The organism is Rhodococcus sp. F64268 (assembly GCF_023015605.1).
Lineage (GTDB): Bacteria > Actinomycetota > Actinomycetes > Mycobacteriales > Mycobacteriaceae > Rhodococcus.
Genome location: NZ_JALKAI010000001.1, coordinates 512342 through 570012 on the forward strand (window position 1 = coordinate 512342; position 57671 = coordinate 570012).

52 protein-coding genes and 1 tRNA gene (2 of these 53 running past the window's edge) are annotated in these 57671 nt (G+C 66.8%); 29 read left to right on the plus strand and 24 right to left on the minus strand.

Features of this window, described 5'->3' with window-relative positions:
- Positions 1-917 carry the 5' portion of a dolichyl-phosphate-mannose--protein mannosyltransferase gene (locus MWU77_RS02470; protein WP_247272854.1) on the minus strand. The gene continues 637 nt to the left of window position 1, outside the view, so only the first 917 of its 1554 coding nucleotides appear in the window; its start codon is at positions 915-917; its stop codon lies beyond the left edge, outside the window.
- A 23-nt stretch (positions 918-940) separates the two neighbouring features.
- Between MWU77_RS02470 and rsmI the strand changes: the two genes are divergently transcribed.
- The 3 genes from rsmI (at position 941) to MWU77_RS24905 (ending at position 7585) form a co-directional block, all read left to right on the plus strand.
- On the plus strand, positions 941-1825 hold the full coding sequence (gene rsmI, locus MWU77_RS02475; protein WP_169687809.1) for a 16S rRNA (cytidine(1402)-2'-O)-methyltransferase: 885 nt from the start codon (positions 941-943) through the stop codon (positions 1823-1825).
- Between the two features lie 76 nt (positions 1826-1901).
- Positions 1902-3299 carry a sodium:alanine symporter family protein gene (locus tag MWU77_RS02480; protein ID WP_169687808.1) on the plus strand — a complete coding sequence of 466 codons (1398 nt, stop codon included), beginning with the start codon at positions 1902-1904 and terminating at the stop codon, positions 3297-3299.
- Between the two features lie 311 nt (positions 3300-3610).
- Positions 3611-7585: a WD40 repeat domain-containing protein gene (locus MWU77_RS24905; RefSeq protein ID WP_247272855.1), complete on the plus strand. Its 3975-nt coding sequence runs from the start codon at positions 3611-3613 to the stop codon at positions 7583-7585.
- Here MWU77_RS24905 and MWU77_RS02490 read toward each other — a convergent pair.
- From MWU77_RS02490 to metG, 5 genes are all read right to left on the minus strand, one after another.
- Positions 7530-8834 (minus strand): aminodeoxychorismate synthase component I, encoded by a 1305-nt coding sequence (locus MWU77_RS02490; RefSeq protein WP_169687806.1) that lies wholly within the window; start codon positions 8832-8834, stop codon positions 7530-7532. The two genes, MWU77_RS24905 and MWU77_RS02490, sit on opposite strands and share 56 nt — an antisense overlap.
- 12 nt (positions 8835-8846) lie before the next feature.
- Positions 8847-9746: an RNA polymerase sigma-70 factor gene (locus tag MWU77_RS02495; protein WP_247272856.1), complete on the minus strand. Its 900-nt coding sequence runs from the start codon at positions 9744-9746 to the stop codon at positions 8847-8849.
- Positions 9743-10891, minus strand: coding sequence for an NAD(P)/FAD-dependent oxidoreductase (locus tag MWU77_RS02500; protein ID WP_247272857.1), 1149 nt, complete (start codon positions 10889-10891; stop codon positions 9743-9745). The genes MWU77_RS02495 and MWU77_RS02500 overlap by 4 nt, the downstream gene beginning before the upstream one ends.
- A gap of 86 nt (positions 10892-10977) precedes the next feature.
- Positions 10978-12123 (minus strand): DUF2786 domain-containing protein, encoded by a 1146-nt coding sequence (locus MWU77_RS02505; protein WP_247272858.1) that lies wholly within the window; start codon positions 12121-12123, stop codon positions 10978-10980.
- Positions 12124-12250: 127 nt separating this feature from the next.
- Positions 12251-13831: a methionine--tRNA ligase gene (gene metG, locus MWU77_RS02510; protein WP_169687803.1), complete on the minus strand. Its 1581-nt coding sequence runs from the start codon at positions 13829-13831 to the stop codon at positions 12251-12253.
- A gap of 22 nt (positions 13832-13853) precedes the next feature.
- On the opposite strand from metG, the gene MWU77_RS02515 reads away from it, so the two are divergent.
- The 6 genes from MWU77_RS02515 to MWU77_RS02540 all read left to right on the plus strand — a co-directional run bounded on the left by MWU77_RS02515 (position 13854) and on the right by MWU77_RS02540 (position 19227).
- Positions 13854-14684, plus strand: coding sequence for a TatD family hydrolase (locus tag MWU77_RS02515; RefSeq protein WP_169687802.1), 831 nt, complete (start codon positions 13854-13856; stop codon positions 14682-14684).
- A gap of 42 nt (positions 14685-14726) precedes the next feature.
- Positions 14727-15785, plus strand: a complete 1059-nt coding sequence (locus MWU77_RS02520; RefSeq protein ID WP_169687801.1) for a maleylacetate reductase — start codon at positions 14727-14729, stop codon at positions 15783-15785.
- A gap of 109 nt (positions 15786-15894) precedes the next feature.
- The gene (locus MWU77_RS02525; RefSeq protein ID WP_247272859.1) at positions 15895-16359 is read left to right on the plus strand and encodes a DoxX family protein; all 465 of its coding nucleotides are present in this window, start codon (positions 15895-15897) and stop codon (positions 16357-16359) included.
- Positions 16360-16727: 368 nt separating this feature from the next.
- Entirely contained in the window at positions 16728-17855 is a 1128-nt protein-coding gene (locus tag MWU77_RS02530) for a resuscitation-promoting factor (RefSeq protein ID WP_247272860.1), read from the plus strand.
- A gap of 39 nt (positions 17856-17894) precedes the next feature.
- Positions 17895-18800 (plus strand): 16S rRNA (adenine(1518)-N(6)/adenine(1519)-N(6))-dimethyltransferase RsmA, encoded by a 906-nt coding sequence (rsmA, locus tag MWU77_RS02535; RefSeq protein ID WP_169687798.1) that lies wholly within the window; start codon positions 17895-17897, stop codon positions 18798-18800.
- A gap of 220 nt (positions 18801-19020) precedes the next feature.
- The gene (locus tag MWU77_RS02540; RefSeq protein ID WP_026061436.1) at positions 19021-19227 is read left to right on the plus strand and encodes a cold-shock protein; all 207 of its coding nucleotides are present in this window, start codon (positions 19021-19023) and stop codon (positions 19225-19227) included.
- 79 nt (positions 19228-19306) lie between these two features.
- On the opposite strand, the gene MWU77_RS02545 is transcribed toward MWU77_RS02540, so the two are convergent.
- Positions 19307-19576, minus strand: a complete 270-nt coding sequence (locus MWU77_RS02545; protein WP_169687797.1) for a hypothetical protein — start codon at positions 19574-19576, stop codon at positions 19307-19309.
- Positions 19577-19644: 68 nt separating this feature from the next.
- On the minus strand, positions 19645-20613 hold the full coding sequence (locus MWU77_RS02550; protein WP_169687796.1) for a YafY family protein: 969 nt from the start codon (positions 20611-20613) through the stop codon (positions 19645-19647).
- An 86-nt stretch (positions 20614-20699) separates the two neighbouring features.
- Between MWU77_RS02550 and MWU77_RS02555 the strand changes: the two genes are divergently transcribed.
- The 5 genes from MWU77_RS02555 (at position 20700) to MWU77_RS02575 (ending at position 27609) form a co-directional block, all read left to right on the plus strand.
- The gene (locus MWU77_RS02555; RefSeq protein ID WP_169687795.1) at positions 20700-21626 is read left to right on the plus strand and encodes a 4-(cytidine 5'-diphospho)-2-C-methyl-D-erythritol kinase; all 927 of its coding nucleotides are present in this window, start codon (positions 20700-20702) and stop codon (positions 21624-21626) included.
- Between the two features lie 50 nt (positions 21627-21676).
- The gene (locus MWU77_RS02560) at positions 21677-23464 is read left to right on the plus strand and encodes an ABC-F family ATP-binding cassette domain-containing protein (protein ID WP_169687794.1); all 1788 of its coding nucleotides are present in this window, start codon (positions 21677-21679) and stop codon (positions 23462-23464) included.
- A gap of 129 nt (positions 23465-23593) precedes the next feature.
- The gene (locus MWU77_RS02565) at positions 23594-24028 is read left to right on the plus strand and encodes a DUF6069 family protein (protein ID WP_169687793.1); all 435 of its coding nucleotides are present in this window, start codon (positions 23594-23596) and stop codon (positions 24026-24028) included.
- Between the two features lie 300 nt (positions 24029-24328).
- The gene (ppsA, locus tag MWU77_RS02570; protein WP_169688004.1) at positions 24329-26614 is read left to right on the plus strand and encodes a phosphoenolpyruvate synthase; all 2286 of its coding nucleotides are present in this window, start codon (positions 24329-24331) and stop codon (positions 26612-26614) included.
- On the plus strand, positions 26611-27609 hold the full coding sequence (locus MWU77_RS02575; RefSeq protein ID WP_308198751.1) for a nitroreductase family protein: 999 nt from the start codon (positions 26611-26613) through the stop codon (positions 27607-27609). The genes ppsA and MWU77_RS02575 overlap by 4 nt, the downstream gene beginning before the upstream one ends.
- Positions 27610-27663: 54 nt before the next feature.
- Here MWU77_RS02575 and MWU77_RS02580 read toward each other — a convergent pair whose 3' ends face one another.
- The gene (locus MWU77_RS02580) at positions 27664-28575 is read right to left on the minus strand and encodes a universal stress protein (protein WP_169687792.1); all 912 of its coding nucleotides are present in this window, start codon (positions 28573-28575) and stop codon (positions 27664-27666) included.
- A 92-nt stretch (positions 28576-28667) separates the two neighbouring features.
- Complete coding sequence (locus MWU77_RS02585; RefSeq protein ID WP_169687791.1) at positions 28668-30203, minus strand: acetyl-CoA acetyltransferase; 1536 nt, start codon at positions 30201-30203, stop codon at positions 28668-28670.
- Between the two features lie 92 nt (positions 30204-30295).
- Here MWU77_RS02585 and MWU77_RS02590 point away from each other — a divergent pair, with 92 nt between their 5' ends.
- The 4 genes from MWU77_RS02590 to MWU77_RS02605 all read left to right on the plus strand — a co-directional run bounded on the left by MWU77_RS02590 (position 30296) and on the right by MWU77_RS02605 (position 33087).
- Positions 30296-30946, plus strand: a complete 651-nt coding sequence (locus tag MWU77_RS02590; protein WP_169687790.1) for a TetR/AcrR family transcriptional regulator — start codon at positions 30296-30298, stop codon at positions 30944-30946.
- Between the two features lie 91 nt (positions 30947-31037).
- Positions 31038-31523, plus strand: a complete 486-nt coding sequence (locus tag MWU77_RS02595) for a nuclear transport factor 2 family protein (protein WP_054715495.1) — start codon at positions 31038-31040, stop codon at positions 31521-31523.
- A gap of 40 nt (positions 31524-31563) precedes the next feature.
- A complete protein-coding gene (locus tag MWU77_RS02600; RefSeq protein ID WP_247272861.1) occupies positions 31564-31995 on the plus strand; it encodes a VOC family protein in 432 nt (143 codons plus the stop codon).
- A gap of 54 nt (positions 31996-32049) precedes the next feature.
- Positions 32050-33087 carry an enoyl-CoA hydratase/isomerase family protein gene (locus MWU77_RS02605; RefSeq protein WP_247272862.1) on the plus strand — a complete coding sequence of 346 codons (1038 nt, stop codon included), beginning with the start codon at positions 32050-32052 and terminating at the stop codon, positions 33085-33087.
- Between the two features lie 57 nt (positions 33088-33144).
- Here the strand turns inward: MWU77_RS02605 and MWU77_RS02610 are convergent, their stop codons facing one another.
- Together MWU77_RS02610 and MWU77_RS02615 are read right to left on the minus strand one after the other, a co-directional pair.
- On the minus strand, positions 33145-33756 hold the full coding sequence (locus MWU77_RS02610; protein ID WP_240959048.1) for a hypothetical protein: 612 nt from the start codon (positions 33754-33756) through the stop codon (positions 33145-33147).
- Between the two features lie 105 nt (positions 33757-33861).
- The gene (locus tag MWU77_RS02615; protein WP_169687786.1) at positions 33862-35556 is read right to left on the minus strand and encodes a peptide chain release factor 3; all 1695 of its coding nucleotides are present in this window, start codon (positions 35554-35556) and stop codon (positions 33862-33864) included.
- Between the two features lie 204 nt (positions 35557-35760).
- Here MWU77_RS02615 and MWU77_RS02620 point away from each other — a divergent pair, with 204 nt between their 5' ends.
- Positions 35761-37395 (plus strand): fatty acyl-AMP ligase, encoded by a 1635-nt coding sequence (locus MWU77_RS02620; RefSeq protein ID WP_247272863.1) that lies wholly within the window; start codon positions 35761-35763, stop codon positions 37393-37395.
- On the opposite strand, the gene MWU77_RS02625 is transcribed toward MWU77_RS02620, so the two are convergent.
- Positions 37378-38598, minus strand: a complete 1221-nt coding sequence (locus MWU77_RS02625) for an MFS transporter (protein ID WP_247272864.1) — start codon at positions 38596-38598, stop codon at positions 37378-37380. The two genes, MWU77_RS02620 and MWU77_RS02625, sit on opposite strands and share 18 nt — an antisense overlap.
- On the minus strand, positions 38595-39047 hold the full coding sequence (locus tag MWU77_RS02630) for a carboxymuconolactone decarboxylase family protein (protein ID WP_206039800.1): 453 nt from the start codon (positions 39045-39047) through the stop codon (positions 38595-38597). The genes MWU77_RS02625 and MWU77_RS02630 overlap by 4 nt, the downstream gene beginning before the upstream one ends.
- A 46-nt stretch (positions 39048-39093) precedes the next feature.
- Between MWU77_RS02630 and MWU77_RS02635 the strand changes: the two genes are divergently transcribed.
- A complete protein-coding gene (locus MWU77_RS02635) occupies positions 39094-40494 on the plus strand; it encodes a PLP-dependent aminotransferase family protein (protein ID WP_247272865.1) in 1401 nt (466 codons plus the stop codon).
- 3 nt (positions 40495-40497) lie between these two features.
- Here MWU77_RS02635 and pth read toward each other — a convergent pair whose 3' ends face one another.
- The 3 genes from pth to MWU77_RS02650 form a co-directional block, all read right to left on the minus strand.
- Positions 40498-41070, minus strand: a complete 573-nt coding sequence (pth, locus tag MWU77_RS02640) for an aminoacyl-tRNA hydrolase (protein ID WP_169687783.1) — start codon at positions 41068-41070, stop codon at positions 40498-40500.
- Positions 41071-41201: 131 nt separating this feature from the next.
- Positions 41202-41804 carry a 50S ribosomal protein L25/general stress protein Ctc gene (locus MWU77_RS02645; RefSeq protein ID WP_169687782.1) on the minus strand — a complete coding sequence of 201 codons (603 nt, stop codon included), beginning with the start codon at positions 41802-41804 and terminating at the stop codon, positions 41202-41204.
- A 212-nt stretch (positions 41805-42016) separates the two neighbouring features.
- A complete protein-coding gene (locus MWU77_RS02650; protein ID WP_169688000.1) occupies positions 42017-43189 on the minus strand; it encodes an aminotransferase class V-fold PLP-dependent enzyme in 1173 nt (390 codons plus the stop codon).
- Positions 43190-43343: 154 nt separating this feature from the next.
- On the opposite strand from MWU77_RS02650, the gene egtA reads away from it, so the two are divergent.
- From egtA to egtD, 4 genes are read left to right on the plus strand one after another with little or no spacing between them, the layout of a single operon-like run.
- Positions 43344-44570 (plus strand): ergothioneine biosynthesis glutamate--cysteine ligase EgtA, encoded by a 1227-nt coding sequence (egtA, locus tag MWU77_RS02655; protein WP_169687999.1) that lies wholly within the window; start codon positions 43344-43346, stop codon positions 44568-44570.
- Positions 44571-44572: 2 nt separating this feature from the next.
- Positions 44573-45871 carry an ergothioneine biosynthesis protein EgtB gene (egtB, locus tag MWU77_RS02660; protein WP_247273052.1) on the plus strand — a complete coding sequence of 433 codons (1299 nt, stop codon included), beginning with the start codon at positions 44573-44575 and terminating at the stop codon, positions 45869-45871.
- Positions 45864-46613 (plus strand): ergothioneine biosynthesis protein EgtC, encoded by a 750-nt coding sequence (egtC, locus tag MWU77_RS02665; protein ID WP_247272866.1) that lies wholly within the window; start codon positions 45864-45866, stop codon positions 46611-46613. Before egtB ends, egtC begins: the two co-directional genes overlap by 8 nt.
- Positions 46610-47566, plus strand: a complete 957-nt coding sequence (gene egtD, locus MWU77_RS02670; RefSeq protein ID WP_247272867.1) for an L-histidine N(alpha)-methyltransferase — start codon at positions 46610-46612, stop codon at positions 47564-47566. Before egtC ends, egtD begins: the two co-directional genes overlap by 4 nt.
- 100 nt (positions 47567-47666) lie before the next feature.
- Here the strand turns inward: egtD and MWU77_RS02675 are convergent, their stop codons facing one another.
- Entirely contained in the window at positions 47667-49439 is a 1773-nt protein-coding gene (locus MWU77_RS02675; protein WP_308198757.1) for a GMC family oxidoreductase N-terminal domain-containing protein, read from the minus strand.
- A 2-nt stretch (positions 49440-49441) separates the two neighbouring features.
- Positions 49442-50116 carry a hypothetical protein gene (locus tag MWU77_RS02680; RefSeq protein WP_247272869.1) on the minus strand — a complete coding sequence of 225 codons (675 nt, stop codon included), beginning with the start codon at positions 50114-50116 and terminating at the stop codon, positions 49442-49444.
- A 155-nt stretch (positions 50117-50271) separates the two neighbouring features.
- Between MWU77_RS02680 and MWU77_RS02685 the strand changes: the two genes are divergently transcribed.
- Entirely contained in the window at positions 50272-51366 is a 1095-nt protein-coding gene (locus MWU77_RS02685) for a hypothetical protein (protein WP_247272870.1), read from the plus strand.
- A gap of 116 nt (positions 51367-51482) precedes the next feature.
- Here the strand turns inward: MWU77_RS02685 and MWU77_RS02690 are convergent, their stop codons facing one another.
- The 5 genes from MWU77_RS02690 to MWU77_RS02710 all read right to left on the minus strand — a co-directional run bounded on the left by MWU77_RS02690 (position 51483) and on the right by MWU77_RS02710 (position 55598).
- Positions 51483-52148: a hypothetical protein gene (locus MWU77_RS02690; protein WP_169687778.1), complete on the minus strand. Its 666-nt coding sequence runs from the start codon at positions 52146-52148 to the stop codon at positions 51483-51485.
- A gap of 182 nt (positions 52149-52330) precedes the next feature.
- Positions 52331-52960 carry a DUF2461 domain-containing protein gene (locus MWU77_RS02695; RefSeq protein WP_169687777.1) on the minus strand — a complete coding sequence of 210 codons (630 nt, stop codon included), beginning with the start codon at positions 52958-52960 and terminating at the stop codon, positions 52331-52333.
- A gap of 33 nt (positions 52961-52993) precedes the next feature.
- On the minus strand, positions 52994-53971 hold the full coding sequence (locus MWU77_RS02700) for a ribose-phosphate diphosphokinase (RefSeq protein ID WP_169687776.1): 978 nt from the start codon (positions 53969-53971) through the stop codon (positions 52994-52996).
- Positions 53968-55446, minus strand: a complete 1479-nt coding sequence (glmU, locus tag MWU77_RS02705; protein WP_169687775.1) for a bifunctional UDP-N-acetylglucosamine diphosphorylase/glucosamine-1-phosphate N-acetyltransferase GlmU — start codon at positions 55444-55446, stop codon at positions 53968-53970. Before glmU ends, MWU77_RS02700 begins: the two co-directional genes overlap by 4 nt.
- 80 nt (positions 55447-55526) lie before the next feature.
- Positions 55527-55598, minus strand: a tRNA-Gln gene (locus MWU77_RS02710).
- Between the two features lie 209 nt (positions 55599-55807).
- Here MWU77_RS02710 and MWU77_RS02715 point away from each other — a divergent pair.
- From MWU77_RS02715 to MWU77_RS02730, 4 genes are all read left to right on the plus strand, one after another.
- Positions 55808-56401 carry a TetR/AcrR family transcriptional regulator gene (locus MWU77_RS02715; protein ID WP_054715858.1) on the plus strand — a complete coding sequence of 198 codons (594 nt, stop codon included), beginning with the start codon at positions 55808-55810 and terminating at the stop codon, positions 56399-56401.
- Between the two features lie 204 nt (positions 56402-56605).
- Positions 56606-57244 (plus strand): ScbR family autoregulator-binding transcription factor, encoded by a 639-nt coding sequence (locus tag MWU77_RS02720; RefSeq protein WP_247272871.1) that lies wholly within the window; start codon positions 56606-56608, stop codon positions 57242-57244.
- Between the two features lie 9 nt (positions 57245-57253).
- A complete protein-coding gene (locus MWU77_RS02725; RefSeq protein WP_169687772.1) occupies positions 57254-57583 on the plus strand; it encodes a helix-turn-helix domain-containing protein in 330 nt (109 codons plus the stop codon).
- An 18-nt stretch (positions 57584-57601) separates the two neighbouring features.
- Positions 57602-57671 carry the beginning of a PIN domain-containing protein gene (locus tag MWU77_RS02730; RefSeq protein ID WP_247272872.1) on the plus strand. It continues 557 nt past the right edge of the window, so the window shows 70 of its 627 coding nt (coding positions 1-70); the start codon lies at positions 57602-57604; its stop codon lies off the right edge, out of view.

Here is a 57671-nt window from a genome sequence, read left to right on the forward strand (position 1 = left end):
CCCACGGCATGGCGGTAGACCCCGGTCTCGCTGGCGAACCATGCCCAGAACGTCGCCAGATAGACGCCGACGGGGATCACCACCAGCGCATACAGGGCGGGACCGATATCGCGGAGCGCGGTGCCGATCCACGGTCGCTGCACACCGTAGGCGCGGCGCGCAGCGAGATCGAACGCCACCGACATCAGACCGAAGAACGCAATGAAGTACAGCCCGGACCATTTGGTGCCCACGGCCAGACCGAGCAGGACACCGGCCCCGAAACGCCACCACCGGACCCCGAAGCGAGGCCCCCACACCGAGTCGCGGAGGCGACCCTCGGCGTACACGCGGGCCATACGGCGACGGATATCGTCGCGGTCGACGAGCAGGCATCCGAATGCGGCGACGACGAACACCGCCTGGAAGATGTCGAGCATCCCCATCCGCGACGAGACGAACGTGACCCCGTCGACGATGAGGAGCAACCCGGCAACGGCACCGAGCATCGTCGAACGCGTCATCCGGCGCACGATGCGCACAACCAACAGCACCAGGACGACTCCGGCGACGGCGGACGAGATCCGCCAACCCCAGCCGTTGTAACCGAACAGTGCTTCCCCGACCGCGATGAGCTGCTTACCTACCGGCGGGTGCACAACGAGCCCGTATCCCGGGTTGTCCTCGATCCACCCGCCGGTGACGACCTGCCAGCCCTGCGGGACGTAGTGCTTCTCGTCGAACACCGGCGTCCTGGCGTCGGTCGGATAGTTCAGCATCGTGAAACGGGTGATGGCCGCGAGAACTGTGACGAACGCCGTGACGACCCAACCGCGTGTCCGATCGGTCAGGGCCGACTGCGGAGGTGGTACCAGCGGAGCGGGGCTCGAGAGGCGGCGGTGCGGGGCCTCGGAAGGGCGCAGGTCCGTCGCGGTCACAATCCGATCGTAGGCTGAACCGCATGCAGGCAGAAAATCCGGGACAACAGGGGAATCCGGGACAACACGCGAATCCGGGGCAGGGTCGGCTCGTGCTGGCCGCGACACCGATGGGCGATATCGGCGACGCATCCAAGCGGCTCTGCGATGCGCTGGCCACCGCCGACGTTGTCGCGGCAGAGGACACCCGTCGCACCAGGTCTCTCGCCTCCGCGCTCGGCGTGACCATCACGGGCCGTGTCGTGAGCTTCTACGACCAGGTCGAAGTGTCGAGGGCGCCCGCGTTGATCGCCGATATCGAAGGCGGCCGCACGGTGCTGCTCGTCACCGATGCGGGCATGCCGTCGGTGAGCGATCCCGGTTACCGGCTGGTCTCCGCATGCGTCGAGGCCGGCCTGCCCGTGACGTGCCTGCCGGGCCCGTCCGCGGTGACCACCGCACTCGCGTTGTCGGGGCTGCCCGTCGAACGCTTCTGCTTCGACGGATTCCCGCCCCGTAAACAGGGGCAGCGCCGCACCTGGCTGGCGACACTCGCGACCGAGCCACGGGCCGTGGTGTTCTTCGAAGCGCCGCACCGACTGGCCGCGTGTCTGGTCGATGCCGCCGAGGTCTTGGGCGGAGAACGCCGCGCCGCGGTGTGCCGCGAGCTGACGAAGACCTACGAGGAGGTCAAACGCGGAACCCTCGCCGAGCTCTCCGAGTGGGCAGCGGGCGGGGTTCGAGGTGAAATCACCGTCGTGCTCGAAGGCGCCACCCCACGCAGCAGCGATCCCGCCGATCTCGTCGATGACGTCGAAGAGCTCGTCGCAGATGGTGTCCGGCTCAAGGACGCCTGTGCGCAGGTCGCTGGGACCTCCGTATCGAAGAAGGAGCTGTACGACGCGGTGCTGGCCGCTCGGCGCGTCTGACCTCAACTCCGGTACACCGCGGGCATACACTTTCCGTCCATCGGATCACCCACCGGACGACGAGCAGGAGAAGTGCATGGACGCTGTCAACGATTTCCTCGTCGAGGTAGCGGGGGTGGTGTGGGGTCCGTATCTGCTGATTCCGCTACTGCTCGGGACGGGTCTGCTCCTGACCATCCGGCTTCGTGGTGTGCAGTTCCGCAAGTTGGGACCCGCCCTCAAGTTGGGGCTGATCACCCGTAACGATCCCGGTGCCGCCGAAGGCGACATCTCTCAGTACCAGGCGTTGACGACCGCACTGGCGGCCACGGTCGGCGTCGGCAACATCGCCGGTGTCGCGACGGCCATCTATCTCGGCGGTCCCGGAGCGCTCTTCTGGATGTGGGTGACGGGCCTGCTCGGTATGGCGAGCAAGTATTCGGAGGCTTTCCTCGGGGTCAAGTACCGCACCCGGGATGCCAAGGGTGAGCAGAGCGGCGGCCCGCAGTACTACCTGGCACGCGCGATCCCGAACAGGTTCGGGCTCGTCCTCAGTCTCGTCTTCGCCGTGTTTGCGGTGCTCGCGAGCTTCGGTATCGGCAACATGACGCAGGCCAATACTGTCGCGACGCAGATGGACGGCACGTTCGGGGTGCCGACGTGGGTCAGTGGGGCCGTCATGACGGTGCTCGCCGCCGCTGTGCTCCTCGGCGGAATCAAGTCGATCGGGCGGGTCACCGCCGGGTTCGTGCCCGCAATGATCGTTCTGTATGTCGGTGCGGGCATTCTCGTGCTCGCGGTCAATTTCGGCGAGATTCCCGCAGCCCTCGGCCTCGTGTTCTCCGATGCGTTCACCGGAACGGCAGCGACCGGCGGCTTCATCGGATCGGTGTTCATGGCCGCGATGCGCTACGGCGTCGCACGCGGCATCTTCTCCAACGAGTCGGGCATGGGTAGTGCCGCGATCGCGGCCGCCGCAGCCCGGACGACGCACCCGGTCCGGCAGGGCCTGGTGTCGATGACGCAGACATTCATCGACACCATCATCGTGGTCACCTTCACCGGCATGGTCATCATCACCACCGGTGCCTGGCAGTCGGGCGAGGAGGGCGCCGCGATGACCTCCACGGCGTTCGCAGACGGCCTCGGCGGTGACTGGGGCCACTGGATCGTGGCGATCTCCGTCGTGTTCTTCGCTTTCTCGACGATCCTCGGATGGTCGTACTACGGCGAGCGGTGCGTCGAACGTCTCGTCGGCCGCGGTGGTGTGGTGCCGTACCGCGCGATCTTCGTGGTCGTCGTGTTCATCGGCGCGACCACCGAACTCCAGGTGGTGTGGAACTTCTCCGACGTGATGAACGGTCTGATGGCGCTGCCGAACCTCATCGGCCTGATCCTGCTGTCCGGGATGATTGCGCGCGAGACGAAGGCTTATCTCGACCGAGACCCGTATCTGCTCGGGGAGCCACCTGCCCGGGAACCGGACAACGCCTAGCCGACAACGGAAGGTGTCGGAGATACGCAACGGCCGGACGATCATCGATCGTCCGGCCGTTGCTCTCCCGATTCAGGGCGCCCGCTGTACCGATGGAACTACCCCTCGATCAGTTCCACTCGACGCAGAGCACTCGCCCCGGTGCAAGGTGACCTTGCGTGGTTACCAGTTTCGTACCCATTGCAATGCTCTCCAATCGCGCACCGTTGCGGAACGGGTATCATCCCAGGTCGGACATGGTGAGGAACTTTTCCGCAGCGGACTTTCCTCGGCGGATTCCCTCGCGGAAAAGGATCGGAAGGGCGCGGAAGGTGAGTGCGGACGACGGCACGACGCAGAACGCAGATCACCGGCGCTTCTTCGCCGACCAGCTCCGCATCCTGTTCGCGGCTGCGGGCCGCCCGGCGTTGAAGAAGGTGGTCTCGGGCGCGTCGACGATCTCTCGCGCGGTCGGAAACGACCGCACGGTATCGGTGCAGAGGGTCAGCGATTGGCGTAGCGGCAAGCGCGTGCCTGCGAGCTTCGAATCCGTCCACCCGGTGCTCGTCGTGTTGATCCGCTCCGCCCGCGAGCTCACCGCGGAGCCCCCCGCCCCTGGCCTCTACTCGCTCAAGCAGTGGGAGCGATGGTGGAAAGCCGCGCGCGGCGAGAGCGGTGGAGCCCGGTCGGCCGACCGACCACCCCCGGTGATCGTGGACACCCGCCCCTACAAGGGGCTGTCCGCCTATCGGGCGGACGACGCGCGGATGTTCTTCGGCCGGACCACGAGCATGCGCATGCTGGCCGACACGGTCGTCGCGGCGCACGGTCAGGGGGTGGTCATCGTGACCGGTGCGTCCGGTGTCGGGAAGTCCTCGCTCGTCCAGGCCGGTCTCATCCCGTTGATGTGCGGTGGTGGCGAGTGCGCGCCGGTGGTGTTCACCCCCGGCTCCGACCCGGTCGGTCGCCTCGTGGAGGTACTGCCTGCCTTCGCCGGACTCGATGGTCCCTCCGGCGATCCGGTGGCCGATCGGGCAGTGGTGCACGAGGCCATGGCCGCCGAAGCGGAGAAGGCATCGGTGTCGACGCTGCTGGTCGTGGTCGACCAACTCGAGGATCTGTTCACCCAATGCGACGATCCCGACAGCCGCGCGCACTTCTTGATGCTCCTCGAGCACATGTCGACGGCCGGGGACTCCGATGCGCCCGCGCATGTCGTTGCGACGATGCGTTCGGACTTCTACGAGCAGGCCGTGACGTATCCGGCGCTCGCTCGTGCGCTCGAACGCCGAAGCAAGGCCGTGCAGCCGCTGGACCAGGACGATCTCGTCGAGGTCATTTCTGCGCCGGCCAAGCTTCTCGGTGTCCGACTCGAACCGGGCCTCGTCGACCTCATCCTGCACGACCTGGGTGTGCTGGCACCGGGGGACATCAGCGGCACCGAGCTGCCGCTGCTGTCCCATCTTCTCGACACCATGTGGGACAAACGCACCGGCGGCGCGCTCACCGTGGCCGGCTATCGCGCGACCGGCGGTGTGCGCGGTTCGATCGCGGCAGGAGCCGAGCGGGCCTGGGAAAGTCTCGACGAACGCGACCGCGAGATCGTGCGGACGGTGATGGTCCACCTCGTCTACGTGACGAACACCGGCACGGACGTGAAGATGGCTCGCCCGCTCTCCGTGCTTCTTGCGGTGGGAAGCGACGACCGCGCGGCCACTGCGAGAGTCGTGGACCATTTCGTGTCGGCGCGCGTGCTCGTCGTCCACGAGGGGCACGTCGAACTCATCCACGACGCGGTGATCGTGGCATGGCCGCGCCTGAAGGCGTGGGTCCACGAGGACCGGCAGTTCGCTGCGTCTCGTCAGCAGATCGAGGCCGACGCCGCGAACTGGATCGAGAGCGACCGCAACAAGGGGATGCTCTATCAGCGCGGGCGGATGGATCTGCTCTCCGAGCAGGGCGCGCGATTCGATGGCAGCGCGGCAGGAGAACGGTCCGTCGCCGCGGTCAGTCTGTCCGCCCGCGAGTTCCTCAGAGCGTCCCGCCGGCAGATCGATTGGCAGCGACGTCGTCGCGGGGGAGCACTGGCAGGACTGGTCCTGCTGACGATAGTCGCGCTCGTGATGGGCGGCCTGGCGTGGGTCGGCAAGAACAAAGCAGACGACGAACGGGAGGCCGCGCAATTCCAGCAGGTCGTGGCGCTGTCGGATTCGAGCCGATCGGACGATCCGACGATGTCGGCGCATCTTGCGCTGGCTGCGACCTCGCTCGACGGCGACAGTGAGGTGGCCTACTCGCGACTCCTCGCCACGCAGGGTGTGCCGCTCGCACGCGTCCTGGTGGGGCATACCGGTCCGATCTACGGAACCGCGGTCTCGCCCGACGGCGCGACGTTGGCCTCGGCCAGCGACGACGGCACGGTGCGTTTGTGGTCGTTGACGGGTGAGGTTTCGTCGATCGGCGCCCCGCTGGTGTCGTCGTCGAACTACATGGCGTCGGTGTCGTTCAGTCCGGACGGGCGTTATCTCGCCGCAGGCGGTGGCGACGGGGGTGTGTGGATCTGGGACATCTCGGACCGCGGCGCACCCCGAGCTGTGCTGGACCGTCGCGTTCTGGGATCGGGTGCCGTCCACAACGTCCGGTACAGCCCGGACGGGCGGACGCTGGCGGTGCCCTACGACGACGGTTCCGTTGTCCTACTCGACACCTCGGCTGCTGCATCCGGTCGGTTCCCCGCGACGGAGATACGCGGGCACGAGGGCGGTGTGCGGACGGTCTCGTTCCGCACCGACGGTTCGGTGCTGGCCACCGCGAGCGACGACCGCACGGTGCGACTGTGGGACCTGTCCGACCGTTCGGCGCCGATACCGCTCGGGGACCCGTTGACCGGGTTCGGTGACGTCGCCCATTCGGTCGGCTTCAATGCAGACGGCACTCTCTTGGCTGCAAGTAGCGACGACGGTGTGCTGTGGTTGTTCGACACCACCGACCCTCGGAACCCCCAGCAGATCGGCACTCCGGTGCAGGCCCATACCGGAGGTGTGTGGACCGTGTCCTTTCTTCCGGACGGGCTCACCCTCGCCAGCGCGTCGTGGGACGGCACCGCGAAGCTGTGGTCGGTGGACAAGGACGCCCGGCGGATCGACGAACTCACGCCCGCGCTCACAGGGCACGGCGGTGGTGTACCCGCGCTGACGGTCACGCCCACCGGAGACACGATCATCACCGGAGGTCAGGATGCGAATCTGCGGATCTGGACCATGCCGCATCGCCGCGTGTTCGTCTCTCAGGCGCCTTTGACATTGCCTGTCGCCGACCGCTCGGGCGACCTCGTCGCCACCGGAAGTTACGATGCGGTCGTCCGGCTGTGGCACGTCGACGACGGGGGATGGTTCCGTGTCGGCCAGGTGGAGCTCACGCGTCCACTCGGCGGCGGGTACGTGAGCGCACTGTCCCCGTCGGGTGAGGTGCTGGCGGCGGCGGCAACCTCCGGGGGAAGCATCGAACTGTGGAATGTCGCCGAACCTGCGGCGCCACGGCAGTTGGGTGAGCCGCTCGCGCTCGCAACCCGATTCACCTCGGCCCTCGCATTCGGGCCCGAGGGCACCACCCTGGTCACGGGCAACGACGACTATTCGGTGCAGTTGTGGGATCTGTCCGATCCGGCAGCGCCGAAGCCGTGGGGTGAACCGCTCGGCGGGCCGACCAACCTGGTGCGGCACGCGGCGATCAGTCCCGATGGACGCAGTCTCGCAGTGACCAGCGCCGACGGCCGGATCTACGCCTGGGACATCACGGATCGGTCTGCCCCCCGCTCCGTCGCCGTCACCGAGGGACATTCCGCGGGCGTGAACGGACTGGCGTTCGCCCCTGACAGTTCGGTTCTCGTCACCGGGGGCGACGATCATCAGGTCGTGGTGTGGGACCGCGACCCCACCGGGAGTTTCGTCGCACGCGGCACGCGGCTCCGCGGTCATACCGGCACGGTGTACTCGGTGTCGGTGTCGCCCGACGGCAAGCGCGTCGTCAGTGGCAGCGACGATGGCACGGTCCGGTTGTGGGATGTGTCGGATCCCGAGGGCATGCACGCGGTGGGGGGACCGATCACCGATACCGGGTCGGGACGCTGGCAGGTGATGTTCCATCCGAACGGCACGGTGATCGCTGCGGGCGGTGACGGTGTGTTGCGCACCTGGAGTCTGGACCCGGACGTGGTCGTCGAGAGGATCTGCGCCGCGACGTCGGGACAGTTCAGGGAACTCCTACCGCAGTTCGGACTGCCGTTTCTGCATGACAAGGTGTGCTGAGAGCCAGGATGCTCGCCGCCTTGTCGAGACATTCCTGCCATTCGGCGTCGGGGTCGGAGTCGATGGTGATGCCTCCACCGACTCCGAGGGCGCAGGTTCCGTCGGCGTCGAACTCGACGGTGCGTATTGCGACGTTCGATTCGGTGCCCGCCAGCGGACTCGCCATCCCCACTGTGCCGCAATAGACACCGCGCGAGGACGGTTCCCACTGCTGCAGCAGTTCACGGGCGCGGCCCTTCGGGCAACCTGTGACCGAGGCGGGCGGGAAAGTGGCCTCGAGCAGATCGCGGGCGGATACGCCGAGGCGGGCTGTCGCGGTGACGGTCGAGACCAGGTGCCACACGCCGGGCGCGGGACGGACAGCGAGGAGTTCGGGCACGGCGACGCTGCCTGGTTCGGCCACACGGCCGAGGTCGTTGCGAACCAGATCGACGATCATGATGTTCTCGGCGACATCCTTGACGGATGCCCGCAGGTGGTCGGGGTCCCGGTCCAGCGGGAGCGTGCCTTTGATCGGGCTGGAGGCAAGTCGCCGGCCGTGGCGGGAGACGAACAGTTCCGGTGACAGTGACGCCACCGAACCCCACGACCCTTCGAGGTAGGCGGCGCGCGCCGGGTTCGTGCGGGTGATCGCGTCGACGAAGAAGGAGAGAGGGTCGCCGGTGTAGTCGCCGGTGAACCGGGTGCAGACGCATGCCTGGTACACCTCGCCCGCCCGGATGGCGTCGAGGCATTGCTCGACACCGTGCCGGTGGGCGTCACGTTCGGGCAGCGACCAGTCGATGTTCCACTGTGCTTCGGGCACCGCTGCAGTGCCGACGGTGTCCGTCCTGTCCGCAGGATCTGCGATGACCGCGCGGGCGAGTGCATCGGAACATTCTCTGTCGGTGAGTGTTTCGTACCACCAGTATCCGTCGTGGTCGAGACGCAGGACGGTGTCGGTCCAGCCACCCGCCGCCACGGGTAGTGCCGGCGGCCGGGAGGTGACCGGGTCCGGGTAGGCGAGGTACCCCATCCATCCGCCGCCGATGCGTGGGCCGCTGTCCCGGACCTGTATGTCCGGGCAGGTGAATGCGTCGGTGGCCGCGGCCGGCTGCGCACCGAGCGACGGCGCGATCACTGCTGCGGCACCGAACCACGATCCGGTGAGCGCCGCAGGCGCAGGTGTACCGAGGCGCCGGGCGTGCTCACCGAAAGTGGCGAGCACCTGAGCCGGTGTACCTCCGCGTCCGATTCGTTCCATCCGCATCGGACCAGCCTGTCACGGTAGGGGCGGGGTCTCGAATCGGGTCAGCTTGTCGGGGTTGCGCACCGCGTACACGCCTGTGATCAGGCCGTCTACGATCTCGAACAGGAAGACGAGGTCGATCACCCCGTGCGAGTACACGAGCACACCCGGTGCCGTGTTGACCGTCGCGGCGGCCATGGTCATCTCCGGGAGCCCCACACGTGCGAGCCCGGAGAACAGGCGCGCCACCTTCTGTGCCCCGTGGACCGGCACCTTGGCCGCCGAGACCTTACCTCCACCATCTGCGATGTACACGGCGTCGGGCGCGAGCAACCGGAGCAACCCGTCGAGATCACCGGTCGTTGCGGCCGAAAAGAACTCACCGACCACGCGATCGGTTTCGGCGCTCGCGGGTGTGAATCTTCGTCGTCGCTCATGAACGTGATCGCGCGCCCGGTGAGCGACCTGCCGGACGGAAGCCGGAGTGCGGTCGACGGTGTCGGCGATATGCGCGTAGTCGAATCCGAATACCTCCCGCATCACGAACACCGCTCGCTCGAGGGGACTCAGCGTCTCGAGGACCAGGAGCATCGCCATCGATACCGATTCGGCGAGTTCGACCTCCGCCGACGGGTCGGTGCCGGGCCCGTCCGTCGCGGTGAGGAGTGGTTCCGGTAGCCACGGACCGACGTACTCCTCGCGTCGTCGCTGCGCAGACCGCAACGAATTGAGCGCCTGCCGCGTGACGACCTGCCCCGCGTAGGCGCGTGGATCCTCGATGGTGTCGGGAGCGACCGCGGCGAACCGCAGGTAGCTGTCCTGGAGGATGTCCTCGCTGTCGGCGACGCTCCCGGTGATCTCGTAGGCGATCGAGAACAACAGGCCGCGGTGTTCGGTGAAGACCCCCGACGGTGAGGTGTCGCCGGAGGTCACCGTACGCCGGCCGTGTCGAGGGCGGGGCCTGCCGGGACGAACGGTGTGTGGCCGCGGGCTTGGCGTCGCATCGTCCAGATGGTGCCACGAAGGATGCCCTCCTTGGCGAGTGTCGCCGATCTTCCCCGTACCGCCGCCGCGCGAGGGGTGTCGGCGGATGTGGTGAACTGCAACGCGGCCCGGCCCCGACCCAGCGAGATGCACTGCGCGACGAACCCGAGCGACAACGGTTCGGGTTCGCGACCCTGCACCACGTCCCACACCGTTGCTGCGCCGTGCACACCGAGTGGAATCGCGGCCTGGCAGCTCATCCGGACGTAGGGCCGCTGCGCGATCGTGATGGCGTCGCCCACGCCGATCACGTCTGCACGGTTCGTCGACCGCAGCGCAGCATCGACGCGCAGGCGACCGGAATCGTCGACGTCCAGCCCGCTGCGGCGAGCGAGATCGGGTACCGAGAATCCTCCCGCCCACACCGTGAGGTGGGAGGGCGCTTCGGTTCCGTCGTCGAATCGCACACCGGCATCGTCGATCTCGGTGACGGTGACGCCGGTGAGGATGTCGATGCCGAATCCGGTCAGGGTGCGTCGCAGGTACCGGCGGGTGCGGTCGGGCAGGTCCGGGCCCGGATCACCGACGAGTGTGTAGCGATGGCCGGGGTGCGCAGTGGCGAGTTCGGTCACGGTCTCGATGCCGGTGAACCCCCCGCCGACGACCGTGACCGCCGCACCATGGGGTAATGCCTCGATCGCGGTGTGCAACGCCGACGCGGATTCGAAGTCGGACACCGAATGCACCCGCTCACCGCCCGGGACCTCGACCCGGGCCGGTCCGCTCCCGACCGCGTAGACCACGGCGTCGCAGGTCAGAACCGAGCCGTCGGCGAGGAGTACTGCACCGTCGTCGATCCGTTCGGCGGTGCCCACTCGCAGTTCGGCGCGGGGATGAAGCAGATCGGTGAGGTTGTGTGTCGCCGACCCGGTCGCGGCCGCATGCTGGTGCAGCCGGGTCCGTTCGACGAACACCGCTCGAGGATTCACCACGGTCACTGCCACCTCGGGGTGTTCGGAGAGGAGTCGGTTCGTGGCCATCACGCCCGCGTATCCGGCGCCGACGACCGCCACATGAACGTGTGTGTTGCTCATGGTTCTCGCCTCGATCCATTCGTTCGGATGTGTCGGTCATTTGACACCGCGCGGGCCGGGAACGTGACATCTCGGTGAAAAAGTGGTCAGCGTCGCAGTGGAGACTGTCCCGGCGCCAGGGAGGCGTTCTCGGCGGCGTCGCGTCCGGCATGGAAACCGTCGGCGTCGACGCCGCGACCGCCGGAGGAGCGGGTGGTGGGGAACAGACGCCGGAACTCCGCGTCGACCGCTTCGGAGCGGCGCGCGAGGATGGGTGCGAGATCGGTCATCGGTACGCGCGCATCGGCGGCGGCTTCCGCAGTGGCGTGGGCCTGGACCTCGCGGAGTCGCTCGCCGATGCGGTTCGCGAAACCGGTGAGAAAGGCGCGTCGGAAGGACGTGGCCCCGCCGCCACGCCTGCCTGCGGTCCCGGCCGTGTTCATGGCGCGCGTGCTCTGGACGAGCAGAGATGTGAACAGCATCTCGACCTGCTCGAGATCGACCACGGTGCCGACGATGGTCGCGATCTGCACCCGGGTGAACCACACCGTGCGGACCCGGTTCGCATCGCCGATCGCGGTGAGCAGCAGCACTTTCTCCTTCGCGTAAGGACGCTCGAGGTGGAGTCGTCGGCCCCTGACCGGATCGGCGGAGGGTCGGGCACCACCCAGTACCGCCGCTCCCACCGCGTACCGGGTCATGAGCTCTTGCGCCTTTGCGGTGAATGCCTCTGCCTCGTCGGGGAATTCGGTGGATTCGGCCTTCGAGAGCAATCCGCGGATGCGTTCGAGCACCCGCGGATCCGGGGCGCAGGGAGCGGTGCCGTCCGGTGTGGTGCGCGTCTGCGGCCATTGGGACGGCGGCGTGGTCAGCTGCGTGAACCGCGGAAGGTACTTCCACGTGTAGGCGAGTCCGTCGACCTGGAACCGCGACACGTGGGGCAGTGCGCGGAACAGGCTCGTCCCGAACGGGTGGCCGGCTTCGGCGGTGCGGGCGATCGCGGGGTGGCGATCGCCGATCGTGCGGACCTGGTGCAGCCATTCGGTGGGCGCGCGGTGGGACGCGCGTGTGTGGTGGGCGTCGAACAGAACGGACGCGGCAGCGAGCGGCGTATCGGTGGGGTCTCCCGAGTGTGCCGCCATGTGGAGTACGTCGGCGGGCTGCCATCCGCGCTCGTAGGCGCCGTTCAGCTCGACGAGCAGTATCCCGGCGTGCACCTCATCGGTTCGAATGTATGTTCCATTGCTGGGCATGGGGAGAGTGTGGCGGAAGCCACCGACAAGTTCCGATTCGGTGCGGCTGCTCCCCGAAACGCCGGAGTCCGGGCCGCGTCACGCTGCGGCCCGGACTCCGACGATGCGACTCTCGCTCGACGTTCGACTATTCCTCGTCGATGAACCGAGGGAACACCGGCGATGGCGCGGGCAGCGCGGTACCCGGCACGAGACGCGTCGCGAGGTCGGCGAACTGTCGGTCCCGAGGTCCCTGGCCGAGCAGATCGAGGATCTTCGCACCCGCATCGGGCATCACCGGCTGAACCAGGATGCCCACGACACGTACGACTTCGAGCGTCACGTACAGCACTGTGGCCATCCGCGCAGGATCTGTCTTGCGGAGCACCCACGGCTCCTGCGCCGAGAAGTACCGGTTGGTCTCACCGAGCACATGCCAGATCGCTTCCAGCCCGAGGTGGATCTGCTGTTCGTCGAACTCGGCGCGCACCTGCTCGAGCAACGCGTGGGCCTGCGCGAGCATCGCCTCGTCGTCGGCGGTGAACTCGCCCGGGGTCGGAACCTGCCCGTCGAGGTTCTTCGCAACCATCGTCAGCGACCGCTGCGCAAGGTTGCCCAGGTCGTTGGCGAGATCGGCGTTGATGCGGGTGACGATCGCCTCGTGGCTGTAGCTGCCGTCCTGGCCGTACGAGATCTCGCGGAGCAGGAAGAAGCGCAGCGGATCGAGGCCGTACTTCTCGACCATCTCGATCGGGTCGACGACGTTGCCGACCGACTTCGACATCTTCTCGCCCTTGTTGAACAGGAAGCCGTGCACGAACACCCGCTTGGGCAGTTCGAGTCCGGCCGAGATGAGGAACGCAGGCCAGTACACGGTGTGGAAGCGGGTGATGTCCTTGCCGATGATGTGCAGATCGGCCGGCCAGTACCGCTTGTACGACTCCGATTCGATGTCGGGGAACCCTGCGCCGGTGAGGTAGTTCGTCAGGGCGTCGACCCACACGTACATGACGTGATCGGGGTGACCCGGGACGGGCACGCCCCAGTCGAAGGTGGTGCGGGAGATCGACAGGTCCTTGAGCCCGCCCGAGACGAAGCTGACGATCTCGTTGCGCCGCGTCGCGGGAGCGATGAACTCGGGGTGCTCGTCGTAGAGCTTCAGGAGTTTGTCCTGGTAGGCCGACAGGCGGAAGAAGTACGTCGACTCCTCGGTCCACTCCACGGGCGTGCCCGTGTCGGTGGACAGGCGCGAGCCGTCGTCCTGCAGGGTCGTCTCGGCCTCGGTGTAGAACGCTTCGTCGCGCACCGAGTACCAACCCGCATAGGTGTCGAGGTAGATGTCGCCGTTGTCGACCATGCGCTGCCAGATCGCCTTGCTGGCTTCGAGGTGATCGTCGTCGGTGGTGCGGATGAACCGGTCGTACGAGACGTTGAGGGACTTGTCCAGCGCCTCGAACACGTCGGAGTTGCGTCGCGCCAGCTCGGTGACGGAGATGCCCTCCTTGGCGGCTGTCTGCTGCATCTTCAAGCCGTGTTCGTCGGTGCCGGTGAGGAACCGGACGTCGAAGCCGTCGAGACGCTTGAACCGTGCGAGGGCGTCGGTGGAGATGTACTCGTACGCGTGCCCGATGTGCGGGACGCCGTTCGGGTACGCGATCGCGGTGGTCACGTAGAACGGCGGGCGGGCGGACTCGGCGAGCGGCGGGCGGGTGGGATCGGCGGCAGTCATGGTGGCAACTACTTTATAGGGCGTGAGCAAAAGCCGTCCTGCCCCCGAAGCTCCGGAACCGCTGGCGCCGCTCGTCGACGCCCATACCCATCTCGATGCGTGCGGAGCGACCGATGCCGCGACGACCGCCGCGATCGTGGACCGGGCCGCCGCGGTGGGCGTCGGCCGGGTGGTCACGGTGGCCGACGACCTCCATGCCGCGCAGTTCGCGGTACGTGCCGCGCACTGGGATCCGCGGGTGTTCGCGGCCGTGGCGATCCACCCGACGCGCGCGAACAGCCTCGACGATACGACGCGCACCGAGATCGAGCGGCTCGCAGCAGACCCTCGGTGCGTCGCGGTGGGGGAGACCGGCCTCGACCTCTATTGGCCGGGGAAGCTCGACGGGTGCGCCGAGCCGGCCGAACAGGAAGAGGGCTTCCGCTGGCACATCGATCTCGCGAAACGGCTCGGCAAGCCGCTGATGATCCACAACCGCGAGGCCGACGACGATCTACTGCGGGTGCTGCACAGCGAGGGCGCTCCCGAGACCGTCATCTTCCACTGTTTCTCCTCCGGCCCCGAGATGGCACGGGCCTGCGTCGACGCCGGCTACCACCTGAGCTTCTCGGGCACCGTCAGTTTCAGAAACGCCAAGGCGTTGCGCGAGGCGGCTCCGCTAGTGCCGCGCGCTCAGGTCCTCGTCGAGACCGACGCGCCGTTTCTCACACCGCATCCGTTCCGGGGCGCACCCAACGAGCCCTATTGCCTGCCCTACACGGTGCGCGCTCTCGCCGACGTGCGCGGCGAGAGCGCGTCTGAGCTGGCCGCGGCAACCACCGCGAATGCCGAGCGGGTGTACGGACTTTCGTGAGTGACCCCCGTATCGGCACCCTGGACGTGAGACCGTGGGCGCATGCACAACTTCGTCTATACGGCACAACCGGCCCGGGTGATCTTCGGTGCGGGCACCGCGTCGAAGGTCGGCGACGAGGTACGTCGGCTCGGTAGATCGCGTGTGTTGCTGCTCGGCGGCGAACACGTACGTCCGCAGGCGGATCTCGTCGAGCGCGCACTCGGAGCGTTGCAGGTAGCACGGTTCGACGGCGCGGTGATGCACACACCGGTCGCCGTGACCGAGCGCGTTCTGAAGTACGTGACCGACCATCGGGCGGATGCGGTCGTCGCCGTCGGTGGCGGATCCACCACGGGTCTGGCGAAGGCGCTGGCGGTGCGAACCGGGATCGATCAGGTGATTCTGCCGACCACCTACGCGGGTTCGGAGGTCACGCCCACCCTCGGGGAGACGGCGCACGGGGTGAAGACGACGAGGTCGTCGCCGGACATCCTGCCGGAGACGGTGATCTACGACGTGGAGTTCAGCGCCGGGTTGCCGGTGCCGATGGCGGTGACCAGCGCCGTCAATGCGCTGGCGCACGCGGTGGAGGCGTTGTATGCAGAGCACGCCAATCCGATTGTCGATGCTCTCGGGTTGCAGGCGATCGTGTCGATCGGTCGCGGTCTGCCTGCGCTCGGTGTCGACGGTGCCGACCTGGAGGGCCGCTCCGATCTGCTGCTTGCCGCGTGGTTGTCGGGGGTGTGTCTCGGATCGGTGGGGATGGCTCTGCACCACAAGTTGTGTCACGTACTCGGTGGGTCGTTCGATCTGCCGCACGCGGCGACGCACACCGTGATGTTGCCGCACGTCATGGCGTACAACGCGCCGTCGGTTCCGGACGTGATGGCCCGGATCGCCGAGGCCCTCGAGGTCGATTCGGCTCCCGCGGGCGTGTACGACCTCATCGTGTCTGCGGGCGGGCCGACGAGCCTGGCGGACCTCGGCCTGCGCGAGGCAGATCTCGACACTGCCGCACGACGGGCAACGGAGAAGGCGTATCCGAACCCGAGGGAGGTCACCACCGTGGGTGTGCGGCGGTTGCTCGGCGAGGCGTTTGCAGGGAGACGTCCGGCGTGACGTCGGCTACATCGATCGAATTAGGTTGAACCTACAACCTAGCGCTGCTACTTTTGGTTGCGTTGTCAACTAGAAGGGGCCTTCGGCCTCGCAACCGAAAGGTCATTTCGTGAACAATCCCCTCGTTCGGGACATCGGCATTCTCATCGCGCGCCTGGGTCTCGGAATCATCCTGTTGACCCACGGCCTGCAGAAGCTCACGGTGTGGGGCCAGTCCGGCACTTCCGCCGCGTTCGAGGGCATGGGTGTGCCCGCGGCCTCGGCGAGTGCGTTCGTTGCAACCTGGATCGAGATCCTCGGCGGCATCGCACTGATTCTCGGCCTGCTGGTGCCTGTCTTCGGCGCGCTGCTGTTCCTCGTCATGGCGGGCGCGTTCGTCATCGTTCACGTCGGAAACGGCGTCTACGTGGCCGACGGCGGCTTCGAACTCGTCGCTGCGCTCGGCCTCGGGGCGCTGCTCCTTGCCGTCGTGGGCGCGGGCCGTTTCAGCATCGACCACATTCTCGGGTCGAAACTTCCGTTCCTCGCGCAGTCGGCGCCGGCGGAACGGGAGCCGGCGCGCAGCGCCGTGTAGTCGATCCCGTCGATCGGGCGACGACTGTCGATCGCAACCGAAGGGCGCATTGCGGGTGATCCACCCCGCAATGCGCCCTTCTCGCGTTTCCATCAGGCATCCATGGTGTTGCTCGAGACGGGAAGATCAACGGCATTCCTGGCCGGGCATAGGAAATTCATCAAATCGGAAAGAATGTAACTTCGGCCACAATATCCGGCGGATCCAGGCGGTCGGGCAACTTTGTAGCAGCACGAGTTGTGATTGAAAATATCGGTTTATCACCGAATGGTTACGCACATAACCCCTGTTGGACGAGGTTTAGTTGCCATATCAATTCACGTTCGTTACCGTGCCGTGATCACAGTCGTCGTCTGTCTGGAATTGTTGTGTCACCCTTCACCAAGATCAACCGAATCAAATCGCCGGTGTTCTTCGCGCTCGTTGCGGCATTGTTCGTAACCATTGCGGCCGGCGGGATCACCGCGCTCGTCAAGCACAAGGACGTCACGCTCGACATCGACGGAGAGCAACGCGCCTTCGGCACGATGAGCTCGAACGTCGGCGACATCCTTGCCGCTGCCGGATATCAGGTGGAGGAGCACGACGTCGTCGCCCCGGCCGTCGATTCCGCAGTGTCCGACGGGGACACCATCGTGTTGCGCCAGGCCCGCGAGGTCACGCTCACGGTCGACGGTGCGGAGCGCACCGTGTGGACCACCGCGCTCACCGTCGACGAGGCTCTCGCGCAGTTCGAGCTGAGCGACGACGTGTACGTCTCGGCTTCCCGTTCGCACCGTCTGCCGCTCGACGGCACCGAACTCGAGGTCGTCAGTCCCAAGACCGTGCAGTTCGCAGACAACGGCGCGCCCGCCGCGCCCGTGCGCCTCGCGGCACCCACCGTGGGTGAGTTCTTGACCGCGCACAATGTTGCCCTCGAGCAGGCCGACAGCGTGAACGTCCCGGCCGATGCCGCGCTCGAAGAGGGCATGGAGATCGTCGTGACCCGCGACCGTGTCGAGACCCGCATCGAGACCCTGCCGATCGAGCCCCCGCAGAACCGGGTCGACGATCCGAACATGACCGAGGGCGACACCGCGCTCGACAACCCGGGTGCTCCGGGTGAGCGTTCCGTCACCTTCGACGTCCACACCGTCAACGGTGTTGAGGTCGGCCGTACCGAGACCGCGTCGACGGTGCTCTCCGAACCGCAGCCCGCGATCCTCCGCGTCGGCACCAAGCCCAAGCCTGCAGTCCCCGCATCCGGCCGGGCATCCACCTGGGACGCCCTTGCACAGTGCGAGGCGACCGGAAACTGGGCCATCAACACCGGAAACGGCTTCTACGGAGGCCTGCAGTTCACGCAGCAGACCTGGGCCGGGTTCGGCGGAACCCAGTACGCTCCGCGCGCTGATATGGCCACCCGCGAACAGCAGATCGCCGTCGCCGAGAAGGTTCAGGCAGCACAGGGCTGGGGTGCATGGCCCGCATGCACCAGCAAGCTCGGCCTGCGCTGAGACGACATGCCGTCGACTCCGGTGCGCTAGGTTCGCCTCGTGCAAGCAGACGATTCAGGCGCCACCCCGGCTTCTCCGCGCGGCCTCGCCGCGTTGCTCGGACCCGCAGAGGTCCGGACTCTCGCGGAGGAGTTCGGGGTGCGCCCGACCAAGCAGCTGGGCCAGAACTTCGTGCATGACGCCAACACGGTGCGGCGCATCGTCTCGGCCGCAGGAGTCGGCCCCGACGACGTGGTGCTCGAGGTCGGGCCGGGGCTGGGATCACTGACCCTGGCGCTGCTCGACGTCGTCGACCGTGTGGTCGCGGTGGAGATCGATCCCAGGCTGGCCGAGCGCCTGCCCGCGACGGTCGCTGCGCGTGCCCCGCAACTTGCCGGTCGCCTCGACGTCGTGCCGATGGATGCGATGAAGGTATCCGTCTCGGATCTTCCTGCGGAGCCGACCGCGCTCGTCGCCAATCTCCCCTACAACGTGGCTGTGCCGGTGCTGTTGCACCTGTTCGCCGAAATTCCCTCGTTGCGCACCGCCCTGGTGATGGTGCAGCTCGAAGTGGCCGATCGTCTTGCGGCGCAACCGGGTAGCAAGGTCTACGGCGTACCGAGCGTGAAGGCCCGATACTTCGGCGATGTCCGTCGCGCAGGTTCGGTCGGGCGTTCGGTGTTCTGGCCTGTGCCGCAGGTCGAATCGGGCCTCGTGCGCATCGACCGTTACGAAACCCCGCCGTGGCCCACTGATCCGGCGCACCGCAAGGCGGTCTTCGCGGTGGTGGACGCGGCATTCGCTCAGCGGCGTAAGACCTTGCGCGCAGCGTTGAGTGGTTGGGCCGGCTCGCCCGCAGAGGCCGAACGGCGCCTGGTCGCAGCGGGTATCGAGCCGTCGACACGGGGGGAGAGGCTCGATGCGGCCGCCTTCGTCCGGCTGGCGTCGATCGCAACTGAGGGTTGAGTCACCTCGCGGTGGCATCGAGACCCGATGTGTGCTCTACTTGAGCCTGGTCGTTAGGTAGTGTGTTTGTGGTTAACCCTCGCACATTTCTAGTTGCGAGCGGATGCGATACCACCACGGAATCGTTTCAGCCGTCGAGTGACAGACCCGGAAGCCGAGACCGGCTTCCGACGAGACAGGGCGGCAACAGTGCGTCCTGCCTGTAAGTAAAGGAACAGCAATGGCTGAAGGTACTGTGAAGTGGTTCAACGGCGAAAAGGGCTTCGGCTTCATCGCTCCGTCCGACGGTTCGGCTGACGTCTTCGTGCACTTCTCCGAGATCCAGGGCCGCGGCTTCCGCACCCTCGAGGAGAACCAGCGCGTGAGCTTCGAGATCGGCCAGGGCCAGAAGGGCCCGCAGGCCACCGGCGTCACCGTCATCGGCTGATACCAGGCTTCTCACCATCAGGGCCGGCACCCGTTTCGGGTGCCGGCCCTGATGTGTTGTTGCCGAGAATCGAAGTGCGTCAGCCGATGACGGCGCCGTGCCCGACGATGCCGACGTTCGACGAACCGGTCGACGACCCTGTTCCATCGGCCGAACCGGTGGCGATCCCAGCGGATCCCGTCGGCGGGTTCACGCAGTCGACCATGTTCAACGACCGCAGAACGAGGTCGCCCAGGGAGCACACGCGAGGTGCAGGTGCGGGCTCCGCCGATGCAGTGCCTGCTGTGCCCAAAGCAGCGGCCAGTGCGAGCGCTCCGACCGCGACGGTGCTACGCAGAACTCGTCTCATGTATTTCCTCCAGATCCGGCGCCGGTGACGTGTTGACGGCGATCGCACGAGCATAGATGCGCCGATGCTCAAGCGCGCGCGTACCTCTCGGCGAGAAACCGGAGCCGCTCGCCCTGTGCCCGGCACGCATCGCGGAGGCCGGCGGGTTCGAGCACCGTGAAGTCCACGTCGAAGGCGACGAGCCACTCGGCGATCCTCTCCAGGGACTGTCCGCCGAGCACGAGTGCGCACGTTCGTGCGTCGATCTGCTCGAGGGTTCCCCACCTGTCGTCGACCATCGGGGTGATCGTCCCGACCGGTGCGTGCAGCAGCACCCTCGCGGTCACCGGTGCTGCGCCACGCGCGATACCGCGCGAGACGAACTCGGCAGCACCTCCGGGTGGGAGCTCGCGCGGAACGAACCGCGGACCGGTGGGGATCTTCGGTTCCATGCGGTCCACGCGGAACGAGCGCCAATCCTCGCGGGCGAGGTCCCAGGCGACGAGATACCAGCGCAGTCCCGCACGCACCACCCGGTACGGCTCCACCTCCCGTCGCGAGGCCGTGTCGTCGTGGGAGCGGTAATCGAAGCGCAAGCGCTCGTGGCGGTGACAGACGGCCGTCACGGTCGCGAGCAACTCGGCGTCGACCGCGGATGCAACTGGGCCACGATCGACGACGTCGACGCGTAAGGCTTCGAGCCGGTGCTGCAACCGTGACGGCATGACCTGCCTCAGTTTGGTGAGTGCACGTGCTTCGGCGTCCCCGAGACCGGTGACCGCGTCGTTGGTGCCGGAACGCAACGCGAGTGCGACGGCCACAACCTCGTCGTCGTCGAGCAGCAGCGGCGGCATCTCGGCGCCCGCACCGAGCCGGTAGCCGCCGCCGACGCCGACATTCGCATCGACGGGATAGCCGAGGTAGCGGAGTTTCTCGACGTCGCGTCGGACCGTGCGGGTGGTGATCTGCAGACGCTCGGCGAGTTCGGTGCCGGACCATTCCCGTCGCATCTGTAGGAGCGACAGCAGACGCAACAGGCGGGCGGAGGTTTCGCGCATGATCAGACTGTGCCACGAATAGCGGACGATTCCCGTCCTCGATTGTGGTCGTTGCCGTTCCTGCAGCGCGGGTAAGCTGTGTATTCGTGCTTTCCGTCGTCCCCGCCTCCGTCAGCGTGCGGGCTCCGTCCAAGGTCAACCTGCATCTCGCGGTCGGGGACCTCCGCCCCGACGGTTATCACGACCTGCGCACAGTGTTCCAAGCGCTGTCGCTGCACGACGAGGTGACCGTCGCCCCCGCCGAGACCCTCCGCGTCGAGGTCCGTGGACCCGACGCGGCTTCGGTGCCCACCGATTCGTCGAACCTCGTCTGGCGTGCTGCCGAGCTACTCGCCGAACGCGCCGGACGCACACCCGACGTCGAGATCATCATCGACAAGGGGATCCCCGTGGCCGGAGGCATGGCAGGTGGAAGCGCCGACGCGGCCGCGACGCTCGTCGCGCTCGACGCGCTGTGGGGGCTCGGAGCCAGTCGTGGCGACCTCGACGAGATCGCAGCCCAGCTGGGCAGCGACGTGAACTTCTGCCTGCACGGCAATACCGCGCTCGGAACCGGACGCGGTGAACAACTCGTTCCCGTCCTGTCGCGCGGCACCTTCCACTGGGTGCTCGCGATCGCGAAAGAGGGGCTGTCCACCCCCGTCGTCTTCCGCGAACTCGACCGGCTGCGCGCCAGCGGTGATCCACAGCGCGTGGGCGACACCGACGATCTGCTGCATGCGCTCGGCGCCGGTGACGCTCGCGCGCTCGCTCCGCTGCTCGGCAACGACCTGCAATCGGCCGCATTGTCGTTGAACCCCGGTCTGCGTCGCACCCTGCGTGCAGGGGTCGAAGCGGGAGCTCTCGCGGGCATCGTATCCGGCTCCGGACCCACCTGCGCATTCCTCGTCGACGATCAACGCGCTGCGGTCGAGGTGAGCGCCGAGCTCGCAGGCGCCGGGGTGTGCCGAACCGTGCGGATCGCGTCCGGCCCGGTGCCGGGCGCGCGCATCGTCGATCCCACTCGACCCTGACATCCCATTCCTGATACACCGATTCACAACTCCGGAAGGCTCTGCACCACGTGGCGAATCTGATCAACCTCGAACAGGTCTCGAAATCCTTCGGTATCAAGCCGTTGCTCGACTCCGTGTCGCTCGGGGTGGAAGAGGGCGAGCGCATCGGCGTGGTCGGCCTCAACGGTGGCGGCAAGACCACGATGCTCGAGGTGCTCGCCGGCCTCGAGGAACCCGACTCCGGTCGTGTCAGCCGGGTCGGTGGCCTGCGCATGGCGGTGGTCACCCAACGCGGTGTTCTTCCCGAAGGCTCGACCGTCGGTGACGTCGTACTCGGCCCACTCGATGTCGCCGAACACGAGTGGGCCGGCGATGCGCGCATCCGCTCGGTGCTCGCGGGGATCGGCATCGACAAGCTCGGTCTCGACGCAGTCGTCGACGGACTGTCCGGCGGTGAACGGCGACGGGTCGCGCTCGCTGCCGCGCTCGTGCAAGAACTCGATCTGCTCGTGCTCGACGAGCCCACCAACCACCTCGATGTCGAGGGAGTGCAGTGGCTTGCCGAACACTTGATGTCGCGACGCAGTGCGCTCGTCGTCGTGACCCACGACCGGTGGTTCCTCGACACCGTTGCGAACCGCACATGGGAAGTTGTCGGCGGCAAGGTCGAGGCATACGAGGGCGGCTACAACGACTGGATCTTCGCGCGCGCAGAGCGTGCCCGTCAGGCCGACGCGATGGAGGAGCGGCGTCGGAACCTGGCGCGCAAGGAGCTGGCGTGGCTACGTCGCGGTGCTCCCGCACGCACGTCCAAGCCCAAATATCGCATCGAGGCCGCGGAAGCGCTCATCGCCAACGTGCCGCCGCCGCGCGACTCTGTGGCCCTCGCGTCGTTCGCGAAGCGCAGGCTGGGGCGCGTCGTGATCGAGCTGGAGGACGCCACCTTGGCCACTCCGGACGGCCGTGAACTCGTCCACGATCTGACGTGGCGGCTCGGGCCGGGGGAGCGGATCGGTCTCGTCGGAGTCAACGGATCCGGGAAGACGACGTTGCTGCGCACACTCGCAGGCGAGCGCGAACCGGCATCCGGCAGGCGTATAGAAGGGCAGACGGTCGAGATCGGCTGGTTGCGGCAGGAACTCGACGATCTGCCCACCGACATGCGAGTGTTGGATGCGGTCAAAGACGTGGCCGAACGAATCATGCTGGGCGACAAGGAGGTATCGGCGGGTCAGCTGGCAGAGAGGCTCGGGTTCACTCCTGCTCGCCAACGCACTCCCGTCGGCGACCTCTCCGGCGGGGAACGACGCCGCCTGCAGTTGACGCGCGTACTCATGGCGGAGCCCAATGTGCTGCTGCTCGACGAGCCCACCAACGACCTCGATATCGACACCCTCCAGCAACTCGAAGATCTCCTCGACAACTTCGCAGGGACCCTCGTGGTCATCAGTCACGACCGGTACCTGATCGAGCGGATCTGCGACTCGACATGGGCGCTGTTCGGCGACGGCAAGCTCACCAACTTGCCGGGCGGCATCGAGGAATACCTGCGTCGACGCGCGGCGATGGGCGACGGTGGGGTGCTGTCGGTGGCGTCCCAGGTGTCGAAGGGGGCAGAAGCGTCGGTGCCGAAGCGAGACGGCGCCGCGGATCGTGCTGCGCGTAAGGAACTCTCACGACTCGAGCGGGCGATCGCCAAGCTCGACGAGCGTGAATCGAAGCTGCACGTGCAACTGGCCGACGCGGCAACCGATCCGGATCGCTTGCAGAAGCTCGACGCCGAGCTGCGTCAGGTGGTCGCGGACAAGGAAGCGGCCGAGGAACAGTGGATGGAGCTCGCCGACACGCTGGACTGACGCGGCGAGACGTTTCCACCCCACAGGGCAAGGAAAATATTTCGGGTCGATGATTTCCTCTTGACCTCGAGTCTGCTCGAGGTTGCAGGCTGGGCGCAGTAAGTCGAACACGCCCATCAGGAGAGAAACATGTCTGTCACCCGAACATCGTCTGTTTCATCGACATCCGTGTGGTCGCGCGACTACGGGCGTCCCACGATCGTTGTCGCCTCGGTCCTCGCAGCGTTGGTCGCCAACCTCGTGCTCTGGCTGGTCGGCCTGTTGGCCGGTGGGTCGTTCGAGCACACCGATGCAGGGACGATCGCGAGCGCGGCGCCGGGTGGCGTGGTGCTCATGACCGTCGTCCCGCTTGCGGTCGGGCTCACCGTCGCTGCGCTGCTGAGCCTGTGGTGGAACCCGATCGTCCGGATCGCCCAGGTGGTCGGTGCGCTCCTGCCGCTCGCGACGATCGCAGGAACGATCAGTGCGGACTTCGACGGTCCGAGCAAGACGACGCTGGTGCTGATGCACGTCGTCATCGCTGCGGTGGCCGTGCTCGGGCTCGAGAAGATGCGCGATCGCTAGACGGTATGCGCAGCCCCGGCGCCGAGTCAGGGGGTGCGGGCCCGGCACGGGACGCGGTCACGCCTGGAACCAGGCTCTGGCCGCGGCCCGTGACCGGGGGCGACGGCGGTAACCGGCAGAGGTTCGCGAGACGGCGGGCCATTCGGGCAGATCGTTGTACAGACAGCACATGCCCTGCGCGAACTGCGGTGGACGGGTCGGAGAATATCGGTGACGCGGGACCTTCTGCTCTACGGATGCAGCCCGGATGCGGCGACGATGAATGTGCCGGAGAAGTCGAGATCGTTTCGAGCCGCCACCATGGATGAACACAATATGTGGATACGACCGATTGATACGGTGAGTGCCGACGATGCACCCACAGTGGGTGGAAAATCCGCCAATCTGGGCGAGCTCACACGGGCGGGTTTTGCGGTGCCTGCCGCGTTCACCGTCACGACCGATGCATACGTCGACGCGATGCAGGCCGCGGGAGTACGCGCTCGACTGGCCGCCGAGGCTGTCCCGGCTCCCGACATCGACGACGCCACACTCATCCGCACTTCGGCCGAACTTGCCGCGCTGGTGACCGATGCCCCGGTTCCGCGCGAGATGAGGGATGGCATCGTCTCGGCGTACGAGGCGCTCGGCGTGGATGTTCCGGTGGCGGTGCGCTCGTCGGCGCCTGCCGAGGACGCGGCGGACACTTCCTTCGCAGGCATCCACGAGTCCTACACCAACATCATCGGTGCCGACGCGGTAGTGCGAGCGGTGCAGACGTGCTGGGCATCTCTCTGGTCGGAACGGGCCCGCACCTACCGCGGGTTGCGCGGGGTGACGGATGAGCCGTCCATTGCCGTCGTCGTGCAGGTGATGGTCGAGTCCGAAGTCTCCGGGGTGGCATTCACTGCCGATCCACGAACCGGTGACCTCGATCGCATCGTGATCGAGGCGGCGCTGGGTCTCGGTGAAGTGGTTGTCGGCGGCCAGGTCGAGCCCGACACCTATGTCGTGGCCAAGGACGCCTTCGAGATACTCGATGTGCACCTCGGTCACCAGGAGTTCCGGATAGAGTCGACCGACGCAGGCGACAGACGAATCGCGGTCGACCCGGTCCGCAGCACTCGCGTGCTCGACGACGAACAGATCGACCGCGTCGCGCGTCTCGCCGCGGGAGTCGAGCAGCATTACGGTCGTCCGCAGGATCTCGAGTTCGCCTTCGCGGATGGCGCGTTGTGGATCGTGCAGACCCGCCCGATCACCACACTCGACCGGTCGGCAGTCGGAGGTCCATCCGGCAACGGTGAGGTGACACCATTGCTGACAGGCCTCGGTGCTGGCCCCGGGACGGCCACGGGCAGGGTCCGGGTGCTCCACGAGCTGGTCGACGGCAATCGGCTGACCGACGGCGAGATCATCGTCGCACCCATGACCCGACCGGATTGGCTGCCGATCCTGCGACGCGCCGGTGGCATCGTCACGGACGGCGGCGGCATCACCTGCCACGCGGCGATCGTCGGGCGCGAGCTCGGTAAACCGGTCGTGGTCGGTGCACGCACCGCAACCACAGATCTGCGGGACGGGCAGGTGATCACCGTCGACGGTGACGCGGGCGCCGTGTTCGAGGGGGAAGTACACGCTGCGGTCGGTCCGTCCGCCGCGGCGACTCCGGCCTCGGCGGTGCCGGGTGTCGCTCCGACCGTCACGGCGACGTCGGTGTACGTCAACCTGGCGACTCCGGATGCTGCGGAATCGGTCGCGGCCACCGATGTCGACGGGGTCGGCTTGTTGCGGGCCGAGTTCATGATCACCGAGGCGCTGGCGGGGGAGCACCCGTCGCACATGATTGCACAGGGTCGGCGCGACGAATACGTGGCGAAGATGGCCGACGGGGTCGCCCGGATCGCCGCGGCGTTCACGCCGCGGCCGGTGGTGTATCGGGCGATCGATCTGCGCAGTAACGAGTTCGCGGATCTTGAAGGCGGCGAGGTCGAGCCGGACGAGGAGAACCCGATGATCGGGTATCGCGGGTGCTTTCGCTACGTACGCGATCCGCAGCTGTTCTCGTTGGATCTCGATGTGCTGCACCGTGTTCGGGGCAGGTGTCCCAACGTTCACCTGATGATCCCGTTCGTGCGCACCCGATGGGAACTGAAGGAGTGCCTTGCCCAGCTCGACGCGCACCCCCTCGGGGCTGATCGCCGGATGCGGCGCTGGATCATGGCCGAGGTGCCGTCGGTGGTGTATTGGTTGCCGGAGTACGCGAAGCTCGGCATCGACGGCGTGTCGATCGGCAGCAATGACCTCACACAGCTGATGCTGGGTGTGGACCGGGATTCGGAAGTGTGCAGGGACCTGTTCGACACCCTCGACCCAGCCGTCCTCGATGCGATCGACCACATCATCGACAGGGCCTCCGCAGCGGGATTGACCACGTCGCTGTGTGGTCAGGCGGCATCGACGAGCACCGAGCTCGCGGAGCACTTGGTGCGGCGGGGCATCACGTCGGTGTCGGTCACTCCCGACGCTGCGTCGCGGACGAGGAGGATGGTGGCGCAGGCCGAGCAACGGATCCTGCTGGATCGCGTACGCGAGGTCGGGCGGTGACACCCGCGCAGGCGATGCCGGACCGCCGTACCGTCGAGTCCGCAGTCGCGCTGTCCAGCCGCGCGCCGTCCCTGCACAACAGCCAGCCTTGGCGGTGGATTCTCGGTGCGGATGCGTTGACGCTCTACACCGACAACGATCGCATTCTGCCGGCCACGGATCCGTCCGGTCGCCAGATGGTGCTCTCTTGCGGGGCGGCGCTGGACCATGTGCAGAGAGCGCTCGCCACGGAACGGTGGTGCTCGGTGATCGAGCGGATTCCGCATTCGCCGGACCAGCAGTGCCTGGCGGCACTCCACTTTCGCCGAGTGGACGAAGTGTCCGATGTAGACGTCCGATTGGCGGCGGCGATCCCGGGGCGCCGCACCGAGCGGTTGCCGATGGACTCACCACCGCAGTGGCAGCAGGCCGTCGGCTTCCTGCAGGAACTCGTCGAGGAGGCCGATGTACACCTCGACGAGATCAGCGAGCACGAACGACCTGCACTCGACGGCATGTCCCGGCAGCTCAGTGGTGAACGCCGTTCCGACCAGGCCTACCAATCGGAACTTCGCTGGTGGACCGGGCACGCGGCGTATCCCGATGGCGTGCCTGCCGAGGCGCTACCGGACCCTCGATGGACGGTCGCGACAGAACGGGAGTTCCCTGCCGGGCGCGCAGCGAGCGACACCGTCGGCGTAGAAGAAGACCGCGCAGCGATCCTGCTGCTCTCGACCACCACGGATTCGCGACTCGACTGGTTGCGGTGCGGCGAGGCACTGTCGGCAGTCCTTCTCGCCTGCACCTTCTACGGACTGGCGACCTGCCCGGTCACCCACCTCACCGAGTCCGCGGCTACTCGAACCTCTCTCGCTTCACTGGCGGGCAGCGACGGTGTGCCCCAGGTGCTGATCAGGGTAGGTATACGGACGCCCACCCGTTCGGGACCGACGACGCCGAGACGGCCCCTCTCGGAAGTGCTGTTTCGGGGGCGTCCGGGAGATGCGCGATCGTGAATTCCGAAACGTACTCGTTCGGCAGGGGAAAGACGGCACCCCAGACCACTGCTGTCAGGACTGGCGGGGGCGCACCACCATGACCGGGCACTGGGCTTGACGCAGGAGTGCGTTGCTCGTGGAACCGAGGAGCAATCCGGTGAACCCGCCACGACCCCGACTGCCGACCACCAGAAGTTGCGCCTGTTCGCTCCACTCCTGCAGGCGGGAACGGGGCCCGTCGAGGTAGAGCTTACGGTCGACGGTGACGTCGGGATAGCGCTCGCGGTATCCGGCCAGCTGCTCGGCCAATATTGCGTGCTCGTTTTCCTCGAGCGACTGCGGGGCGAGTGAGGGAGGAAGCGACTCGAACGTTCCGACCTTCATATCGCTCCAGACGTGCACCGCCACCAGGTCGACGCCGCGCCACGACGCCTCCTCGAATGCACAGGCCACAGCGGCCTCACTCAGCGGGCTGCCGTCGGCGCCGACGACGACGGGACGCACGTCGGGTGTTGCAACCGGTTCGGTTCCACGGACGACCACGACGGGGCAACCGGCGTGAGAGGTGACGGCGCTGGGTGTGGAGCCGAGCACCGCCTCGCCCAGTCGGCCATGGCCCGAGGCGCCGAGTACCAGGATTCGCGCCCGAAGGGAAAGTTCCACGAGCCAAGCAGAGCCACCCGTCATCGACGTCGCAGTGGTGATCTCGAGGTCCGGGGCGGTGGAGCGCGCGATCTTCTCGGCGTCCGACAGGACGACACGCGCTTTCTCCTCTGCCCATTCGAAAACCTCGGCGGGCCGGAAGAACGGCATGTCGGTCCACCCAGTGGGGCCGAAGTCCACGGCGTGGACGATGTGTAGTGTCAGCCTGCGTCCTGCAGCCGTAGCCGCGGCCCACCGCACGGCGTGGTCGGATGCGGACGATCCGTCGACTCCGACCGTGATGTGGTTGTGGTCCTGTGGCACTGCACCATGAGGTTTCACAAAGTCGAGGCTATCGCGTGACCGGTCGCGCGCAGTGGGCTTCGGCCTCGACGCTCCGCGACGTGACGAGGCACGTCATCTCACGTCGGGCCCTACGTCGTGAACGTCTCTGTCATCGGGGCGGTAGTCGGAGTGAGGATCACTATGCCGCCGCGGTCGACGACGTGCACAGTGGTACCGATGATGTCGGCGCCTGCGGCGAGGATCTGCGCACCGGCGGCGTCGGTGTGCCCCGACACGCGTCGGCCGTCGGGGGTCGTGCCGATGAGGAACCCGATGGCCGGGGTGCCATCGCGGCCGAATTCTGCAGTGGCCGTGATGATCTCGATCTCACCCGAGTAATCGAGCGCAGGCTCGGTCTCGGACGCGGGCAACAGGACCGGCTCGGGATCGCCGATGTATCCGTCGGTGTGCGGTGTGCATCCGAGCACCACGACATGCTGGTAGGTGAGGTACCCGCCGTTGCCGTGCACGAGAGCGAGCTCGCAGTCGGTGCGCAGTCGACGCGCGACCGCGACGATCGAATGCAGCGTGTAGCTGTTGAGTGGCCCACCGAAGAACGAATGGCCGCCGGTGACGGTCGGGACGGTGTCACGCGGGAGCCCGAGGTGCTCGACGAGCAGCTTGGGCACCACCGGGAAGCAACTGTAGGCATCGATGATGTCGAAGTCGCTTGCGCGGAGGTCTGCGCGGTCGAGCGTGCGACGGAGCGCGTCGGCGAGCGCTGCGGAATGGCCGAAATCGGCGCGGGAGAGCACGTCCGTCGGTTCGGTCGCACCAGCGCCGCCCCAGACATAGAGAATCCGGTCGTCGGCGACCCCGAGTTCACGTGCTGTCGCGAGTGAGGTCACGACGACGGCCGCGGCCTGGTCGACGAACGGCATCGCATTCATCAGCAGGGGATAGGGATCGGTCACCGCGCGGTTCTTCGGACCGACGGTGCGGATGTCCTCGGAGGTACGCACGTTCGGATTCCACGAGGCCGGGTTCTCCGCCGCGATCTCGGAGAACCTGCCGTAGAGCTCCGCGGACCACTCGATCGACGTCTCGCGGGAGTGCCCGAGCCGGTGACTGAGCCGGTTCTCGAACAGCGGGTACACGCGGGTGGGGACCACCATCGCGGCGCGCTGCATCGCGGCGCTGCCCAGGTCGTCCGGATCGAATGCCGGGGGGCCGCCGGGGGCGGTGACCCAGCCGAGTGCGGCCGGGTCGGTTCCGGCCCCCAGCGCATTGCTGACGGAGGCCTGCGCCTCGCCCCCGACGAGCAGCGCGACGGAGCTGGTGCCGGTCGCGATGTCGTATGCGATCCGGTCGAGCTGCGCGGCCGGCCAGTGGCCGCCGATCGGGGTCGTCGACGTGCGCTCGGGGGTGGCGCCGATGCGTTCGGCGAGTAGCCCGGGCAGGTCGTCGTACGACCAGCTCGCGGTCTTCACGGCGCGGACGGTGTCGATGCGGGAGGCGAGCTCGTCCGCGGCGCCGGTGTCGGCCAGCGCGGCACGGGTCGCCTCGACGATCAGGTCGAGTGGTTCCCTGGGGTCGGCGGGTGCGCCGGCGCGTCCTGATCGCAGGTCGCCGACTCCGATCACGACCGGTGTACGTGCGGGCTCAGTCCGTGCAGGGTCTGTCATCGAGGGCCTCGTGGTCGTCGGGGATGGCACTCCGAGCGTAATACGGACTGATTCAGTCTGTATATCGAGGTGTGGTCTGGCACACTCATCGCGTGACCGATACCCCCACTCCTCGTCGCCGAGGTAGGCCACGCGACGCCGACCTCGAGGACCGAGTCTTCGATGCCGTGCTCGAGGTGTATGCCGAAACCAGTTGGCGCGGCTTCACCCTCGACGCCGTGGGACGCAGGGCCCGTGTAGGGCGGGCCGCGCTGTACCGGCGGTGGGATACCAAGGACGACCTTCTCGTCCAGGCGCTCGAGGCCCGCAGCCCACTGCCGGTCCCGATCGATACCGGCGCGCTGCGTTCCGATCTGACCGAACTCGCGCGACAACTCCTGCACGGGTACCGCACGCCATCCGGCCTCGTCAGTCTGCGCGTGGCGCTCGACTCGCGAGTCAATCCGGAGTTGCTCGCCCATCTGGCCCGGACGCTCAATCGCAGCCGGATCCTCGCTGCGCGCACCATCGTGCATCGTGCGGTCGAACGCGGTGAACTCGATCCTGGAACCTCCGTAACGCTCCTGCTCGAGATCGTGACCGGGGCGGTACTCAGTCACGCACTGTTCGGGCTCTCCGACCCCGCGCCGAGCGACGACGACGCGTACGCGGACCGCATCGTCGAGGCGGTCGTCGGAGCGCTGCACGGTGCCGGGACGGTGTCCGATCCGAAACACAAGAGCCAGAGCGTAATCGAACTGTAATAGAGCTGACCGGCGGGTCTTTCATTCGGACATCGTCCGGCCGTGATCCGGGATAGCCTTGCAACAGGTACACGGTGATGGGAGATCAGCGATGGATCTGGAGGCAATGGAGCAGATTGCGCAGGTCAAGTATCGCTACGCGAGAACTCTGGATACGAAGAACTGGGAAGAACTCACCGACACCCTCGTACCCGAGGCCACTGCGGTATACGGCGAACATCTCAGTTTCGAATCCCGCGACGTCTTCATCAACTTCCTCGAGAACACACTCGGCCTCCACATGGTCACAGAACACCACTGCAGTCACCCCGAGATCCGGATCGACGAGAGCGGCCGAACAGCAACGGGAACATGGCTGCTCGCCGACACCGTCATCGTTCCGGAAGACGGCATGATCCTGCGTGGGTCGGCGTACTACCACGATCGGTACGTCCGCTGCGACGACGGTGCCTGGCGGATCGCGCACACCGGATACGAACGAAACTGGGAGACGGTCGTATCCCTCGCGGACATGCCCTCGTTCCGGCTGAGTAGCAACCGATGGGCAATGCTCCAGCAGCCTCCGCGCGCGTCCTGAATCGCACGAGATGGTGAGACGTCCGAAAGGAGAGGTGCCCATGGTGACCCCCGACGACACGGTGTTTCCTCCGGCCGGTGCGATCCCGTATCTCACGGTGGGGCACGGCCGCGACGCAATCGACTGGTATGCAAGCGCGTTCGGTGCAACACTGCAGGGTGAGCCGATCTTCATGGACGACGGCAGGCTCGGCCACGCCGAACTGGGCTTCCCGACCGGGATGGTCTATCTTGCCGAGGAGTTCCCGGAAATGGGCCTGACCGCACCGGCCGGGGGAGCGACATCGGTGAGCTTGATGCTTCCGGTCGTCGACACCGACACCGTTCTCGAGCGCGCCCGCGCAGCCGGAGGCAGGGTCGAGCGGTGGATCTCGGAGAACCACGGTCACCGCAACGCCACATTGATCGACCCGTTCGGGCATCGGTGGATGCTCGTCGGTCCGCTGACCGGAGATCCGATAGGTGAACCCTGACGTCGGCGGTGCCGTACCTCACGTCTGTCGCATGCGCCCGGTAGGCTCCCGCCCGTGAAAGAGTCGTTCATCCGCACCCGAGTCGCCAACGGTGTCGGTGAGGTGCAACTCGACCGGCCCGAAGCGCTCAACGCGCTGAACCCGTCGATGATCCGGGACATGCATGCTGCGCTGCTGCAGTGGCGCACCGACCCGTCCGTCACGGCCGTGCTCGTCACGAGCCGGTCCGATCGGGCCTTCTGCGCGGGCGGCGACATCAAACCTGCTCGCGAGGCGGTGCTGTCCGGCGCCTTCGATGCAGTGCGGGAATCCTTCGCCGCCGAATATCGGCTCGACGAACTCGTAGCCACCTACCCGAAGCCGTATCTCGCGGTTCTGGACGGTGTCACCTTGGGCGGCGGGCTCGGGATCTCGGTGCACGGCGCGGTGCGGGTGGTGACGGAGAGGGCGTCGTTCGCGATGCCCGAGACAGCGCTCGGCTTCATCCCGGATGTCGGGTCGAGCCATTTTCTCCCCCGTTTGCGGGGCACCGCCGTGCGCTGCGACGCCGTCGGAATGTACCTCGGCGTGACGGGGGCCCGCATCGGCGCGGGCGACGCGCTCGCGGTGGGTCTGGCCACCCATTTCGTGCCCCGCGACCGCGTTGATGATCTTGTCGATCGTATCCGCGCGGGCGACTGGCAGGCGGCTCTCGACGAATTCGTCTCTCCCGCACCCGAATCCGAACTGGAGAAACGCTTCGCCGATATCGAGACGGTGTTCGGAGACGGAACGGTCGACGAGATGCTGGACCGGCTCGCGGCCACCGACGCGGAGATCGATCCGGAATGGGCCGAGCGGACGCATGCGGCCCTCCGTGCCGCGTCGCCGACCAGCGTGCGTGCCACCGTGGAGTTGTTGCGCCGCGGCGCCGAAAGCACACTCGAGGAGTGCTTGGCGCGCGAGCTCGAGGTGGCGGTGCGGATCAGCGCGGTCCCCGATTTCGTCGAAGGGGTGCGCGCTGTGCTCGTCGACAAGGACCGCTCACCGCGATGGTCGCCCCCTCGGGTCGAGGAGGTCGATCCGGCGACCATCGCCGCATTGTTCGGCTGAGCGATGGAGCGGTCCCGAACGTTTCGGAGTCCCTAGTGATTCGGTGTCCCGAGTGATTCAGCGGGTGAAGCGGTGCGGAGATTGCAGATCGACCACGATCGGCTGACCACCGAGCATCGCGTGGATCTCGGGCTTCTCGAGCCCGCCCGCCACGAGGTATTCACCGAGTAGCTGCAGCAACTCGTCATTGTCGATCGTCGGGTCGATGCCGTGGGACGACCGTGAACCGAGTTCGCCCTGGGCCAGACGCGCCGCGATCCGTACCGACGCGACACCCATCGAATTGCGGCGGGCGGGCACGCCGGACTTCGAAGCAGTGCCGAGTGTGCTCGACGCGGCAGAGGTATCGGCGGTCGAGCCGTTGGTGCCGGTCGTGCTGCCATTGGTGCTGGTGCTCGTCACCGAGGACGTCCCTTCGTTCGTGGTTCCGGCGCCCACCCCGCCGGCCGGGTTGCGGTCGATCGCGTGCACACCCGTGGTGAGCACTGTCATCGGCGTACTGTTCGGGAGCGGCGTGCTCGGCAGCGGGTAGACGAAGGTGCCCGACCGCTTCGGGCCCTTCGACCGCTCACCCGACCGGGTATGACCGGCCTCGGCGGTGCTGGACTCCGTCGTGCCGGGGTCGGGTAGTTCACCCGACGGCACGGACGGTGCATCGTCGTCGTTCATGACAAGCTCCTGAAATCACCCGAGCGCGCGTGCTCGACGGCAGCAAATTACCAGCCGAAGGGTGTCCGCGTCACCCCGTATGTCCGGTATCTGCTGTTTTCGGGATCAGTCCGTCGCAGCGACCAAGGGCTCGAGGGTGAGTTCGGGAAGCTCCTTCTGGATGTACTGCAGCCGCCATTTGTCGCTGACGAGTGCCAGCAACACACCGTCGGACCGCTCGAACACCTCGACACCGCGCTGACGGTTGAGCTCGGTGGTCGACTCCGCATCGGTGCGGCGGGCCAGCGCGTATCCGAGCGGCTCGATCTTCGGGTCGACGTTGTACTCGGCCTTCATTCGCGCCGCGACCACCTCGAACTGCATGGGGCCGACGGCCGCCATCACCGGCGACGCATCGCCGCGGATGTCGTTGCGGAGGATCTGCACGACGCCTTCGGAATCGAGCTGATCGACGGCCTTACGGAACTGCTTGTACTTCGAGGCGCTCTCGGCCCGCAGGATCGCGAAGTGCTCGGGTGCGAACGACGGGATGGGCGGGAACTCGACCTTCTTGTCGACGAACAGGGTGTGGCCGGGCGCGAGGGCCGTGGCGTTGACCAGGCCCACCACGTCGCCCGGATAGGCATTCTCGACGGTAGTGCGTTCGCGCCCGAACACGGTCAGTGCGTACTTCGTCGCGAACGGTTTGCCGGTCTGGGCATGGGTGACGACCATCCCGCGCTCGAAGACGCCCGAGACGACGCGCATGAACGCGAGACGATCGCGGTGCGCGGTGTCCATTCCGGCCTGCACTTTGAACACCACGGCACTGAACGGGTCGTCGACGTCGCGGGGAGTGTCGTCGATCGCCAGGCGTGCCCGCGGCGGCGGGGCCAGCGCGACGAGCGTGTCGAGGATCTGACGGACGCCGAAGTTGAGCATGGCGGAAGCGAAGATCACCGGCGACGTCTGACCTCCCAGGAACAGTTCCTGGTCGTGATCCTGCCCGCTCGCCGACAGTAGTTCGGATTCCTCGGCTGCCTCGGTCCAGGTGTCGCCTTCGCGCTCGAGCGCGACCTCGGGGGTCAGGTGCTCCTCGGGTGCGATCTTCGCGCCACCTGCGGTGCGCGTGAACTTGATGTATTCGACGGCTTCGCCTGCATGCTCGTCGAGACCGCGACGCAAGAGTCCGCGGAAGTCACCCGCGATGCCGACCGGCCAGAACAGCGGGGTGGGGGTGAGCCCGATCCGTTCGCTGATCTCGTCGAGCAGTTCGAGTGGCGTCTGACCGGGGCGGTCCCACTTGTTGATCACCGTGATCACCGGGATGCCGCGGTGGCGGCATACCTGGAACAGCTTCAACGTCTGCGGCTCGAGGCCTTTCGCGGCGTCGATGAGCATCACGGCCGCGTCGACCGCGGTGAGCACGCGGTAGGTGTCCTCGGAGAAGTCGGAGTGGCCGGGGGTGTCGACGAGGTTGATGACGTTGACGGTGTCGACACCGTCCTCCGACTCCGGAGCCTCGGAGGACGAGTAGTTGAACTGCAGCGCGGTGGAGCTGACGGAGATGCCTCGGGCCTTCTCCATCTCCATCCAGTCGGACACGGTGGACTTGCGGCCGGCCTTGCCGTGGACGGCGCCGGCCTCCGAGATGACCTTCGCGTGCAGCGCGAGGGCCTCGGTGAGAGTGGACTTACCGGCGTCCGGATGGGAGATGACGGCGAATGTGCGCCGTCGCAGCGCTTCGGAACGGACTTCGTTCGACGAAGGGGGCTTCGCGGCGTTGGTGGATTCGCTGGCGGAGGCGGGCGGGGTACTCAACGCGGAAACCTCTCGAAACTTTTTGGTCGGTGTTCTATCGCAGGCAACTCCTCCATGTTACTAGGCGATTCGGTGTCGTTTTCCCGCAGATTCGATCACGTTTCCCCGGGGACGCTTCCGATCGCTCATTTTCGGGCCACGCTGATTCGTAGGGCCGGGATTTCGGCACGGGAAGGCCCGTGCGCATCGGAACGAGGAGTGTTCGTGAGCAGGTTCACTGATGAGATGTATGCGACGGGGCGCGCAAGCACGCGGGGTCTGATCACCGGCGAGCCGGACTCGCCGCGGCGACAGACCTGGATGCAGATCCACGAGCAGGCACGGTGCATGGCGGGGTGTCTGGCGGCGAGCGGGGTCGCTCCGGGCGATGCGGTCGCGATCCTGGCCGGGTTCCCGGTCGACATCGCCCCGATCAGCCAGGGCGTGTGGATGCGCGGCGCGAGCATCACGATGCTGCACCAGCCCACCCCGCGCACCGATCTCGATGGGTGGACGCGAGACACCGAGACCGTGTTGCGCATGATCGGCGCGAGGGTCGTGGTGCTCGGCGCACCGTTCGACATCGCGGAGCCGCTGCTGCGTGAGCGGGGCATCGATGTGGTCACCACCTCGGAACTGCGCGCAGGCACACCGATCGACCCCGTCGACACCGCAGAATCCGACATCGTGCTGCAGCAACTGACCTCCGGCTCCACCGGGTCACCGAAGGCCGTGCAGATCACGCACGAGAACTTCTACGTCAACGCGTATGCGATGTTCGAACGCATCAAGTTCTCGCTCGACGACGACGTCATGATCAGTTGGTTGCCACTGTTCCACGACATGGGCATGGTCGGATTCCTCAGCGTCCCGATGCAGATGGGCGGCGAGGTGGTGTCGGTGACTCCGCTCGACTTCCTGCGGACACCGATGCTGTGGGCGGACCTCATCACCAAATATCGTGGAACCGTCACGGCTGCACCGAATTTCGCATACTCTTTGTTGGCGCGCAAGCTGGCGCAGGCCGAGGACGGCGCGGTGGACCTGTCGTCGATCGAGTGGATGTGGAACGGGGCCGAGCCCGTGGACCCCGACACCATGGACGCTCTCGCCGAGGCGGGTGCCCGGTTCGGGCTCGACCCGATGGCGCTTGCCCCGGTCTACGGGATGGCGGAGACGACGCTGGCGGTATCGGTACCCGACCCCGGCCACGGCCAGGTGCTCGATGTCGTCGACCCGGACCTGCTCGAGTCGGGCGGGATGGCCGTGCCCTCGGTCCACTCGAACGCCCGCCGGTTGCCGACGCTGGGGCATCTCGTTTCCGGTCTCGAAGGCAGAGTCGTCGGTGACGACGGGCAGGAACTCCCTACCCGAGGGGTCGGGGTCATCCAGTTGCGGGGCAAAGCCGTCACACACGGATACGTCACGGTCGATGGCCCCGTACCCGCGCAGGACAGCGACGGCTGGCTCGATACCGGCGACGTCGGCTACTTCACCGAAGAAGGTCTGGTCGTCGTGTGCGGCCGGGTGAAGGACGTCATCATCATGGGCGGACGCAACATCTATCCCACCGATATCGAGCGCGCCGCGTGCGGTGTGGCGGGGGTACGACCGGGCAATGCCGTCGCGATCCGGCTGGATGCCGGCGAGAAGCGGGAATCGTTTGCGGTGGCGGTGGAGACCAACCTCATCGACGACCTCGACGAAGTGCGCCGAATCGAGCACGAGGTGGTCCATGCGGTGTGTGCGGAGGTGGGAGCGCGTCCCCGCACGGTTGCAGTGCTCGGCCCGGGCAACATCTCGAAGACGTCGTCGGGCAAGCTGCGCCGCGGGACGTCGGCATCATTGCTCCGGCGCTGACGGGGTACGACGCCCGGCCCGCACGGAGGTTCCGATGACGAGGACGGTGAGTGCGGTGAGGACACCACCGATCCAGAGCACGCTCGTCGGCGACAGCGCATCGACCACGAGCCCACCGATCAGAGCACCCGCTGCGATCGACAGGTTGAACGCCGAGACGAACAGCGAACTCGCGGCCTCCACGGCGTCCGGAGCCGACCTGAACATCCAGGTCTGGAGAGTGACAGGCACTGCGCCGTAGCCCAATCCCCAGAGGGCGAGCATGCCTGCCGCCGAGACGACTGTGGTGTCGGTGACCGCGACCGCGACCATGGCGACGGTGAGGACGAGCGAGATTCCCAGGGCGGTCTGTGGCAACCATCTGTCGACCAGGGCTCCCGCAATGAAATTGCCGCAGAGGCCGGCGACACCGAACGCGAGAAGCAGCATGCCGATCGATCCGCCGTCCACGCCGCTGCCCTGAAGGACGGGGCGCAGGAATGTGTACGCCGTGAAGTGGCCGGTGATGATCAGGACCGTCATCATGATTCCCACACGCACGCCTGCGTTGTTGCGGAACACCGCGGGCAGGTCGGTGAGGCCGAGGGTGCGCTGCGGTGGTAGCCGGGGCACCAGGAAAAGCATGGCCGTCAGCGCGACGAGGCCGAGGACGCCGACCGCGCCGAACGCTGTGCGCCAGCTGCTGAGGCCGCCGAGGAACGTGCCGGCGGGCACCCCGAGAACGGACGCGGCTTCGACACCGCTGAAGATCACGGCGGTGGCACGCACGACGTGTCGCTGCGGTACCAGTCGGAGGGCGATGCCCCCGGCCAACGCCCAGAACCCGCCGACGCTGATCCCGATGAGGAACCGGGCGGCCAGGACGACCGCGAAATCTGTTGCGAAGGCCGATGCGAGATTGGCAGCCCCCATCATGCCGATCAGCAGAGCCAGGACGAGCCGGCGGTCCATCCGCCCGGCGGCCACCGTGATCAAGGGCGCGGAGAGTGCGGCGACGAGCCCGGGAATTGTCACCATCAGCCCGGCGCGACCTTCGGACACGTCGAGGGCATCGCCGACGGGAGTGAGCAATCCGACGGGGAGCAGCTCGGATGTCATGAGGGAGAAGATTCCCAGTGTCACCGCCAGGACGGCGAGCCAGCCCTTCACTGGTGAGGGGCCGGCCGCCGTCCCGGTAGGTGCCGCTGGGGCGGCGGCGGTCACAGCGCCCCGGGCGTCTTGCGGGTCGTCACGTTCATCCGGTTCCAGGTGTTCACCGTGAAGATCAACGCGATGAGCTGGGCGAGTTCTGTCTCGTCGAACTCGTCGGCGACCTCGTCCCAGACCTCATCGGAGACTCCGCCGGGCAGTTGTGTCATCGCCTCGGTGAGCGACAGTGCTGCACGTTCTTTCGTGGTGAAGACGCTGGATTCCTCCCACGCGCTGAGCTGGTAGATCCGTTCTTCCCGCTCACCGGCCCGGCGCGCGTCGGATGTGTGGTAGTCGATGCAGTATGCGCAGCGGTTGATCTGCGATGCACGGATCTGGACCAGTTCGAGCAGTACCGGGTCGAGACCGGCGCGAGCGGCGGCGTCGAGAGCGAGGACGGCTTTGAAGATCTTCGGCGCGACCTGGGCGAAATCCATGCGCTGGGCTACCTGAAAAGTTGTCATGTCATAAAGCTAAAGCCGGAAGTGACCATTGGTATGGTTCATTTCGATGACGAATTCTGGGGTCAATTCACCGACGGGCAGTGATCTGCATCTGGAGCTGTCCGGCTCCGGAAGCCTGCGCTCCCAGCTCATGCACGCCGTGCGGGAGGCAGTCCGCTCGGGCCGCCTCCCACCGGATACCCGGCTGCCGTCCTATCGGGCACTCTCCGCCGATCTCGGCATAGCCCGGAACACCGTGGCCGAGGTCTATTCCGAGTTGGTGGAAGAAGGGTGGTTGACGGCGCGACAGGGTTCGGGGACCCGGGTGGCCCGGCGAGTTGCTCCACCGCCACCTCACCGACGGCGACCTCGGCCGTCGTCTCGCCGCCCGATCCACGACCTGGCGCCGAGTTCCCCCGACGCGTCGGCCTTTCCGCGGGCCGCCTGGTCGACGTCGGCCCGCCGGGCGATCAACGCGGCACCCAGTGAAGCATTCGGGGTGGGAGATCCACGAGGTCGCCCGGAACTGCGCGATGCTCTCGCCGACTATCTGGCGCGGGCTCGGGGAGTGCGTGTCGATGCCGAACTCATCGTGATCTGTGCCGGCTACGCCCACGCTCTGCAGTTGCTCGGGCCGCTGTTGCCCAGCACCGTTGCCGTGGAATCCTACGGGCTCGCTTTCCACCGAGATCTCATCGCGGGCGCGGGGATACGAACCGTACCGCTGTCCATCGACGAGCGCGGCGCCCGCGTAGGCGACCTGTCCGAGAAATCGGCGGGTGCGGTTCTGCTCACCCCCGCACACCAATACCCGACCGGTGGTCCATTGCATGCCCTGCGCCGGGCCGCGGTCGTGGATTGGGCGCGTACGGCGGACGGCCTGATTCTGGAAGACGACTACGACGGAGAGTTTCGCTACGACAGAGAACCGATCGGTGCGGTGCAGGGACTGGATCCGGATCGTGTGATCTACCTCGGCTCGATCAGCAAAAGTCTGTCGCCGTCTCTTCGCCTGGGGTGGATGGTATTGCCCGACCGAATGATCGACGACGTTCTCGCCGTGAAAGGGAGACGTGAACTCTGGTCGAGCGCATGGGATCAGCTCACCTTGGCCGACTTCATCTCGTGCGGTTCCTACGAGCGACACCTGCGCCGCATGCGCGGTGTCTACCGGGGGCGTCGGGACCACCTCGCGGCCGCGCTCACCGAGCACGCCCCGCACATCCGGGTCAGCGGAATCGCGGCCGGTCTGCATGCCGTGCTCGAATTGCCGGAAGGTACGGAACACACCACTCTCGCGGCCGCTCGCAGACTGGGGGTGGCCGTCGACGGATTGTCCGCCTACCGGCACCCCGACAGTACGATGCCGCACCTCGACGGGCTTGTCGTCGGCTACGGAACACCGGCCGAACATGCCTTCTCGTCGGCATTGGAAGCCCTGTGCCTGGCACTGCCTCCGGCGCCGTAGGAGTCAGTGGATTCGGTTCTGTGCGCCCTCGAGGCCGAGTTTGAGGAGCAGTTCGACGGCGTCGGCGCCCTCCTCGCACAGCACGCCGAGATCTTTGCGCTCGGTGGCGGAGAAAGGTTTGAGTACGAAGTCCGCCGGATCCTGACGGCCCGGCGGCCGACCGATCCCCATGCGCACTCGCAGATAGTCCTTCGTGCCCAGTGCCGACGACGTGGACCGCAGGCCGTTGTGCCCGTTCTCACCACCGCCTTGCTTGAGCCGGATCGTGCTGTACTCGAGATCGAGTTCGTCGTGGATCACGATGATGTTCGCCGGAGAGACCGAGAAGAACTTCGCGAGACCCGCGACCGGGCCACCCGAGACATTCATGTACGTGCGGGGCTTCGCGATGATGACCTGTCGCCCGTCGAGTCGCGCCTGCACGATCTCGGCGTTGCTCTTCTTGTGTGCGCTGAACTTCCCGCCGACCCGATCGGCCAGCACATCGGCAACCATGAAACCGATGTTGTGCCTGGTGGTCTCGTACTTGGGACCGGGATTTCCCAGCCCTACGACGAGCGCGGTGTCCTCGCTCACGTGCGGGTCCTTCCTCGAATCATGTGTGGCGGTGTACCGCTCGGTCGAACGCGCGTGCGGCGCGCCATCCCGAAGGATGACGCGCCGCACGAAAGACTTCACTGAGCCCGAAAGGTTCACGCAGTCGAGGCTCAGGCCTCTTCTGCTTCACCCTCGGTCTCGTCGGTTGCCTCTTCGGCGCTCGCCTGAGCAGCGGCCTCGACGATGTTCACGAGCAGCAGCTCGGGATCGTCCTGCAGGGTCGCACCCGCGGGAAGCTCGACGCCACCGGCGAGGATCTGGGTGCCGATGGGAGCGCTCTCGATCGACACCGAGATCTCCTCGGGGATGTTGAGGGCGTCGGCCTCGAGCTTGATGGTGCTGACCTCGTTGACGACCAGCGCGCCGGGGCCTGCGATACCGGTGAGGACGACGGGGACCTCGACGGTGACCTTCTCGCCCTTCTTCACGACGAGCAGGTCGGCGTGCTCGATGTTGCGACGGATCGGATGCGTGGTGACGGACTTGGTGAGGGCGAGCTGCTCGGTGCCGTCAACCTCGAGGGTCAGGACGGCGTTGGTGCCGTGGTTACGCAGGACCGCGGCGAACTCGAGGCCGGGAAGCGACAGGTGCTTGGGATCGGTGCCGTGGCCGTAGAGGACGGCGGGGATCTGGCCTGCACGGCGGGTGCGACGGGCTGCGCCCTTGCCGAACTCGGTGCGGACAGCGGCTACGAGACGGTTCTCGTTGGACATGGTGCAACGGCTCCTACGCTAGTGAACTCTCACGGGGTCGGTCTTCTCGGCGAATGCGGGACCGGACACGCGCGGCAGTTAGGAGCGCTTCTTCGCTCTGACGGAGCCGCAGCCGCGTCGATCACGGTGAGCCAGCGGTAACGCGGTTCACCCTCGCCGAGACAACTCGACATACTTTACCGGATCCGATTGCGCAATGCGAACGGGCCTCATCAGGCGAGCGAGCGAACGGCGGCGAGGAAACGATCGACGTCGGCGGGGGAGACGAAATAGTGCGGCGACGCGCGCACCACGGCATCGAGTTTCCGCTGTGACATGTCGAGCAGAGTGGAGCTGCGTGAGCTGACGGTGACGGTGATCGACTGCTCGGCCAATGCGCCGCGCACCGCACTCGGTTCCATCCCGTCGACGGTGAACGAGACGATCCCGTTGAGCGGTGCGCCGCGATCGTGCACGGTGACGCCCTGGATCCGCTCCAGCCCGTCGCGGGTGTGCTCGGCGCGGTAACCGATGGCCTCCGCCACGGCATCGATTCCGAGATCGAGCAGGTAGTCGATCGCGACGCCGAGTCCCAGCCGGGCCGCGACGTCGGCCTCCCACATCTCGAAGCGCGACGCGTCGGGCGCGAGTTCGTAGGTGTCGGGCGACGTCCACGTCGCACTGTGCAGATCGATCGGCGCCGGCTCCAGGTCGGCGATCAGCCGCGGCCGTACGTAGAGGAACCCGGTGCCGCGAGGACCGCGCACCCACTTGCGGCCGGTACCCGAGAGCGCATCGACGTCCAGTTCCGGCACGCTCACGGGAAGCTGCCCCACCGATTGGCACGCGTCGAGCAGCACCAGTGCGCCCACGGCGTGGGCGGCGTCGGCGACCTCGCGGACCGGGTTGACCAAACCGCCGTTGGTCGGTGCGTGCACGACCGAGACGATTTTGACGCGCTCGTCGAGCAGTCCGCCCAGTGCCTCGACGTCGATACGGCCGTCGCTGTCGGAAGGAACCACCTCGACGCTCGCGCCGGTGGCGCGGGCGCGCTGCAGCGCTGCGACTGCGTTGGCGGCGTACTCGGCCTGTGACAGCAGGATGCGGTCGCCCGGTCCCAGCGGCACCGCATAGAAGAACGACGTCCATGCCCGCGACGCGCTGTCGGACAACGCCACGGAGGTGCCATCGACCCCGAACAGGCGTCCGAGGGAGGTCTTCACCCCGGCCAGGTCGTCGAGGCGCTCGTTGGCGGCTGCGTATCCGCCGATCTCGGCCTCGCGTCGTAGATGGGCGACGACGGTGTCGACCACCGGAGTCGGTGGGAGCGACGACCCCGCGCTGTCGAGAAACACCCGGTCGAAACAGCCGGGGGTGTCGCGCCGGGCCTGCTGCACATCGAGCATGAAGGTGGCCTCCATTTCCTCTCGGCAAGATCCTTCGACCGAATCTAGTGTGGTCAGTGTGCCGCCGGGGCGTTCTACGGGCGTTGCGGCGATGCGCGCGTTAGGCTCGCTCAGTGACCAGGCCCACCGACAAAGGAGGGTGGATCGAGTGGTGATGGCGATGGACGCGGCGATGCCGCGCGCCGACAGCGAGCTCGGTCCGCGCGCCTCCGCCGAAGCGTACGTACGTCGGGTGAGCTTCCGGTTCGGTCCACCGCGGCTGATCGGCGCCGAACTCGAATGGCTGACTGCGCGTGCCGACGGAACGGCCTCACGGCCGGAACTCACATCGATCGTCGAGGCACTCGGGCCTCACGCCCCGAAAACCATCGCTCCGTCGTCGTCGGCCCGTCCGCTGCCGTCGGGCAGCGCAGTCAGTCTGGAACCGGGCGGGCAGGTGGAGCTGGCCAGTGTGCCGTGCACGTCGGCCCGGCAGACGGTGGATCGTCTCGTCGCCGACGCGAAGATGTTGCGATCATTGCTCGCCCGCCGTGCGGTGTCGATGCTCGACACCGCGACCGACGAGATTCGGCCGCCCCATCGCCTTCTCCGCACACCGCGGTACTCCGCAATGGAATTGCGTTTCGACCGGATCGGACCTCTCGGGCGGCTGATGATGAACAGCACGGCTGCGGTGCAGGTCAGTGTCGATGCCGGAGCCGACGACGCCGAACTCGCCCGACGCTGGGAGTTGCTCCACGCGATCGGCCCGGCGTTGATCGCCGCGTTCGGACGTTCGGCCACGCTGCAGGGCGCTCCGGAAGGTGAGTGGGTCTCGCAGCGGATGCGCACGTGGTTGTCCCTCGACCCGGACCGCACCGCGGCCGTGGCCGACCCGCAGAAGTACCCGGCATGGTCGCTCGACGTCCCTTTGCTGTGTGTCCGGTCGACGGGCCCGGAATGGCACGCACCACCCGGGGCGTCGTTCGCCGATTGGCTCAGCGGCGGTCTCGACGGCGAGATCGGTCGTCGGCCGACCTTCGCCGACCTCGACTATCATCTGACCACGCTGTTTCCGCCGGTGCGCCCGTGTGGACACCTCGAGGTCCGGTACTTGGACGCGCAACCCGACAACCTGTGGCAGGTGCCGATCGCGACGATCGAAGCTCTGCTGAGGAGCCCGGAGGTCATGACCGAGGCGTCGGCGATCGCCGAGCCGGTTCGGCAGCTTTGGGTGGAAGCCGCGCAGCAAGGGCTCGCAGCTGTCGAATTGCGTGCTGCAGCAGTGGGATTGCTGTCTCTGGCTGCGGAGTCGTCGCCCGACATGAGGTTCACCACTGCGCTCGACGCGGCCGCGACGCGTTGCATGCGCGGGCAGTCGCCGGGGGTGGCCGACCGGTGAGGATGCTGCGCGACCGTCTCGAACGCGACCTCGAACGCGCTCGCGCTCGGACGTGTTCGCTCACGGATATCGACGATGACGAACTGGTGCAGCAACATTCGCCGTTGATGAGTCCCCTCGTGTGGGACCTCGCGCATATCGCGAATCAGGAGGAGCGCTGGCTGCTTCGTGAAGTCGCGGGCCGAGGCCCGGTGTGTCAGGGGATCGACGAGCTCTACGATGCATTCCTGCATCCCCGGGCGAGTCGGACCGCGCTGCCGTTGCTCGGCCCGTCCGATGCGCGCCGCTATGCAGCGCAGGTGCGTGACCTGGCGCAAAAAGTACTGCAAAGCAACAACTTCGATGACGATCTCACTCGCGACGGTTTCGTCTTCTCGATGATCGCGCAACACGAACAACAACACGACGAGACGATGCTCGCGACCCACCAGTTGCGTGCCGGACCTCCCTTGCTCGATGCCCCGGAGGCGCCACGTGAGGCGGCGTCTCCGGTGTGCGAGCGGGTGGTGATCCCGGCGGGGGAGTTCGAGATGGGCACCTCGGCCGACCGGTCGGCGCTCGACAACGAGAAGCCGGTGCACCGGGTGCATGTGCCCGCCTTCGCGCTCGACGCCGTGCCGGTGACCAACCGGTCGTTCACTCGATTCATCGAGGACGGCGGCTACCGGCGCCGCGACCTGTGGAGTGACGAGGGATGGGCGCACCGCTGCGAGGCGGGCCTCGAAGCGCCGCAGTTCTGGCACCGCGAATCCGACGGGCGGTGGTGGCGCCGCAGTTTCGGGCGAGAAGTGCCCGTGCACCCGGACGAACCTGTCGTGCATGTGTGTTTCCACGAGGCGGATGCCTTCGCGCGCTGGGCCGGAGCGCGCCTTCCCAGCGAGGTGGAATGGGAGAAGGCCGCGCGGTGGGATCCCGAGACCGGCCGCAGCCGGCGGTATCCGTGGGGCGACGATGATCCGGGTCCGGAACACGCGAACCTCGGCCAGCGACATCTCGGTCCTGCGGTGGTGGGTGCGTACCCGGCGGGTGTGTCGCCGCTCGGTGTGTATCAGCTGATTGGTGATGTGTGGGAGTGGACGTCGTCGAGCTTCGAACCGTACCCGGGCTTTCGTGCGTTTCCGTACCGGGAGTACTCGGAGGTGTTCTTCGGCGGCGATTTCCGCGTTCTCCGCGGTGGCTCCTTCGGCACCGATCACGTTGCGTGCCGCGGAACCTTCCGGAACTGGGATCACCCGGTCCGCCGCCAGATCTTCGCCGGGTTCCGTCTTGCGCACGATGTGGCGAAGGCTCCGGATGTGTAGACACCTGGGGTACCTCGGCCCGGTCGAATCGGTTGCCTCACTGCTCACCGACGGCCCCAATTCGCTCATGCGGCAATCGTGGGCGCCGACGGACATGCGTGGTGGCGGCACCATCAACGCCGACGGATTCGGCGTCGCCTGGTGGTCGGACGTCGGCGTTCTCGGCCGCTACCGCTCGTCCCTGCCGGTGTGGTCCGATCCGTTCGTCACCGAGGGGCTGCCCACCATCCGATCCGAGGCCGTGATGATCGCACTCCGATCCGCAACGGAGGGTATGCCGGTCGAGCGAAGCGCCAGTGCGCCGTTCTCGGACGGACACTGGGCTTTCAGCCTCAACGGTGTGGTGCGCGGCTGGCCCGGTTCGCTGGTGGACCTCGCGAAGAACCTCCCGGTGTCGGAGCTGCTCGAACTGGAGGCCCCCACCGATTCTGCTGCGCTGTGGGCGATGTTGCGGTCGCGGCTCCGATCGGCAGAACCGGAGCCCGCGCTGATCTCCCTTGTCCACGACGTCCTCGCGCGGGCACCGGAATCCCGCTTGAACATGCTGCTGTGCGACGGAAACGGTATGTGGGCGACCGCGTGGTATCACTCGTTGTGGACCCTCGTGGACGAGAACGTCGCGATCGTGAGCTCCGAACGTTTCGACGACGACCCGCGCTGGCAGGTAGTCGCCGACAAGCATCTCGTCCATGCAATACCCGGCAAGCTCGTCGTCACTCCCCTGGAGGTGTCCGCTACGTGACCATCGACGTGTTCATCACGCCCGAGCAATTGGACGAGACACTGCGCGGTGATGCGCGCAGTGGTCTCACCTCGACCCCCAAGCGCCTGTCGCCGACATGGCTGTACGACGAGCGGGGAAGCGAGTTGTTCGATCAGATCACGTCGCTGCCGGAGTACTACCCCACCCGTACCGAATTCGCGCTGCTGGAGCGCTACGCGGCGGACATCGCGGAGGCGGCGAAACCAGAGATGCTGGTGGAACTCGGATCGGGATCGTCGGAGAAGACGAGGGTGCTGCTCGACGCACTGAAACCGTACATCCATACGTATGTACCGCAGGACGTGTCCGAGCCGGCACTGAGAGCGGCGGTGCGGCGCCTGTCCGTCGACTATCCGGACCTCACGGTGCGCGGCGTGGTCAGCGATTTCACCGGTTCTCTCGAACATCTCCCTGTCGGCGGGCACCGCATGGTCGCATTCCTCGGCGGAACGATCGGCAACTTCGCACCCGCCGAACGCATCGAGTTCCTGACCCACCTCGGGACGATCCTGGAAACCGATGAATGGCTGCTGCTCGGTGCCGGACTCGTCGTCGACCCCGACATCCTCATTCCGGCGTACGACGATGCCGCCGGTGTGACGGCCGAGTTCGATCGCAACGTGCTGCGGGTGGTCAACCGGCGGCTCGACGCCGACTTCGATCCCGACAAGTTCGTGCACCGCGCCGTGTGGGACGCAGAGAACGAGTGGATCGAAATGAGACTCGAAGCGACCGAGGCGATGACGGTGAAGGTCCGCGATCTCGATCTCGAACTGACCTTCGCCGCGGGAGAGCAGATGTGCACGGAGATCTCGGCAAAATTCCGGCTCGACGGAATCGGCAGAGAACTCGACGACGCAGGATTCACCATCCGGCACGAATGGGTGGATCCTGACGGGAGATTCGTGCTGTTCGCCGCGTCTCGTCGATGACGCGTCGGGTAGCCTGGTGAACTTTCCCCCTCTCGTGCGGGTTTCCGTTGCCTCATGACCCGCGGGAACCCGTGCAACCGGGGGAAAGCCAGTGTCCGGTCTACAGTCCGCGGGAGACCACCGCATTCGTGACCCGGTCGTCGATCGACGAGACCGGAGCTTCGCGTCCCACCCACCCTTCGCCACCGAAGTACGTCTCGACGATCTTCTCGGCGGTGCGGGTCGCGAGGGCCTGTGTCGTCAGAGTCGGATTGGGTCCGCCGAGGCTGTTGGGGAGCGCCGAATTGTCGGCGACGTAGAGCCGCTTGACCCAGCGTGCCTGCGCTGAGGAGTCGAGGATCGAATCCTTCTCGCCCGCGCCCATTCTCATGCTCGACTGTGCGTGCAGGATCAGCGGTGGCCAGTCGCAACGATGCACAGATTTCGCACCCGCCGCGCGCATCAGCTCGACCGCCTTGCGGGTGCAGTACTCCCGGTTGCGTCGGGTGCGTTCGGACCGCTTACGGTGCTGCATCGTCACACGGGGAACGACGCCGTGCTCGTCGGCGGGCAGCAGTCCGGGCACGCTCACCCGGTTTCCGGATTCGACGTCGTCGTCGGTGATCACCAGTGCGCCGAGCACACGGTCGGCATCGGAGAGCGTGGTCAGTAGGTCGCGGCCGACCAGCCGGCCGAGGCTGTCGGCGCCCGCGTTGTCGACCACGCCGCCCGCGCGACCGTAGCCGTGGATACCGGAGTCGCTGTAGCCCAGCGAGTACGCCAGCAAAGCCGGTGGCATGCCCACCTGCTCGATTGCGCCGTATCCCGGAAGGTCCACGCGCGCATTGGAACCGGCGCCGCGCGTCTCGCCCGTGTACTCGTTGAAGACGCCGAACACCGCATCCATGTGGTGGTCGGTCAAGCCGCGACCCACCCATTCGTCCGGGTCGGGGAGCTCCGAGTTGAGCCACAGACGCGGCGACTCGATGGCGCCCGCGGCGAGCACCACGACCTTCGCTTCCGCCTCGTGTTCGTCGCCGTCGGCCGTCCGGAACCGCACGCCGTGCGCGACCGTCTCGCCGCCTTTCTCGTGGACGAGGATCTTCGTGACCCCGGCACCGGTCATGAGGGTCGCGGATCTGCCGTGCGGTGACCAAGCGTCGGCGGTGAGCATCATCGGGACGTACGAGTTGTCGGTGGAGCGGCGGGCCTTCAGATTCCGCGGCGCGCCCAACGGAAGGTAACAGCCTTGGTAGCAGTGGCCGCACATGGTGCATCCACTGGCGTGGGGATGGCGGAGCAGCGCGGGGTCGCGGGTGCGCCCGGCAGTGCCGCGGGGCTGCAGGATCGCGTTCTGCTGCGCGCGATGCGCAGGCCCGGCAGTGTCGGGCGAGATCTGGTGGGGGAGACCCATCGCCGCGGCACCCCGCAGGAACACCTGTTCTTTCGTCCCCATCGGTGCTGTCTGCACGGGCAGCGTCGCCTCGACCCATTCGTAGTAGCGGCGTAGTTCCTCGTAGCCGAAGGGGAACAGGTGCTCGTTGTCGTACATGTCGCGGTCGGCGCCGTCGTATCCCTCGAACACACCGGGGTACGCCCGGGGCGAATTACCGAAATAGTGGAGTGTCGCGCCGCCCACACCGGAGACCTGCCACACGAACGAGTTCTGCGGAAGATCGCGCAGCCACGGACCCTCGGATCGGTCGCCCGGCCCTTCGCGGAGGAACCCGGTGATCGGGTTGTTCGCGTCGTTCTCGAAGTGGGTCCACTGATTCTCGGGGTCCTCGAAGCGTGGCCCGGATTCGAGCACCAGTACGTCGAGTCCACGTGCGGCGAGTTCCTTCGCGACGACCGGCCCGCCACCGCCTGCGCCGATCACGATCACATCGGTCAACGTCATTCCTCCACTCGTTCGACGCCACCGTAATAGCCCTGGAACTCGTCCCACCCGTCGCTGACGCCCTGGTATGCGGTCAGTTCCCAGCCCGCCGGGCGACCGGTCAGCTCGCGGCGTACTCCATCGAACGCCGAGACCTCCGAGTAAGCGACGAACGCGGCGAGTGTCGGAATGGCATTGACTGCGTATTCGATGGGACGGCCAGGGAACTGCGGCTCGGTGTCGAGAAGTTCGAACACGTGCGCTTTGGCGGCGTACGAGAGGTTCGCGAACGGTGATGCGAACGGACCTGCAACGGCATTCGGGGCGGCGGTGACTGCGAAGAGGTTCACCAGTGCAGCGATCGCCGCGGAGCCGGTGACGTCGATTCCGAGCACGTCGATCAAGGGGATCGGTACGGCCAGGTCGAAGGTGCGTTCGAGGGTTTCGGCGGCTCCCTGTGTGACGCCCCCGGGTGCCTCGGCCGACACACCCTGGTGTTGCGAGTACGGATCGTTCCCGGGGACGACGAACGCGAGGATCCCGTTGATCGTGTCACGGACCGCGGGGTTCGGCGTTGTCGCCTGCGCTGCGGCCACATCGGTGAACGACCAGGCCACGCTCGTCAGTGCCACGCCGGTCGCGGCGACACCTCCCAAGAATCGTCGTCGACTCCACAGTGCATGCGTCTCCACGCCGCTCCCTCCCTGTCCCGGCGAAAGCCTACGGCAGTCTCCGAGTCCTGCTCGACAGGTGCGCAGCCGCGTTGTCGTCGACCGACCTGAGGAGAAATGGCGTAGGTTGGTGCCCGTCTACCTTGACGATCGGTTGACGAATACTTGGGAAGTCGGTGGTCCCTGTGTGGGGAGAGGCGCGTTCGACGGCAGCTGCTGTCCTCGCGTGCATCCTCGTGCCCTCGGTCCTGACCGGATGCGCAACGGTCATGGCGGGAACCCCGGTCGAGACACCACCGGCCCCCGTCGACTACCTCGCCCCCAACACCCACAGTCGCTCGATCGGCCCGTCCGACAAAATGCTCCTCGAGGTCGCGGAAAGACTACGACGACTCGATCCGTGCGGGCTGCTCCCGGAACCGGTGGTTGCCCGGTACGGCGAAATACGTCAGTTCGGACCGCAACGAGCGCTCGACACGTGCACCGCCGTCGCACATCCATCCGAGGGAGCGAAATACGACGAGCTCGACGTCACCATCGACCTGTCGCCTGTGCCGTCCACCGACGGCCAGCGCGACCGGTCTTTCGGCGACACCGAGGTGTACCGGACCACGAGCGTGCACGAGAACTCCCTCGACTGCACGCTGACATTCGCGCTCGACATCCCCGTCACCGTGACAGCCGATGCGGTACCACCCTCACGGTTCGCGACGATCGCGGTCACGCAGTATCGCTCCGCGGAGTCGAGCGGGGAAAGCATTCCGGTATGTGCGGTCGCGGCAGATGTTCTGTCGGAGACGCTTGCACTCGTGCCCTCGCTGCCAGGGCGGCCGACCAGCGGTCCGGGCCGGATCCGGCTGGCAGCGGCCGACCCGTGCGAGATCGTCGGCAGCTTCGCACCTGAAGAACTGGTCGGATGGCAGATCGACAGCGACCCGTATCGGTGTGTCCTCACTCCGCACCAGGACGGCGCCGCGCCGGAGACATGGAGCATCTACTACGGACTCGAACCCGAGTTCGCGCCGCCGGATCGCGACGACGTCAGAGAAGTGACGTTCGAAGGCCTCACCTTGCATGTCCGCGAGACAGGCGATTCCTGCCGGATCTCGGCGCCCATCGAATCGGTGATCGACACCAATCGGCCCGGCGCCGAGCGCTACAACAGGTCGCGCGGCCGTAACGTCCCGGCCGTGATCCTGATGAGCGACACCCCGAACTGCGACGACCTGGTCCCACTGACAGTCGAGATCGCCGACGGTGCGCTTACCTGACGGCCCGCCGTCGTGCGCTTACCTGACGGCCCGCCGTCGTGCGCTTACCTGACGGCCCGCCGTCGCGATCTCGTGCACGTGATCGAAGAGCACCCGAGACCGAGACGGCGGAGTGTCTACTTCGCGGCGCTGAGCCGGGCCTTCTCCAATGCGGCGAGAGTGCGTAGCACCGTCGCCTTCTGCTTCTCGAGGTCGCTGCGACGAGCACGCGCCGCGAGACCGGACTGCTCGGCGACCAACGCGAGTTGTGCATCGATCGTGGAGAGCTGATCGAGCAACACGAGTGCGCGGCTCTGGATCTCGTCCAGGTCGACGCTCTTGGTCGCTGGGGCGGCAGCGGGAGTGCGGCGCGGGGCCGACGAAGCCGAACCCGACGAGCCGGATGCGGAGCGCGTCTTCGTCGCGGCGGGCTTGTCGGCGACGATGGCTGCGGCGCGCGGACGCAGCGCCTTACGGACGAGCGCGGGGTCGGGCTGCTCGGCCAGCCGAATGTCGTTGAGCGCGCGGCGTGCATCGCGTGCAGCAACCCGGTGCTCGTACTCCTCCTCGTCGTCCGACTGCAGGGTTCCGCCGATCGGGCGCAGACCGTACGTGCCCATGAACCGCCGGGCCTCGTCGATCACGGATTCGTGGCGGAGGCAAGTGGCGCAACGGGGTTCGTTTCGGAACTCTTCGACCGAGTCAGTGTCGCCGCACCACACGCAGGCGCCGGGCGACCACCTTCGCGCAATCCGATTTGTCGGGGTTTCCATGGGGGCCTCGAGAGTCTGCGCGTCGATCACGAGGAGCCACCTTAGGTCAAACCCCCGGGGCTCCGTCGGCCGGGGTCCGATCCGACCTGCACTGTTCCGCGGCGGCGTGACGAAGATCATCCGTGCACGTGCGGCGACGGCCGGATGACGTGAGGATGACGACAAAGCATTGCGCCGCACGGTATTTGCATACCGACCGGTTTGCTCGGTGGTCAGATCGCAGTTGCAGCGGTGAGCCACTGCACGAGTGGGCGGAAAGCACGCCACGCGTCACGAACCTCGTCGAGAGTGCGCGTGCTGTCGAGCCACGGCGGCGACACATCGGTGCGGCCGGCGTGCAGCGCCCTGTGCCGAAGCAGTTCGATGCGCGGATGATCCGCGGAGAAGCCGCGGGGCCGGGTCTTCAGCCGGTCACCACCGATCTCGTAGCCGGTGCGGGTCAGACGGCGCACGAGCGTGTCCAGTCGGGCACCGCGGCGCTCGTCGTCGATCGCGGAGCGTAAGGCCGCGAGCTGAGCAGAACTGCCGTGATAGAACCCTCCGGCGATCCGCAATCCCGCAGCGTTGATCTCGACGTAGAACCCGACCCCGGGCCCGGTGGCGACGTAGCCGCCCTGGTGGGTCTTGTACGGGATCTTTTCTTTGCTGAACCGGACATCCCGGTACGGACGGAACACCTTGCCCGGGCCGAACTCGTCTTCGAGTTCGCCGAGCAGCGCAAGCATCGGGCCGCGCACGCAGTCGTCGTAGACGGCCTTGTGCGCGGCCCAGTATGGCTTGCTGTTGTCGGCCTCGAGATCTTCGTAGAAGTCCAGCGCCGCGACGGGGAATCCTGAGAACATCCCGTCAGTGTGCCGTGCCGGTGACGCCGGGTGTCAGGCGACGCCGTTGAAGAGCGACGTGACGGAGCCGTTCTCGAACACCTCGCGGATCGTCTGCGCAAGCAGCGGCGCGATCGAGAGCACGGTGAGCGAATCGAACTGCTTCTCCGGCGGGATCGGCAGCGTGTTGGTGACGATGACCTCCTGGGCGCCGCACGCGGCGAGGCGCTCGGCGGCCGGGTCGGACAGCACGCCGTGTGTTGCGGCGATGATGACGTCGCCCGCACCGGCCTCACGCAGGATCTTGACGGCGCCCGCGATGGTGCCGCCGGTATCGATCATGTCGTCGATGAGGATGCAGGTGCGTCCTTCGACCTCACCGACCACGCGGTTCGACTTCACCTGATTCGGCACCAGCGGGTCGCGGGTCTTGTGGATGAACGCCAGGGGAGCGCCACCGAGGGTGTCGGCCCACTTCTCGGCGACACGCACGCGGCCGGAGTCGGGGGAGACCACGGCGATGTTGTCGACGCCGTACTTACCACGGATGTACTCGGCGAGCTGGCCCTGCGCGTGCATGTGATCGACCGGGCCGTCGAAGAAGCCCTGGATCTGGTCGGTGTGCAGGTCGACCGTGATGATGCGGTCCGCGCCTGCGGTCTTGAGCAGGTCGGCGATGAGGCGGGCCGAGATGGGCTCGCGACCGCGGTGCTTCTTGTCCTGGCGCGCGTACGGGTAGAAGGGCAGGATCGCCGTGATGCGCTTGGCGGAACCACGCTTGAGCGCGTCGATCATGATGAGCTGCTCCATGACCCACTCGTTGAGCGGGAACGGGTGGCTCTGCAGAACGAATGCGTCGGAGCCGCGGACGGACTCCTCGAACCGGACGAAGGTCTCGCCGTTCGCGAAGTCGCGGGCGGTCTGCGGGGTCAGGGGGACGCCGAGTTCCTTAGCGACCTGCTCTGCCAGCTCGGGGTGTGCCCGGCCGGAGAAGAGCATCAGGTTCTTCTGGTTGTCGATCCAATTGGTCACTGGTCCTGGCCGTCCTTCTGACGCTCGTTTTCGTGCTGTGCTTGCTGTGCTTGCGACGCTGCCTCGGCAGCCGCGGTCCCAGCGCGGTTTCGCTGGACCCACCCCTCAATATTGCGCTGTGGCGCACCCGACACCGCGAGTGCCCCCGGCGGAACGTCGCGACGCAGCACCGTCCCGGCACCCGTGTAGGCCCCGTCACCGACGTTCAACGGCGCGACGAACATCGTGTCGGACCCGGTGCGGACGTGGGATCCCACCACGGTGCGGTACTTCTCCACCCCGTCGTAGTTCACGAACACGCTCGACGCGCCGATGTTGGAATGTTCGCCGATCTCGGCGTCGCCGACGTAGGTGAGGTGGGGAACCTTCGAGTGGGCGCCGATCTGCGCGTTCTTGGTCTCGACGAATCCGCCGAGCTTGCCGTGCGCGCCCAGTTCGGTGCCGGGGCGCAGATAGGTGAACGGGCCGACGGTTGCGTGCGCACCGATGGACGCTCCGGAGCCGTGGGTACGAATCACGGATGCCCCCGAACCCACCTGAACATCGGTGAGTGTGGTGTCGGGGCCGATCCGGGCGTCCTCCGCGATCATGGTGCGTCCGCAGAGCTGGACGCCGGGATGCAGGGTCACGTCGGGAGCGAGAACGACGTCTACATCCACCCACGTCGTCGTCGGGTCGAGGACGGTCACTCCGTTGCGCATCCAGCGCTCGAGGGTGCGACGGTTGAGTTCCGATGTCAGCGCGGCGAGCTGGACGCGGTCGTTGACACCGGCCACTCGGAGCGAATCGTCGGTGTGTACTGCGCGGACGACGTCGCCGTGGCGGCGCGCGATGCCGATCACGTCGGTCAGGTAGAGCTCACCCTGTGCGTTGTCGGTGCTCAGCTCGCCGAGCGCCGTCCGCAGCCGGGCGGCGTCGAATGCGTACACACCGGAGTTGACCTCGGTGATGGCGCGCTCGGCAGCGGTGGCGTCCTTCTCCTCGACGATCGAGGCGACGTCGCCATCGGTGGTGCGGATGATGCGTCCGTATCCGGTGGGTTCGCTCACCGTCGTGGTCAGGACAGTGACCGCAGCGGGCTCGGGATCGGTGTGGACCTGGAGCAGTTCGCCGATGGTGTCGGCATCGAGCAGCGGCACGTCGGCCGCGGTAACGACGACGGTGCCGGCGAAGTCCTCGGGGAGTTGCGTCAGGCCGCACTGGACGGCGTGGCCGGTTCCGTTCTGGGCGTCCTGGACCGCGAGGGTGATGGTGCGGCCGAGTTCGTTCGCGATGTCGGAGACGGCAGCCTCGACGCGTTCCCGTTCGTGCCCGACCACCACGACGAGGTGGGTCGGATCGATTGCGGACGCGGCATGCAGGGAATGCGAGAGCATCGAGCGGCCGCCGAGTGCGTGCAGGACCTTCGGAGTCTTGGATCGCATTCGCGTTCCCGCTCCGGCGGCCAGGACGATCATCGCGGTCTGCACTTGCATGTAGCTCCCTCGGCGCGGCGTGCGTGCGCACGCCCCGACGACGTGCGCACTGGAGCTCGTGGCTCCGGCAAATGTCCCCGCTCCGCCGCCAGGACTCGAACCTGAACTATCTGAACCAAAATCAGAGGTGCTGCCGATTACACCACGGCGGACTGCGACACCCTCGGAGCCCGAGCTCCGAAGTATGCGTCCCCGATCTTCGCATGCGACCGCACGAACGTCGAATGTGGGGGCCCGATCCGCGGGTGTCGCTAGGGTGGCACCGAGCAACCGAACGACGGTCTCGGTGTGATGCGTGAGGAGAAGGAGTCAGGTGTCGCGATCATCGCAACCCCCGGTCGAACGGAATCCGCGCACCCGCATGACCGGCACCCAGCGGCGGGAGCAACTCATCGAGATCGGCCGTGCCCTGTTCGCCGAGCGGGGATACGAGGGGGCGTCCATCGAGGAGATCGCGCAGCGGGCGCAGGTGTCCAAGCCGGTCGTGTACGAGCATTTCGGAGGTAAAGAAGGCCTCTACGCGGTAGTCGTGGATCGGGAGATGACGATCCTGATGTCGATGGTCACCGAATCCCTGACGCGCAACCGGTCGCGCGTCCGCGTCGAGCGGGCTGCTCTCGCCCTGCTCACCTACATCGAGGAACGCACCGAGGGCTTCCGCATTCTGGTGCGTGACTCGCCGATGGCGGCCGAGGAAGGCACCTACTCGAGTTTGCTCAACGAGGCCATGCGTCAGGTCGGCCAGTTGCTCACCGGGGACTTCTCGCGGCGGGGCCTGAATCCCGAACTCGCGCCGTTGTACGCACAGGCACTGGTGGGCATGGTTGCGACGACCGCCACGTGGTGGCTCGACGAGCGGACTCCTTCGAAGGAAGTGGTGGCCGCGCATCTGGTCAACCTGTGCTGGAACGGATTGACCCGGCTCGAGGCCGATCCGACGCTCGGAACCGACTGAACCACTGGACGAATGTTCATTGAAGTGCGCCGGTTTTGCGCCCTATGTGGCATGTATGCGGTCTGTCCTGGGGTGTTACGGTAGGCAAGACGTCGTCTATGAGGGGCGACATCGAGGTGCATGTGAGGCATACTTGCTGATTTCGTACCTGCCGTCGGCTTCGCTGGCTCAGCCGACACGGTCATCGAGCGAGGAGGCGGTGGAATGGGGCGCCAGGTTCGGGCGGAAGTAACGCGCGAAGCGGTACTCGGTGGCGCAGCGGAAGTCTTCGTGCGCCTCGGGTACGCCAATGCGAGCCTCAACGAGATCATCGATGAAGCAGGCGTCACCAAGGGCGCGTTGTACTTCCACTTCGGTTCCAAGGAAGAGCTCGCCCGCGGTGTGATCGATGCAGGCTGCGAACGATTCGCCGCTGTTGCGCGCAGCAAGATGGAACAGCGCGCGCCCGCACTCGAAACCGCCATCGAAGTGTCCGTCCTCAACGCCAGCCTGTCCGAATCCGACCGGATCGTGCGGGCGATGTTCCGGCTGATCGTGGAGATCGGTGACTACCACGGCAACGAGGTAGCCCCGTTCGGCTCGTGGTTCACGTCCATGCTCGAGCTCATGCAGCGGGCCCACGACGAAGGCGACCTGGAGCCCTCGATCCACGTCGAGGCGCTGGCGTATCTGCTCCTGCAGTCCCTGATCGGTGCGCGCACCGTGGCCGCCGCACTCAGCAGGAACGAGCAACTGACCGAGCAGATCGAATCGATGTGGTCGATCATGCTGCCCGCGCTCGTACCCGCAGACAAACTCGGCTATTTCCTCCAGTTCGTGTCGCGGCGGTTGCGCGTCTCGTAGGGTCGCGCTGTGAACTTCGGACCCTTCGGCGCGAAGCAGGCCCCGAGCGCACTTGCGCGCGTCATCGACGAACTCGGCCCCGACGCCGCGATCACCTTCTCGGCGGTGCCTGCACTCTTGACCGTCGGGCAAGCAGCGGAGGTCCTCGGCAGTTCACGGCATCATGTCGCACGACTGATCGACTCCGGCACCCTGCCCGCAGAGTTCCACGGCCTGCACCGCAGGGTGTCGCGTGCCGATGTGCTGGCCCTCGCCGAGCGGCAGAGCCGGATCCGCACCGAGGTGCTCGACAGCCTCGCCGAACTGTCTCGGCGAGAAGGCCTGTACGACGAGTTCTGACGAACTACGAAAGAGGGGGTGGCCGTGCCGGTCCGGGTGGTACTGGGGGCGACTGCGCTGGTCCGGCCACGAGTTCGTGACATCGCGT

What these genes read in the sequence shown, in the direction of transcription:
- metG (WP_169687803.1), bottom strand. Translation starts at nt 13,831, where the DNA reads ATGACTGCCGCCGATCCCACCCGCCCGCCGCTCGCCGAGTCCGCCCGC.
- MWU77_RS02650 (WP_169688000.1), bottom strand. Translation starts at nt 43,189, where the DNA reads ATGCTCGATGTGCAGCAGGCCCGGCGCGACACCCCCGGCTGTTTCGAC.
- MWU77_RS02520 (WP_169687801.1), top strand. Translation starts at nt 14,727, where the DNA reads ATGCACAACTTCGTCTATACGGCACAACCGGCCCGGGTGATCTTCGGT.
- MWU77_RS02595 (WP_054715495.1), top strand. Translation starts at nt 31,038, where the DNA reads ATGGATCTGGAGGCAATGGAGCAGATTGCGCAGGTCAAGTATCGCTAC.
- glmU (WP_169687775.1), bottom strand. Translation starts at nt 55,446, where the DNA reads ATGCAAGTGCAGACCGCGATGATCGTCCTGGCCGCCGGAGCGGGAACG.
- egtB (WP_247273052.1), top strand. Translation starts at nt 44,573, where the DNA reads ATGCTGCGCGACCGTCTCGAACGCGACCTCGAACGCGCTCGCGCTCGG.
- MWU77_RS02490 (WP_169687806.1), bottom strand. Translation starts at nt 8,834, where the DNA reads ATGCGGATGGAACGAATCGGACGCGGAGGTACACCGGCTCAGGTGCTC.
- egtC (WP_247272866.1), top strand. Translation starts at nt 45,864, where the DNA reads ATGTGTAGACACCTGGGGTACCTCGGCCCGGTCGAATCGGTTGCCTCA.
- egtA (WP_169687999.1), top strand. Translation starts at nt 43,344, where the DNA reads ATGGCGATGGACGCGGCGATGCCGCGCGCCGACAGCGAGCTCGGTCCG.
- MWU77_RS02695 (WP_169687777.1), bottom strand. Translation starts at nt 52,960, where the DNA reads ATGTTCTCAGGATTCCCCGTCGCGGCGCTGGACTTCTACGAAGATCTC.
- MWU77_RS02545 (WP_169687797.1), bottom strand. Translation starts at nt 19,576, where the DNA reads ATGAGACGAGTTCTGCGTAGCACCGTCGCGGTCGGAGCGCTCGCACTG.
- MWU77_RS02630 (WP_206039800.1), bottom strand. Translation starts at nt 39,047, where the DNA reads ATGACAACTTTTCAGGTAGCCCAGCGCATGGATTTCGCCCAGGTCGCG.
- MWU77_RS02480 (WP_169687808.1), top strand. Translation starts at nt 1,902, where the DNA reads ATGGACGCTGTCAACGATTTCCTCGTCGAGGTAGCGGGGGTGGTGTGG.
- ppsA (WP_169688004.1), top strand. Translation starts at nt 24,329, where the DNA reads ATGGATGAACACAATATGTGGATACGACCGATTGATACGGTGAGTGCC.
- MWU77_RS02550 (WP_169687796.1), bottom strand. Translation starts at nt 20,613, where the DNA reads ATGCGCGAAACCTCCGCCCGCCTGTTGCGTCTGCTGTCGCTCCTACAG.
- MWU77_RS02600 (WP_247272861.1), top strand. Translation starts at nt 31,564, where the DNA reads ATGGTGACCCCCGACGACACGGTGTTTCCTCCGGCCGGTGCGATCCCG.
- MWU77_RS02505 (WP_247272858.1), bottom strand. Translation starts at nt 12,123, where the DNA reads ATGCCCAGCAATGGAACATACATTCGAACCGATGAGGTGCACGCCGGG.
- rsmI (WP_169687809.1), top strand. Translation starts at nt 941, where the DNA reads ATGCAGGCAGAAAATCCGGGACAACAGGGGAATCCGGGACAACACGCG.
- MWU77_RS02540 (WP_026061436.1), top strand. Translation starts at nt 19,021, where the DNA reads ATGGCTGAAGGTACTGTGAAGTGGTTCAACGGCGAAAAGGGCTTCGGC.
- MWU77_RS02635 (WP_247272865.1), top strand. Translation starts at nt 39,094, where the DNA reads ATGACGAATTCTGGGGTCAATTCACCGACGGGCAGTGATCTGCATCTG.
- MWU77_RS02500 (WP_247272857.1), bottom strand. Translation starts at nt 10,891, where the DNA reads ATGAGCAACACACACGTTCATGTGGCGGTCGTCGGCGCCGGATACGCG.
- MWU77_RS02565 (WP_169687793.1), top strand. Translation starts at nt 23,594, where the DNA reads ATGTCTGTCACCCGAACATCGTCTGTTTCATCGACATCCGTGTGGTCG.
- MWU77_RS02715 (WP_054715858.1), top strand. Translation starts at nt 55,808, where the DNA reads ATGACCGGCACCCAGCGGCGGGAGCAACTCATCGAGATCGGCCGTGCC.
- MWU77_RS02645 (WP_169687782.1), bottom strand. Translation starts at nt 41,804, where the DNA reads ATGTCCAACGAGAACCGTCTCGTAGCCGCTGTCCGCACCGAGTTCGGC.
- MWU77_RS02610 (WP_240959048.1), bottom strand. Translation starts at nt 33,756, where the DNA reads ATGAACGACGACGATGCACCGTCCGTGCCGTCGGGTGAACTACCCGAC.
- MWU77_RS02585 (WP_169687791.1), bottom strand. Translation starts at nt 30,203, where the DNA reads ATGACAGACCCTGCACGGACTGAGCCCGCACGTACACCGGTCGTGATC.
- MWU77_RS02720 (WP_247272871.1), top strand. Translation starts at nt 56,606, where the DNA reads ATGGGGCGCCAGGTTCGGGCGGAAGTAACGCGCGAAGCGGTACTCGGT.